We start from the raw sequence: 57,671 nt of genomic DNA, 5'->3' as shown, positions 1-57,671 counted from the left end.
CCGCCAAGACCCGTGACGGTAATGGTGCGATTGCAGAACTCGTTTGGATCGGCCTCAACTCTTACGTCAAAGCCAAGTTTCCGAAGCGCCTCGACCATCACTTGCGTGTCTTCGCTCCACAGCGCGCCCTCCAAAGTGACTTCGCCCTCCGCCAACGCCGCCAGAATCAGCGCGCGGTTCGTAATGCTCTTCGAGCCGGGCACGGTTATTTCTGCGCGCACCGGCTTGTCGAGCGGTACGATTTCGATGAGATCAGGAAGCGGCATGAAGCGCGGTGTTCATTCCGGCGACGACGACGCGGCCTGCCCGCACCATTGATCGCGGCGTTGCTTGGCGTTTTCAAAGAATTCCGCGATGAGTTTCTGGTCGCCGTCTCTCAAAGCGATTTGGAACTCCTGCAAATCTTCGATGAACACGCCAAGCACCCGCGCCAGGTGTTCGCGATTCGCCAGCGCGATATCGCGCCACATCTCCGGCGAACCGGACGCGATGCGCGTGGTGTCGCGAAATCCGTTGGCGCAGAGCATCGCCTGTTCTTTGGGGTGTGCCGGGCTGAGGACGTAATTGGCCAGTTCCGCTGCCACGACGTGCGCCAAATGGCTGGAACGGCTGACCAGTTCGTCGTGAATCTCGGTAGTGAGTCGAAGCGGTCGCGCACCGACTGAGCGCCAAAACTCTTCGACCTGGCCGACGGCTGCGTCGTCCGAATTCGCCGTTGGAGTGATCACGCAAACGGATTTTTCAAACAGATCGGCGCGGGCGGCGCTCACGCCCATTTTTTCCGCACCCGCCATCGGATGACTGCCGATGAAATGCGCGCCCACACTTGTCACGAGCGGTTCCAACTCCTGGATCACGCTCCCCTTCACGCTGCCGACGTCAGTAACGATCGCGCCGCGTTTGATCACGGGCAACATCTGTTCCGTCACCGGGCGCATCTGCGCGATCGGCGTGCAAAGGATGATCAAATCGGCATTCTCAACGGCGCGAGGGAGATCAAGCGTGGCGTGATCCACCACCCTGAGCGCTTCACATTCGGCAATGCTCGCGCTGCGCCGGACAAAGCCATGCACTGCGCCGGCGAGGCGACGCTGCTTGATGGCCAGCCCCAACGAGCCGCCGAGCAAGCCGACGCCGATCAAAGTGATTTTCTGCCAGTGCATGGAAAGAAGATAGAGGGTGGAGGATGGAGGATGGAAGATAGAAAACGCCGCCTTTTCAACTCCTATCCTCCGGCCTTCATACTCGCGCACTCGCGGATGCGCTCCAAAATCACCTCCGCAATCAGCGGCTCGCTGCCGATGCTGGGCGAATACCAGACGAGCTTGCCGTGTTTCTCCGTGGGGTTGCGCCAGGTGGGCTGGCCGCTTTGCAACCGCTCCTGCACGATTTGTTCCGGCTCCCCCAGCATTTCCGGAATGTCCTCGAATGAATGCAACCCGTCGCTGATGAAAAACGGCACCATCACGAGATTCTTTGCCGACGCCATCCGGTAGCAATCTCCGATGCGCGGCTCTTCCTCCATGAACACAGGATGCACTTCCGCGTAAATATTCCGCGCACGGATGATCTCGACCTGACGTTCGATGGCTTTGCGGGAGTTTTCGTTGTTGCCGGTGCCGTGCCCGGCGATGAACAGCGCCGTGTCGCCGGGTTTCGGCGCGCGCGGAAATGGAAACTTTGCCACGATCTCCTGTGCGCGGGCGAGGATGACGTTGGTCATGCTGTCGTGAGTGCCAACCGGACCGCAATAGTAAACCGTCTGACTGCCGCGCTGTTGAACGAGCGGGAAATTTTTAGTTTTGCATTTTGAATTTTGAATTGCAAAACCAAGCTCGCGTGGAATGACCTCTTCCGTAAAATACCCTTCGCTGATGAACAGCGGCACGACGAAGATCCGCGACGCAAAGACGCCACGCAGTACACCAACAATGGAGGGTTCCAGTTTCCAGAAAGATTCGGCCACTTGCGCGAAAAGACCGCGCCTCCGCAACTCGTCCGCATGTTGATAAGTCGGCGCGGCAGATTCAGCATTCAACGTTGAGCCGTGGCCCACCAGTACCAGGGCTGCATCGGAGAAATCATATGTTGCCACATGAAATCGTTAACGCAAGTGGACGCTGTGCGCAAGTAACGTTGGAGTTCAATCGTCAGCTTGTCCGGGAACACGCTGAAGCGTGAACTCCAACAGCCCATCACTCTCACCCACCAATCAAGAAACTCCTTGCGCTTTTCCGCTGCCAATAAATATCTTGAACGAACAACTCCTGAATGGGATCGAACTAAAACGTCTGCGACAATTTATGAAGCATATCAAAATTCTCCTCCTCAACGCCTTTCTCGGCATCCTCGTTTTCGCCACCTCGACTTCCGGGCTTGGCGCGCGTGAGGCCACGCCCGCCGAATCGCTCACGGTGCTGCCCGGTTTCAAGGTCGAGCTGCTCAAATCAGCCGAGACCGGCGAAGGCTCGTGGGTCAGCATGACGATCGACCCGAAAGGCCGGTTGATTATTTCGCCGCAAAATAAAGAACCAATGCTGCGCCTGACCCTCGACGCCAGCGGCCACGTCGCCAAGCTGGAGAAGATTGATCTGCCTGTGCGCGGCGCGATGGGCCTGCTCTACGCCAACGACAGTCTGTACGTCAACGGCCAGGGCGATGAAGGCTACCACCTCTACCGCCTGCGCGACACCAATGGTGACGACCAGTTCGACAGCGTGGAGTTGTTGCGGAAATGGCAGGGCGGCAATGGTGAACACGGCGCGCATGGCATTGTGCTGGGTCCGGACAAAAAGCTCTACACCGTTTGCGGTAACTTCGTCGGCGTGCCGACCGACCTGCTGCCTTCGTCGCCGCACAAAAACTACGCCGACGACATCGTTCTGCCGCGAGCCGAGGACGGCAACGGATTTGGCGCGGGCAAGAAACCACCCGGCGGTTTCGTTTTGCGCATGGACCTCGACGGCAAGAACGCGGAACTCTTCGCGTCTGGCGAACGGAACACTTACGACATCGCATTCAATTCCGAAGGTGAACTCTTCGGGTTCGACAGCGACATGGAATGGGACTGGGGCATGCCGTGGTATCGACCAACCCGCGCGTGCCATCTGGTGAGCGGCGGCGATAATGGTTTCCGCGAGGGCACAGCCAAGTGGCCGGAATATTATGAGGACAGCTTGCCGCCCGTGGTCAATATCGGCATCGGCTCGCCGACGGGCGTGAAGTTCGGAACGAACAGCAAGTTCCCGAAGAAATATCAAAAAGCGTTCTTCATGATGGATTGGTCTTATGGACGCATCTTCGCGGTTCACCTCACTCCCAAGGGCGCAACTTACGTCGGAACTTTCGAACCGTTTGTCCAAGGCAAGCCACTCAACGTGACTGACCTTGAATTTGGCAAGGACGGCGCGATGTATTTCACGACCGGCGGACGCGGAACCCAGTCGGGCCTTTATCGGGTGACCTATGTCGGGCAAAGCGTCAACGAGCCGAAGAAATCGAAGGAGGAATTGCGTGCCGAGAAATCCGCGGCCGACGCGCGCGCTTTGCGTCACCAACTCGAGGCTTTTCACGGTCACCAGAATCCCAAGGCGGTCGCGTTTGCCTGGCCGCACTTGAACAGCGACGACCGCTTCATTCGTTACGCCGCGCGCATCGCGGTCGAATCACAGCCGGTTGCCGAGTGGAAGGACAAAGCGCTCACCGAGACCAAGCCGACGGCCGCCCTGACTGCGCTGCTGGCGCTGGCGCGTTATGGCGGAAAGGAGTTGCAGGCAGAATTGCTGGGCGCGCTCAAAAAGTTTCCACTCGATTCGCTCGATGAAGCACAGAAGCTCGAAAAATTTCGCGTGATCGAAGTCAGCTTCGCCCGCCAAGGCCGTCCGTCCGATGATCTGGTCAAGCTGGCGACCGAAAAGCTCGACCGTCAATATCCGGCGAAAAGCTGGCCGCTCAATCGCGAGTTGTCACAGTTGTTGATTTATCTGGAAGCACCGGATGTCGTGACGAAGACGCTGGCGTTGCTCGATGCCGCGCCGACACAGGAGGAGCAGATTCATTACCTATTCAGCCTGCGGACTCTCAAGACCGGCTGGACAATGGAACAGCGCAAGCATTGTTTCAGTTGGTATAACCAGGGCCGCGCCGGGTTGAATCATCCGGCGGAATTGGTACAATGGTTCAAGGACGCTGGACGCGATTACAGCGACGGCTCCAGTTTCCCAAAATTCATCGGGAATTTCCGCCGGCAGGCCGTCGAAAATTTGACTGATCAAGAACGCGCGGGGCTTGCGACGGTCCTCACCGCTCAATCGACGGCCGTCAAACCTCCGGCAGCCACGCGCGCCTTCGTCAAGGAATGGAACATGGATGACCTGCTGCCGTTACTGGATCAAGTGGGCAAAGGCCGTTCGTTTGCGAAGGGCAAGGAAGCCTTCGCCGCCGCGCAATGCATCACCTGCCATCGGTTCGGCAATGAAGGCGGCGCCGTTGGTCCGGATCTGACGGCGATTTCCAGCCGCTTCACTCGTCGCGACATTCTGGATTCGATCATCGAACCATCCAAAGTGCTTTCAGAACAGTATCAAAACATGACGCTCACTAAGACGGACGGCGAGGATGTCACTGGACGCATTCTGGAAGAAGGTGACAAAGCAGTGGTGCTGCTCGTCAATCCGTTGACGGGTGAGCGCGCCGAAATCCCAAAGGCGGACATTCAAAAACGGCAGGCGTCCAAGCTCTCGCCGATGCCCACCGGGCTGGTGAGTGGTCTGTCGAAGGAAGAGATTTTGGATTTACTGGCCTACCTCGAATCGGGTGGAAAAGAAAACGCGCCAGCGTTCAAGAGCGCCAAAAACTGACGCGGTCGCGGATGAAAAAGGTCAACCTCAACGACATCCCGTGGATTGAACGCAAATCACCGAAAGGCGATTATCACCGTTTCCGTCGCGATGTGGCCCTGGCATTTCGCAGCGCGAAGACCGGGCCGAAACTGCCGCCGGGCGTGCCGTTCGAGGTTGAGTTGATCCGCATGCCGCCCGGCGCGAAAAACTTTCCCTTTCACAGTCACGCCGCGGAATGGGAGTTTTACCTGATCATTTCCGGCACGGGTAAAGTCCGCGCCGGCAAGGTGACGCGCAGTCTCAAACCGGGCGATTGCGTCATGAATCCGCCCGGTGAGCCGCATCAGATCAACAACACCGGCAGGGAGGACTTGCTGTATTACGTCATTGCCAACAATGCGCCCGCGGACTTTTATCATTATCCCGACTCCAACAAATGGGGCGTCTCCTGGGACGATCCGCCGACGTTCCGGATGAAGGCAGCAGACTATTACGAAGGTGAGGAGTGAGGTTTCGGCAATGCTGGGTGAAACTGCTGCTCTCCGGCCGGTTTGCTTGAAAGCCCACGGCCTCGATCAGTTTTAAGGCGGCCCTCCACTCAAAGTCATGGTGGCTGTTTCAATTTCCGTCTTGCGACGCAGGATCACGACGTGCGCTTCTTGTTCAGCAGGGTAACAGGCCGTCATGTCGGATATCCGCATCAAAACCCAGGGTTGAAGATTGTTTATCCCGTTTTTCGTGAATACAAAATCAGCCGCGATATAAACGCAGCAATGGATGGCCTCACCGGCTGGATTAAAGAGGACGACGAGATCACCCAGGGTCGGCTCGTCGTTGATGCGAACATAGTCGGAATGAAAGACCTGACCGGCGTATTCGCGGTTGAACAGGTTCGTGTCGGCCGCTCGATTGAAGAAGTTCAGGGCGGTGAAAAGACAGTCTTCCTTCGTCGTAGTGGGATCATCCCATGAATCGGGAAACGTATAAAGCCTCAACCGCGCAAAAGGAGGCAGCAGGCTCGAAACACTTATGGAAGCGCCGCCGGGCACATGGGCGAGAGAATCCAGCAACGGCTTGATGATTTTCTCACGCCCGCCCTTGCCCCAATACTTCACGAGACTGTCCACGTCAGAGTCCGGCATCATCCGAAGTCGCAGGCGATACGCCGGCACTTGATACAGGGCTGCGACGGCTTGAGCAAACTCCCGCGGCGCGAACACGCCGCAAAGCAGTTGCAGGTCAGCAAAACAAACGCACCCACTGTCCGAGTATGTCAGTTTGCGGATCAACCCGAGTCGGGCGCGCGACAGTCTGCTTTCACTAAAGCGCTTTTCCAGACCGTCGGGCGGAAAGCGAAATGGGTAAGTCTGCGGGTAATTGCGCGGACTTTTTCCCAGCGTGGAATAAATCTGTTGGCGCGCCAGACCATTAAGCGACCACAGAACCTCGGTGGGTGGCAGGAGGACGCAGCCATTCGAGACAGCATTCCACCATCGATGGTCCAACAGGATCGCCTGTTCTGCTGCCGAGAGATCGCAGGCCAGGAGAAACTCGCGCAGTCGCTCTTCAGAAAAGTTTTCGAAGAACCACTCTGGCTTCTTGAGCCTCAGCGGACGGTCGGGAAAAAATTCATCCGGGTTGATCAGTGGGATTTTGAGGAATTCGATGTGTCCCCACGGGGGCACTGTCTCTTCGACCTGGGGTCGGCGAACCTGACCACCACGCCGGGGCGAACTCTGCCACTGTTCCGAGGCAAGCTGCGAACGAAACGCCAGCGACATGCCGACGAGCGTTACCGTGATCCCCAGGCAGAAGAACAGTCCACATCGAATCAGACCTTGATTTGAGTTTTGCATGGCGGCAATTGCGACTTGCGGTGAAACTTGGCAGCAATTTTAACGCCGCGACATGGATATTGTGCGACGCTGAGAATCCTGATTAAAAACCAAAAAAAACTTCAAAATGCAGACACAACCCTATAGAAACATTCCACTATGAACACAGTCACCGCGCTCAAAACTGTCTCAAAAAATGTCAAACCACGTGTCGAAAGCGAACTTTCGCGCACGGGAGGATTGCTGCGGCTCACCCCCAACTGGGTGCCGCGCTCATTTCTCCAGCCTGGTCTGCGCATCAAGCTCCACCCCGACGACACCTACGCCTACGGCGCAAATCGAGGCGGCATTGACGAGCGCTGGTTTGCCTCCACGACTGAAACCGCCAATGAAGGTCGCGCGTCCGACGAGGGCCTGAGTTATTGCGTCGTCGGCAAGGAGCGATTCACCTTGCGGCAGGCAGTCGCCGATTGCGGTGCAGCGCTCGTGGGCAAGACGATCTGGAAGAAGTATGCCAAGTGGCCGGTCTATTCCAAATTCTTCGACAACATGGGACCGATTCCGCATCACATGCATCAGAACGCGAAACAGGCGAAGCTCGTCGGACAGGAAGGCAAACCGGAGAGTTATTACTTTCCGCCGCAGCACAACAACGTCGGTAATAATTTTCCCTACACGTTCATGGGCTTGGAGCCGGGCACGACCAAGGCGCAGGTGCGCAAATGCCTTGAGGATTGGAACAAGGGCGACAACGGCATTCTCGATCTTTCCAAGGCGTATCGTTTGAAGCCCGGCACCGGCTGGTTGATTCCGCCGTGTATTCTCCACGCGCCCGGCTCGCTCTGCACTTACGAGCCGCAATGGGGCAGCGACGTTTTCGGCATGTATCAAAGCATGGTCGAGGGCCGTTACGTGCCGTGGGAATTGCTCGTGAAGGACATGCCCAAGGACAAACACCACGATCTCGACTTCATCTTGGACCAACTCGATTGGGACGCGAACGTGGATCCGAACTTCAAGGACAATCACTACCTCGAACCTGTGCCCGTGGCCGACACACGCAAGGCCGGTTACGTGGACCGGTGGATTGTTTATGGCAAGATTGAGGGCGATCAACTCTTCACGGCGAAGGAACTGACCGTCGATCCCGGCGTGAAATGCAAAATCAAGGACACGGGCGCTTACGGCCTCATCTGCGTGCAAGGCACTGGCAAGATCAACGGCCAGCCGCTGAACAGTCCGAAGCTCATTCGCTTCACGGAACTGACCGAGGATGAGTACTTCTGCACGGAAGACGGCGCGAAGGCGGGTGTTACGTTCGAGAACACGAGCGAGACCGAGCCACTCGTGACGCTACGTTACTTCGGGCCGGAGGTGAATCCGGATGCGCCGGAGATGGGAGCTTACAAGAAGAACAATTATTGATTTTGCTGTTGTGTCGAAAAACGCAGTCGTTCGACGATAACAATTCCCGGCCGCGCTCAACGTAGGTATTATAGGGATCTTATGCCCATCAAGTGCGATTGTTGCGGAGTGCAAACAGAAATCGCGGAGAGTTTCGTCAAAGAGCGCAAGTCATTCCAACGCCACACCAAGTATTACTGTCCGACCTGCTGGTCAGAGCGACAACTCGCCACGCACAAGTGGTCTTTGTTGTGGACGTTCGGAATTGGAATTATAGGTGCGCTTCTGATATGGTGGTCACCCGAATTCGGAACAGGATGGTTATTGACTAACCTCTTTCTCTTTCAGTTCTTTCTAATCCTCACAATAGTGCCGCACGAGCTCAGTCATGCTCTTATAGCACATTACGTTGGCTTTCGCGTCTTCGCGGTGAACATCGGATTCGGCCAGAAGTTGTGGAAAGGGAAATTCCTTGGTTTGGACGTCGAGTTGAAGGTGATTCCAGTCGGCGGCGTCACTCTTGTGGCTCCGCGCGAGACAAAAAGATTTCGCCGCAAACTTTTTCTAATTGTTGTCGCCGGTCCGCTGATTAATTTGGCAATCGCATTACTGACGATGGCATTCGCCGGAAAGGGCGTGTGGAATTGGAATCAAGTGGATCAAAGACCTATTCCTCTCACGATGCTGTTTTACGCCAACGTATGGGTTCTAGTGTTTAATCTATGGCCCCGCGTCATAAAATTGTTAGGCAACACTGCTTCGGATGGCAAGCAACTCTTAAACATTCCATTCCTCAAATCCGGCAAAATTGAAGAGGCTCATGCGTTTTGGTTCGCTGGCGAAGCTGCGCGGTGTCACGATCGTGGTGACTTTGAAGATGCAAATCTGTGGTTCGAAAGGGGCCTGGCTCTTTACCCAAACAATGTACTTCTGCTCAACGGTCGCGGTCTTCGTTTGCTTCAACAGAGTAAATACGAAGAAGAGCGCAACTGCTTTTCGTCATTGCTCAAATCCGACTCCGAGAAGCCGGCCTTCCGAGCAGTGATCTTGAACAACATCGCTTACACAAATGTGTTGATCGGCAAACAGGAATTACTCGACGAAGCAGACCGATTTTCACAGGAAGCGATGGCGAATCTCGGTTCAATGCCATCGATTAGAGGCACAAGGGGTGCCGTATTGGCGGAACTTGGACGTTTCAACGAAGCCCTGCCGCTCCTCCACGACGCGATGCAAAGGGGTGCAAGCGCCTCTTCGAAAGCGCAGAATGCCTGCTTGATTGCCATGGCTGAAGCACGCCAGGGCAATGTTTCAGGAGCGCAAAAGTTTTTATTTGAGGCGCGCAAGCTGGATGCCAGATGCCCTCTCCTGGAGCGGGCCGAAGTGGTTGTCGCCGGGTAATAATGTCTTCGCAAAGAAAAAGAATCGACCGGTTTCTAATGTCCTCTTGTAGTATGTTTCTGTATTACAGTTAATTTCGCGGCTTCGACTATTCCATGCTAATCACGACGGAAGTACGACTTCCAGAGGAGCAGCGTTGACCGACTTGGTTTTTGTCGCTAGAGTCGCGGCATGTTCCTAAGTATTTGCTCTTCAATTGTAGCGACTCGTCACCGTTTTCTCGCCACACTGCTGCTGATCGGCGGGGTTGTATCGGTAGTTTTCCAACCGGCTCCCGCGGCCGAGACGACGAGCAAGAAGCCTTTGCGCATTCTCCTGATCACCGGCGGGTGCTGCCACAATTACTCATTCCAAGCTGAGGCGCTCAAGGCCGCGGTGGCGAAACTGGCGCAGGCGGAATGGACGGTGGTCAACGAGGGCGGCACCGGCACTCAAGCGATGATTCCGCTCTACGATAATCCGAACTGGGCCAGAGGGTACGATGTGGTGGTGCACAACGAGTGTTTCGCCGATACCAAATCGCCGGAATACGTCCGCAAGATTACAGCAATGCATTACATCGGCGTGCCAGCGGTGGTGATCCATTGCGCCATGCACACATACCGGGCAACGGACATCGACGACTGGCGGGAGTTTCTCGGCGTCACCAGCCGCCGCCACGATCGCCAAGGGCTTTACCCCGTGAAGAAGGTCGAGCCGAAGAATCCCATCCTGAAAGGGATGCCGGACGATTGGGTGACACCCAAGGACGAACTCTACGTCATCGAGAAGCTCTGGCCCAACGCACGCGCATTGGCGACCTCGGTGAGCGAACAAGATGGTAAAACCTACCCGGTCGCCTGGATCAATCAATATGGCAAGGCGCGCGTCTTCGGCACGACCTTCGGTCATTCGGACGACACATTCAGAGACACGGCGTTCCTCAACCTGGTTTCCCGCGGATTGCTTTGGGCAGCAGGTCGGCTGGAGAATTGAGGGTTTCACATTGCGGAAAAGCCCTTGAAGGGACGCCCGGCAGCGCGTCGCTTATGCGCGCAGGCAGGGGGTTGAGCTGCCGCTCGGCCCGGAATTACGTGGTTTGTGTCGGACCTATTTCGGACAATCCTAAATTCACTTTTGAAGATTAAATGAAAGACAGAGCTTGACTTTGCCATGGGACGCGCCATACTTCAGAAAGTAAAACAAACCAAAAATCAACAGGAGGTACCCATGACTCTTCTACAACGCTGCGGAAACTATGCGACACTAATCGGCCTCGTGGCCGCCAATGGAGCCTTTGCTCAGATTAGTACCATCAATTCGGCCAACTACCATCCGCGAGAGTTCAACGATGTCCCCGGCTCGACGCTCACGGTTGTCGAGAATTATCCCGCTCTCATTTCCTTTGATGATCAGAACGTCAGCGCACCTTCTGGGTTCGCCAACCGGCATGTCTGGCGCTTCTCGAACAACTCGGGCGTCAGCGCCTACCAATTCAACAATAATGATTTCTTCAGCGTTTCCATGACCGTAACGTTGACGGGCAGCCCGATTTCCCCGCGCAAGGAAGCCGGTTTTCTGCTCGACACGATCGGCGGTCAGGGCCAGTTCATTATCAACACTGACGGCCATGAGATCGTCGCATTCGGTGGGCCGTTACCCTTTTACGCCTTTCCCAGGACTTTCAACTCCGGCGACACGATAACTCTGGGTATGACTTACTTCCTGAACAGCAATGGCAAGCGCGCGATCATCTACTCTGCCAATTGCCTGCAAAGCCCGCCTTTGGAGTTCAGCAATCTTGAGCAGGGGATCATCGACAACAGCACGCTCGGGGGCTATTTCCAGATCGTCAATGACTCCTCGAATCCCAGCAACTCCGGGACGGCGGTTTACGAAAATATCAACATCGGCCCGACCGATTTGGACGGTGATGGAGTTCCAGACGCACTTGATCTGTGTCCGAATACCCCCCCGTGCTCGATCGTGGATGCTCAAGGCTGCAGCATTGATCAACTCGCCCCTTGCAGCGGTCCAGCTTCCGGCGGCGTCTGGAAGAACCATGGACAGTACACTTCCGCAGTAGCGCAGGCGGCAGGACAGTTCCTGGCGCAAGGTCTAATTAGCGCAGATGAGAAGGACGCGATCGTGAGAGCAGCGGCTCAATCTCCATGTGGCTCCAAGAAGTAGATGTTTCGTCGAGGGGACCGAGTTGAAAGATGCGGTAAGACCTTTGATTTACCGTAAACGGCATCGCCGGTGGCCGGCGATGCCGTTCTCCGTTCAGATTACGGTGGGACTGGAGAGTATTTATTTCCCGCTTGCCGAGGCGAAACCAGGTGAAGAGGTTGGGTGAGTACTCGACTTCAGAAGTGCTGCACGCAGTCCTGTTAAATGCTTTGCCTTCACACCGCCCGACACGCGGCAGGCGTTTTGCAAGCCAATTGAAATGCAGGAGGCGATGATAACCATAGGCAAGCTCTTCCTCCTGCCCGCTCTGATAGCCGGGCTCGGCTTGATACTAGCGGGTCGGGTGACAGCGCAGACCTTCACCGTGCTTCACACTTTCACGTCAGCTTCTGGTCCCAATGCCACCAACAGCGACGGGGCTAATCCGTCCGCCGGTTTGATTGTATCGGGAACCACCTTATATGGGACGGCAAAGTATGGCGGGAGTTCGGGCTGGGGCACGGTGTTCGCCGTCAACACGAATGGCTCGGGTTTTACGACCCCGTATAATTTCACTGGAGGCAGCGACGGAGCTAGTCCGTCTGCCGAATTATTTTTATCGGGCAACACCCTCTATGGGACAGCGAGTGCTGGCGGCAGTTCGGACGCTGGCACGGTTTTCGCCGTCAACATCGATGGCACAGATTTTACGGTTCTGTATGGTTTCACGACGACTGATCTCGGCGGCAAGAACAGCGATGGAGCTTATCCGTATGCTGGTTTGATTTTGTCTGGCAATACCCTTTATGGGGCGGCGAATGATGGCGGCACTTCGGGTCATGGCACGGTGTTCGCCGTCAACACCAATGGCTCGGGTTTTACGACTCTACACAGTTTCAGTAGCGGCAGCGGCGGAGCTTATTCGTCGGCCGGTTTGATTTTATCGGGAACCACCTTGTATGGGACGGATTATGGCAATTTGGGCAAAGGCACTGTATTCGCCATCAGCACCAATGGCACGGATTTCACGAACTATTACGCATTCACGCCGGGTAGCTTGAATGGCAATGGCATCCTCACCAACAGCGATGGAGCGAATCCACATGCTGAATTGATTTTATCGGGCAACACACTGTATGGAACGGCAGAGTATGGCGGCAGTTCGGGCAAGGGCACAGTGTTCGCAATCAACACTGATGGCACAGACTTTACGAACCTTCATAGTTTCGCGGCAGGTGCATATAATTCTTCAGGTTTTTATACCAACAGCGACGGAGCCAATCCGTCGGCCGGATTAATTTTATCGGGCAACACCCTGTATGGGACGGCGTATTTTGGCGGCAGTTCGGGCAATGGCGCGGTGTTCGCGATCAACGCCGATGGTACAGGTTTCACGAATTTGTATAGTTTCACGGCGACCCCTCCTTATCCTCAACCTCAAACCAACAGCGACGGAGCCAATCCGTCTGTCGGTTTGATTTTATCGGGCGACACCTTGTATGGGACGACGGCGTATGGCGGGAGTTCGGGCAATGGCACGGTATTCAGTTTGTCGTTCGCGCCGCACCTGACAATCTTTCCTTCTGGAACAAATGTTATTTTGACCTGGCCGACCAATGTTGCCGGGTTCGATTACACCGGGTTCATTTTGCAATCCGCGCCGGCCGTCACCGGCACGTTCACCAACATTCCGGGCGCGACAAGTCCTTACACCAATCCGATCGCCGACCCACAACAGTTTTACCGGTTAAGCCAGTAATTACCCGGTTGCCGGTGCTCGAATCTCGAACAATTTGTGCCTACGGAGAGCCGAATTGGAAGACGCGATAGAATCGTTGAGGTACACTGAACGGCATCGCTGTAGTGGCCGGTGGGCCACTGTCGGTCCAGCTTGCGGTGGAACCTGCGGCAATCAATTCCCCGGTTGGCGAAGCGAACCAAGTGCTCAAGTCAGGGGAATATTCCACTTGATACGTACGGCCGGCTTGGGCGTTCCAAGTCAGGCTGAAAGCGTTTTGGTCCGGCAGAGCCTGCAAGCTGGCCGCCATAAACGGTAACGAGACAAACCCTGCCCGTTGCAAACCACGTTGGATTTCCTCGTTCCGCATGAACAGCCGCCAGACCCGCTGATTGCGATAGTTCTCGATCATAATGACGATGGGACCTTGATCAATTCCCAACTCGTCCGAACCATACCACTGCGCGCCCAGGTTAAACGCGTCACGGAAGCCGTAGGCTGTCCAAATGTTCCTCCGGAAGTGGCTGTAAAAATAGCGCAAGGTCGGCAAAGAGAATTCAGGAGTGAAGGGCATGGAACCACCAGCGGCGGTCGGAGCAATCGTGCCATCATCATTTTGGGCCGGTGGAGCGCCGCGCGCGGCATAGCCCGTAGGCCCGTCACACGCAGTCAGTCCCCAAACGTTGCTGCTGTAGCCAACGTGGATGAACGGGTCGGCAACGGCAATGCAGTAAGCCCGCTGGGCCAGAGTCGCACGCCGTGAATTCTCGAAGTAGGTGCTGTCGTGGCCGTTCATGTAAGGGTCGGCAACATGCCGGAAATCAATCCAGCAGTGGGAGTATTGGTGCCCAAACAACGGCGGAAACGGCACGAAGGCCTGACCATAATTGGTCGCCCAAGTGTATCCGCTGGTCCATCGGCCCCAGGCGGATGCGGGCAAGGGATTGGTCACAGTGCCAAGGCCGAGCGCATAGACAATCATACCCTCGTTATACCCAATCCAATTGTTCGCGATGAAGCTCCCTGGCGGGAACCAGCCCATGGAAACAACGTTGGTCCCTTGGGCCATCCAATTCCAATCCACCCAATTAAATATCGCGTCCGCCATCATCCGGATGGTGGTCTCATCGGTGTTGGTGCCATCGAAATACTGTTTGCAGTAGAGTATTCCGGCCAGCAACAAGGTCGTATCAATGGAAGACAGCTCCGAGGAAGGGGAGCGCAGAGCGGTGTTCATTTCCAGGAAATGGTAGAACCATCCTTTGTATCCGATGGTGCCGGAGGTGTTGCTGCCTTGCGGCCCGTTGAGAAAAGTATTCAAGGTCGTGAGGACCCGCACCACGCCCCGACTTCGTGAGATCCAGCCATGGTCAATACCAATGCCGATAGCGGTCAACCCGAATCCCACCGCCGCAATACTGCATGGGGAAGTGGTCGTGCTCCGATCCGGTACCAAGCCGTTGCTCGGATTCGCCAGGTACCAAAAGTAATCGAAACTGGTCTGCTGAACGTACTCCAGGAATTCATCGTCGTCCGCAAATGGACGAGGCACTGCGGCCAGCGTGGTAGAAGGGATGCTTTCCTGGGAACTTGTGGTCAATGCCGTGACCTGGTAAAAATTTGTTTGCCCATTTACGACACCCACGCTGAGATCACAGAAACCCGGCGACGTCACCAAGCTCGGACTCTGCGCGATGAACGGGCCTCCGTTACTCAGCGAACGGTACACACGATAACCCGCCAGGTCGCTTTCAGAATTCCTGTCCCAATGCAAAACGATGCTTTGATCTCCCGCCCGGCTCACAAATCCGGTGGGGGCTTCGATGGCGACCGCGGTTCGAAAAGTGATCGCCAGGAAGAGAATCAGGAAAACGAGAGTTCGTTTCATAACGGGTCAGCGCTCAACTGAAACTCAACTCATCACTCATGTATTTGGCGCCGGCGACAGCTTACGGGGCGACGACCTTATAGAACCGTTTGGATGGGGTCGAGGGGTCGCTCGCGGATTTAATCGTGCCGTCACCGAGCACGGTTGTCAGAATGGTCCAGTTTCCCGTGTTCAAATCATTCCGATAGAACACACGGTACACGACACCGGCCTGGGTTGGGAAAGAAATGATAATGTTACCAGCCGACCTCGCCGCCGACGCGTTGATCCCGACGGTGGGGACCAGCATGAAGAAATTTGGATTGTTGTCTCCGGACGTTGTGATGCGCAGCGTGCCCAGACCGTTCGGCTTCACGACGACCGGCGCAGCGAGCCCATCATCCGTCAACGGCACCCAATCATAGATATTATATCCGCGTCCGACGGTACCCCAGTGGCCGAGCCGTTTGGTCACCTGATTGGTCGTACCTGTCCCGCTGACGACCTGATCCAGATAGATCGAATAGCTGCCGAGGCCAGAAAAACGTCCATAAACATTAAAGTTGCCCGTCGGATAAACACGCGTGTAGTTAGCCCAGTCCCCGTTCCCAAACCAAGTGAGATCATAATCACGCGCGCCCACGTCGATGAATCTTTCCCTTAGGTAATCCTTTGTGAGGTCTTCGGGAATGCCGTCGGTCCGATACGTGAACTGCTGATCAAGAAATGGGCTGTGTTGGAAATCAATGTTGGTTGTTGCCCCGAGACCTGTGTACGATTCCGGGAACCAGGGACTGACGTACTGACCGCCATCATAATCGAAATCCTCCGCCTCAACCATGTAATTGGTCTGGCTGAAGGTATCGAAGTGATTCGTCAAGCTGATGCCGTGATTGAGGGAATTGGTCACGGTGACGATTGCCACGTGGATCGCATTGGGCAGGAGTCCCGGATAAACGACATTCTTGGTGGAGGATGAGCCAGTGATAACCAGGTTCGAGGAGACGTCAATCCCGTCCAGGTTCACTTTGATGCCCCCGGCAGGAAACGTGGCGCCCGACGAAAAAACTGAGAAACTGAGCGCGTTGGTGTACTCGAACGGATGGGTGCCGCTGGGATAAAGGTTGCTCAACTGAGGCAAATCAATTTGAGCGGCGACGAGCATGAAGAAGCCCGGCAGGAGGTTACCGCCGCTGGTGACGCGCAAGGTCGCTTTGCCGTTGAGGATCACGTTTGCGAGGAAGCCGTTGGTGTCCTTCAGATAAACGTTGTCAAAAGTGCTCCAGCCGCGGCCGTTGGCAATCGTGAAGGTGCCCAAATCCGTGGTGGTCATGTCGTTGGTGTTCACCTTGCTTAAGGTTAGCGTCCCGGTTAGACCTACATCGGTTGCGAGGCGGGCGATAACCCAATTGGTGCTGTTAGGCCAGTCGCGAGTGTAGTTCACCCACTCGCTGAAGTTAAACGGGTCAATTCTGTAATCGAGCCTGCCCGCAACAAAAAAGTTCTTGCGCGAGTAGTCTCCCGATACATCGGTGGCCATCAGGTCACTGGGGCGATACAGATGACCGCCGCCGCCATTCAAGTTATGCTCGTCCACACCCTCCACGCCCACTTTCCCGAAGTAGCAGTTGGGATTGCCATTGGTGCTGCAGAGGTCGGGATTGTTGATGTACATCCCGCTGCTAAAATCGAAGTCCTCGGCCTCCCACAGATACACGACCGGCTCGATTCCGACCCAAGTGGTTTCGAAGTAGGTGCTCGCGTTCGCCGTGAAGTTAGAGGCGTCCGTCACGGTGATGGACGCCGTGTAGGTCAGGTTAGACTGGAGTCCGTAATAGGCCACGTTTTTGTTCGAAGTGGAACCGCTGATCGCCAGACTCCCGGAAACATCGACTCCGTTCACCAGAAGGTGAATGCCGTTGCTGTTGATGGTAAAACCGCTCGGCGAACTGACGTTGAAGGTGATGCCGTCACTGGGATTTACGAAGATCATGTTCATCGGGAAGAGATTGCTGATGACGGGCGGGATTGGGCCAACGATTTGGTTCAGCACAGCATCGTCGAAATAACAGGACCCAGCTCGGTTGCCGGCCGCAAGATAAGCATAGCGATAGCGGACGGTTGTCGTGCCGAGCGGCGCGACCAACTGACTCACCGTACCCGTCACCGCGTACGTGGTGAAATATGGGTCACCAACAGAAACCGGCTGAGACAAATCGCAAACGTTCGTTACCGAATATGGGAACCAAGCGTCTGTCCCCACACTGGCGGCGAAATTATCGGATTTGTACAGGGCGAGAACATTACTGCTAGCACCGAGGAAGGACACCTCAATCCAGACCAGGCAATCCGGCCCCAACACGTCGCTTCCTATCGTGAAGAACCATCCGCTGGCTTGATAAGTCGAACCCGGAGCACTGCTGAAGTTCTGGTAGATGCCCGCCACATTGTTCGTGCCGTTATAAACTGCGTTCCATTGCTTCCAAAAGAAACTCCCCGAATGCGCAGGGACGTTGTTCTCGATCCAGTAATCACCGGGATTTGGAGCCGACGGCGGCGAAAAATACGTCCAGCCAATCGGAACGATGCGCGCCTTAGCATTATCCGCCTCGAAACTTGGGTTGACCAGAATATTGCTGGCGCGAACCGGGCCAGCGGCCAGCACCAAGACTGCGGCAACGGCCAGAAGTGTGAAGTTTAAGCACTTGAATTTCGGTTTCTCGTTTGGGTTCCGAGAGCACCAACAATTGCCCGGTACGGAGTTTGTGCGTTTTTCCATCGACGAATGGGTTTTTTGCTTCCCCGGTGCGGTTTGCACACAAGAAGGCTCCTCACTATTCCCTACGAGGCCGGGTTGTCAATCTCTCATTACAAAAACGCCGACCGATTCAGTTGTGAAGGATCCAGAAGGCGTATTAAAATTTCGTGGCGGCTCGGGGCGGCTGGATCAATGAAGCCCGATGGCGGCCCCGCGCTGCGAATAAATTCACGCCTGGTCAATTTGGCATTGATTGAAAAAGTCTCCTTGTTAACCTTTCGCCGGACTTTCCAAACCAAACTGTTTTATGAGCGCACAACACAGCCATAGCAATTATCCCAAACTTCACAATGCCATGTGGCCCGGCCTCGTCGGCAAGGGCAGTCCCGGGGCTGAACCGGGCATCGACCTCGACACGATGCTCGACCTCACGGCCAAAGCGGAGGTGGACGGCATCAAGTTCGACGGCGTGGACCTGTTCCTGTTCGATCCCCACGTCAGCATTGATTCCAGTGACGACGATCTAAAAAAGCTTGCTGACAAGATTCGCGCAAAAGGATTTGTTGTCGGCTCGGTCGTCGCGCCAGTGTGGCCGCCCACTGGAGGCGGCTCCGCCATGGGCAACGACGAAGAACGCAAGCAGTTTCTGGAACAAGTTCGCAAAGCGTGTCGCATCGCCAAAAAACTGCGTGATCTTGGCGTTCGACCTTACGGCGTTGTGCGCATTGACTCCGCTGCCGGCGTCGCGGATTGGGCCAAGGACCCTGAAACGAATCAAAGGAAAATTGCCGGGACGTTTAATGAAGCGTGTGACGTGGCCGAAGATTATGGCGAACGCCTCGCGGCGGAAGGCGAGATTTGTTGGGGCGGCATGCACAGTTGGAAAAAGATGGTGGACCTGCTTGAGCGAGTGAACCGGCCGAAGACGCTCGGCTTCCAGGCCGACATGGCGCACACGCTTCTTTACATCCTTGGCTACAACGCCACGGAAGACGCGATTCTCCCGCCGGACTGGGATTGGTCCGATCCGCATCGGCTGGACGCAGCATTGAAAACGCTCACGGAGGCGCTTCGTCCCTGGACCATTGATTTCCACGTGGCGCAGAACGACGCGACTGTCAAAGGCTCCGGCTCACACGACAAAACGGGCCATCACTGCCTGCCCAATGATCCCAACGGGAAACTCACCATCGCCCACCATGCCGGTTATTGGCTGCATGGCGAAGAGGGTCAGCTCACGAAAAATTTTCGTCACATCTGCTGGGACGGTTGCATGTTCCCCAATGCCGTCATGATGCAACAACAAACGTGGAACGACATTCTGGCGACCATGATCGCGGTTCGTGACGCCCACGGCTGGCGAGAAGAAGCTGCCGAAGTCAAGCCGGCCAAAACACCGCAGCCGATTGTAGTAAAGAAAGCTGCAAAGCGACCGATGAAAAAGAGGGTCAAAGCCAAAGCCAAACCGGTCGCAAAGAAAAAGACACCGCAAAAGATTGCCAAGAGGCCAACCAAACGACCGGCAAAAGCCTCCGCCAAGAGAACAGTCAGAAAAGCAACAAAGCGCGTCCTAAAGAAAACCGCAAAGAAACAAAAAAAGTGATTGCCCTAGGCCAACAACTCCTTCGACCTTTCATATCAAACCGTGCTCGAAAACCTTCTGCGCACGCGACGCCGACAAGGCGACGAAGAGGTTCAAACATATCTGCTGGGACGGCTGCATGTTTCCGAACGACGTGATGATGAAGCCGGAAACGTGGAACCACATCCTCGCCGCGATGATTAAAGTGCGCGAGAACCACGGATGGCCCAAGTAACTGAATTCTCTCTTGCTTTTACCAAGCTGGTTCAGTTCAGAACTTTCCTTGACGAGTAGATTTCAGTTTCGACAACACCGCTTCACGGAGCGAAAGACTGTTTGCTGGTTTAAGATCAATATCTTTGTGGGATGATGTTTCATTCAGCAGTTTGTAGTAGAGGAAATTGCCGAGGGCGCTTTTCTCATCGATGTAGGTACGCGAGGCAAAAAATTGGTTCAAAGCATCGAGCATGGCGGGTTTGTTTTGATCAAGGTAGCAAATCAGAACGTGTTGGAATAATCCGCTTTCCCGACCGCCAAGGAAAGTAACGGCGTCATTTGTCTTGAGCTTAAATTTCTCGATCCAAATCCAGCGCAACACAACCCAAGAGTCGTCTTTGCCGAAGTGCCGAAGGGCCTCTTCATGGGCACGGTTGTTCGGGTCGCGCACCGCTGGTAAAAGGGGAAGAAACTTCATCAGTCGTTTCGCTGCACTGTCACTCCCCTTGTTACTTTCGTAGCGCTCGATTAAATCGCGGACGCCTTGCTCCAACTCGTTGGAATTGTCTTGTACCGCGGCGTCCCAAACATGCATGGTCATGTCCGAGAAACTGCCCGAAGCGCTGTCATCGAGCGCCATTTTGCGCATGGCAGGGTCCTTCAAGCAATAACCAGTGACATAAGCAGTTTTGCCCATGTTGTTGGAGAAACTTACAGGGTCAATCAGGTTTCTACGTGCCTGAGTATAGAAGCGTCGCGCAGACTCGAAGGCACCCGCCACAACGTAATTGCGGAAGACACGATCTTCCAATCCTGAGTCGGGGTTGCGCCAATAAATTTTTTCCACCTCCTGTGCGCGCTCAAAATTATGCAGTCCTTGGAATTTGCGTGTATAGACACAGCGCACGTAAAGCTGCGATGGCTGCGGGAGACTTTCTGCGAAAAGATTCATCATTTCTGCGCCTCGGGGGATTTTCTGTAATACTTCCTTCTTAAGCGAATCGAGATAGTTCAAGATTTCGACCGTGGCCAGCGAACCTCCGTGGTCATGCAATGCGTCCGCCAAGTCAGGAATCTCGCCAATCGCCTCCCCGTCCCACAAGTTCCTGGCCTGCCATTCAAAGTCGCGAGGTCGAAGCCAACAGCGTTTGACAAGCAATCGCGCGCGCTCCTGTTGCGAAAGATTGGAACCGAATGGCGAGTCATTGTATCCGACTCGACGAAAGAACCCGTCCACCATTTGGAGTCGCAGAAGAGATTCAGCATAATTATAAAGTTTGGCGTTTTTGGACGATTTGAAGAACGGCATAAGGCCATCCAGTTCACCGGTGGTGATTTTGAAAATGGTTTCTCCTTGTTCGGGGATACCCCATCGATGGGCAACAAAGCTATAGCGACTGCCCATCTGCAGGCCGGTCATTTCCCAGCCGTAATTTAAAATGTCCCTCGCGGTGACTACTGCGGTTGGGGTGAGCATGCCTAAGCCTTCTTTGTGTGCCAGACGAAGTAACGCAGCCATCTCCATAAACCCGATCAAGCTGGCATCGCGGTCCGATTTTATTGCCGGTTTTTTTGAAAGTGTGTTGGTCGCAGTTTGAAGCGCGCTGGCGTAATCGCGATAGTCCGTGACTGTTGGTTCATAGGCAGAAATCAGTTTCAACCACTCAAGCCGCGAAAAAACGGCCCATCCTCCATTAAGAATGTGTCCGCCGGAAATACTCGTTCGCGTTGCAAAGAGTGGCGCGTAATTGTGCAGCGCAGACAATTGTTTCCGCGAACCGGCCAGGTCTGTGATCAAGTCCCCAAGCTGTTGTCCAGTTCCGTTTACCAAAACATCGTAAGCGAGCATCGGCATCGCCATGGAAAAATTCGTGGATTCGGTCGCAAACAAAAACACCTCTTTGGAAGTCGGTTTGCGCAACCAGATGTTCCAGCCAGCCTGTTGCGCTGTGGTCTTTTCCAATTTGACCGGATGAGCCTTGCCCCAAATTTCGGTGGCCATTCGCTCACGACCGGCTTGAAACAAAACCGGCGTCCATAGGTCATCCATCGACGTCGCGCCGGCTTGTTCCGCGATGGCGAGCCAGGTCGCCCCCCGCGCCAGAATCACAGGGTCGAGAGTCAAGCGATCCGCCGTGGTTGGCAAACTCGCATGGGTCAAAAGGCCAGCTAGTTGCGGCAGCCAATTCCAATCCGAAGTTCTGCTTTTCGGGAGCAAGTGCAGTGCTGCCATTAGACCTTCTTCACGCGAGCTCCCCATCCCCTCTGCTCCCCGCCAAAATAATTCACGAGTTTCCTTTGGAGTCATCGGTGATAACCCACTCCAACCCGCCATCCATAATTGTTTGAAAACCGCGCGGTAAAATTCAGGCCCAGCCTTTAAACGCTCCGCCGGATATGAAACAACTGCCGACTTCGCGGGTTTCCGAGAAGCGTCGAGCCAATGAATCTCCCAAACGGTTTGGCTTGGCTTCGTCGTTAATTGATAAGTAACTTCAGTCAAATTGGTACCATGAAGGCCAGCCAGCCACGCCAATACGCGCGCCGCTTCAACCACAAACACTCGCTGCACCGGATCATGGTACTCCGTGTCGGGCGCGTAGAATTGAGCGGAAACCTTGATGGGGAAGACAAGCCATAGCGCCACTGCAGCGCCACACAAATTGTTGGAGGCTTTCACAGCGGGAGTTAAGAGGATTCATTCCCGAAAGTCAACTTGTTCATCAGCCTTTGTTCATCAGCCTTTTCGAGCTTGCGTTTAAGGTGCGTTTCTTTTCAACCTGACAGACAAACAATACTATGAAAAAATTAAACCTTGGACTCATCGGTTACGGCTTCATGGGCCGGACACACTCAAACGCGTTTCGCAAGGTCAACAACTTCTTTGACCTCCCCTATCAACCCGTCCTCAAGGCCGTCTGTGGGCGCGACGCCGGGAAAGCCAAAGCCTTCGCCAGCAAGTGGGGCTATGAATCCGTCGAAACGGACTGGCGCAAACTCATCGCGCGCGACGACATCGACCTCGTCGATATCGCCGCGCCGAACAACGTCCACGCTGAGATCGCCATCGCTGCCGCCAAGGCCGGCAAAATGATTCTATGTGAAAAGCCGCTCTCGATGGACGGCAAAGAAGGCGCAACGATGGTGAAAGCCATCGAGAAGGCCGGTGTGCCGAATATGGTTTGGTATAACTACCGCCGTGTTCCCGCTGTCACCCTGGCCAAACAACTCATTGACGAGGGCAAGCTCGGTCGCATTTTCCATTACCGCGCCAAATTTCTTCAGGACTGGACGATTTCGAAAGACCTGCCGCAAGGCGGTGCCGGCCTTTGGCGACTCGACGTGAAGGTCGCCGGCAGCGGCGTCACGGGCGACCTGCTCGCGCACTGCATCGACACCGCCGTCTGGTTGAATGGCAGTATCGACAACGTGAACGCCATGACCGAAACGTTCATCAAAGAACGCCAACACACGTTGACCGGCAAAGTGGAAAAAGTCGGCATTGACGACGCTTGCGCCTTCCTTGCCCGGTTCAGCAACGGTTCGCTCGCCACGTTTGAATCCACACGCTATGCCCGCGGACACAAGGCGCTTTACACTTTCGAGATCAATGGTGAACACGCTTCGATTTTCTGGGACCTGCATGATTTGCATCGGCTGCAATATTTCGAGCACCGCGACGAGGGGCGCGTGCGCGGCTGGCGCTCGATCCACGTCACCGACAGCGATCATCCTTACATGGGTAACTGGTGGGTGCCGGGTCTGCAAATCGGCTACGAACACACATTCGTTCATCAAGTGGCCGATTTTCTCACCGGCCTCGGCAACCGGAAGCCGGCCAGCCCGACTTTCCGCGACGCATTGGAAACACAATACGTCTGCGATGCCGTCTTGAAATCGGCCAGGACCAACAAGTGGGAAAAAGTGTCGAAACTTAAATGAATCTTTTTGACGTTCATGCCGTCTTTGGAAATGATGTTCGAAAACTGAAACCACATTTATGTTGAACCACAAATTAACCTTGTCGCTCACTATTGTCTCCGTGCTGGCGATCTCCGTCTTCACGGTGGCTGCCGCTGAAAAAAAAGTCGATGTCAGCAAACTGCCGCCCGCTTCCGACAAAAAGGGTGTCACCTACGCCAAGGACATCAAACCCATCTTAGAAAAGTCCTGTTTCAAATGTCACGGGCCGGACAAACAGAAAAGCAAACTTCGCCTCGACAGTCTGGAAGCGGCGTTGAAGGGCGGTGAGAATGGGCCGGATGTCATTCCCGGGAAAAGCGCCGGGAGCACGCTCGTCCACAACGTCGCCCATATTGGCGATGAGGACGATTACATGCCGCCGCCTGACAACAAGGACAAGATTCCGCCACTGACCAAGGAGCAGATTGGGTTGATCCGCGCCTGGATTGATCAAGGTGCGAAGTGATTTCGAATCTGAGAAGCGCGTCCGCTTTTCAATCGGTGCACTTGCAGTTTTCGCCGCTGGTCATCCAGCCATTGGTGATCATGTAGGCCGTGCGGACGCAAGGCACCCATTCGGCATGGCCGTCGGCGAAACCCCAGTTCCATCCCTTCGCGCCATGATTGTTGGCGGGATCAGGACAATTATTATCAGGGTTGCCGGGCAAAAATGGATCATCGGCATCCAGCACAATCACGACGCGCGTCGGCCCTTTCAGGACGGTCTTGGGTGACTTCCGCAATCCGATCGGGTAGGTCGCATTCGGCAATCGCCGCCCAGTGTCAGGATCGATTTGGAAAATACCGAAGAACTCGTAGCTGTGGCCGTACTTGTAAACTTTCGAAAGACGATCGCCATGACAGGTGTTGTTCAAGTCGAGCAATTTCTTTTTGGTTGCCGGATCTTCGAAGACGTCGGTCCTGATTTGATTGCGTGTACTCGGACAGAGAAACGTTTTATAATTGGAAACAAAGCTCGGGTAGAGTGACTGTGGAGCGGCATCATCGCCGATGCTTGCGGTGTAATAAAAATAATCCGGCCACTCGTCGGAGTACAGATGGCAGCCGATCATGATCTGCCGCAAATTGTTGAAACACGCGGCGCGATGGGCTTTCTCCTTCGCCCGACTCAACGCCGGTAACAACAACCCTGCCAGAATCGCAATGATGGCGATGACCACCAGCAGTTCTATGAGAGTGAAGGCAACAGGGCCGGAACGACGAAAATGAAACTGCCGGGCTTCACCTCGACCTGCCGTTGGCTTCATGATCTTTTTGGAGTCAGTTTCAATTCTCCAACGCCTTGGGCGGGCCGAGGATGAACGAAGCGAGCATCGCTTGGCGCGCCGTGCGCGGGTTGCGAAACAGTGAAACAACCTGCGCGACTTCCGGCGAGTCGGTCTTGTGCTTGACCACCGCGGCCTGCGCGACGTGCTGCCCGGTGACTTTGCTCATACGGTCCGCCACCGCCACATCGAGTCCGCTTGCCTTTTGGAAGGCGAAAGTCGCTTCGGCCATTGAACCGACGTGGCCGAGATGAGTTTCAACTTTCTTGTTGAGTTGCTCGACCCGTTGGGAAGCGGAGGAAGATTCCGTGAGCGTTACCAACGGACGGGCTGGCGCGGACGATGGGTGTTCGACAACGGGCCTCACTCTTGGCGGCGGAGCAGGAGCCGGCTTTTTTTCAAAAACGAACACCGGCGGAGGTGGCGGCGCGGCTGGTGCATCGCCTTCCAGCAAACGGCGCAGTTCCTCTTCCCAACTCACAGACTTCGTTTGGCGAGGAGCGGCCGGCTGCGTCCGGGTCGGCGCCTGTCCGCGTTGTGGAGGCTCGGAAGGTGGTTGCGCCTCTTGATCATTGGCGGCCGCGTTTCGTTTCTGCAACCAATTGTAAATCGCCGAGCCGATGCCGATGGCTATAATCACCCAAAAAGAATCAAACGCAGCGAACATGGTTCCAACGATTGGATTCATCGGCATCATGTAGGGCAACATTCCAATTATTTCTTTTCCTGACTGCCGGTGCCGGCGATGCCTTCGCGCATGCCCGTGTCCGCCTGAATGTTTTTCATCCGATAGTAATCCATGACTCCGAGATTGCCTTGGCGGAACGCTTCGGCCATGGCCAGCGGCACTTGCGCCTCCGCCTCCACGACGCGCGAGCGCATTTCCGCAACGCGGGCGATCATTTCCTGTTCTGTTGCCACAGCCGCAGCACGGCGCACTTCAGCTTGCGCTTGGGCGATAAGTTTGTTGGCTTCGGCCTGTTCGGCTTGCAGTTTGGCGCCGATGTTTTCACCCACGTCCACGTCGGCGATGTCGATGGAAAGAATTTCAAAGGCGGTGTTTGAATCGAGCGCCTTGTCGAGCACGGTCTTGGAAATGCGGTCCGGGTTTTCGAGCACAACCTTGTAACTGTCCGACGAGCCGATGGTGGTGACGATGCCTTCCCCGACACGGGCGATGATCGTCTCCTCCGTCGCGCCGCCTACGAAGCGGTCGAGGTTCGTGCGTACCGTCACGCGCGCCTTGGCCTTCACGACGATGCCGTCCTTGGCGACGCCGTCAATCGTGCCGCGGCCAGAGGCGGGATTCGGGCAATCGATGACCTTGGGGTTCACGGAGGTTTTCACCGCTTCCAGAACGGTCTTGCCCGTGCCCTTCGTCGCGAGGTCAATCGCGCATGCGCGGTCGAACACGAGATGAATGCTGGCTTTCTTGGCCGCGATGAGTGCGAGCACCACCATTTCCACATTGCCGCCGGCAAGATAGTGTGTGGAAAGATCGTCGATGCTGACGTCCAGACCCGACTTCACCGCCGTGATGCGGCTGTCCACGACCATGCCGACGGGGACTTTGCGCAAACTGAGCGCGATCAATTCGAAGAACCCCACGGGCGCCCCGGAAACCGCCGCGCGGATGAAGATGCTCAAAAAGTTGAAGGCCCAAATGAGGATCCCCAGTCCGATGACCAGGACGATACCCCAAACAATCAGTTGCCCTGGAATCGCGCCGACAAGAATTGGATATGTGTTCATATATTAGTTGTTGAGTTTGTTGTTGGTTAAATTTCGCGCACGATGACCCGCAGTCCCTCGATGGCCACCACTTTGATCGGCTTGCCGCGCTCGATCATCGCTCCTTCCGTCACCACGTCCACCCGTTTGCCATTGATGAGCGCCGTGCCGGACGGGCGCAAATGAGTGAAAGCGGTGCCGGTTTGATCCAGCAACTCCGGCCTGTCCGTGCCGATGTCGCCCACCGCGCTTTTCGACACAAAAGGCCGGGCCAGCCGACTCGTGGGAAAATATTTCAGCCAGACAATCGTGCCCATGATGAGTCCAAACAGAACGCCCAGCAAGACCCAGTGGCCCGCCGGCACGCCCAATCGGTCGTAACCCACGAAGATGGCGGCGATCAGGCACAACATGCCGACGATGCCCGCAATCATACCCGGCAGCACTGTTTCCAGCAGCAACAGCAACGCGCCAGCCACCAACAGCATGATGACGAGTTCCATGAAGCCCATGATACCCGGCGCGAAGCGGGCCGCAAGTGCAATTGCGGAAGGTCTTCGGTTGAACCTGAATTGTTACTGTTCAACGAACCACCGAACATCGCGGCTGGATTGCAAGGGCACACGCGCCCCGCGCGGACAATTCTGTTTCAAAAAAAATTAGACTTCTTCCGCGGTTGCGACTCGTGTTTAATGCCGCTCACTTATGAGTCAAACACATCCTTTGACGACGACGACGTTTGATCTGCCGGGCTATCGCGTGGTCAAATCGTTCGGCGTCGTCCGGGGCATTATCGTCCGCTCGCGTTCGATTGTTGGCAACATTGGCGCGAGCATCCAGAGTTTGTTTGGCGGCAACATCTCGCTCTACACTTCGCTTTGTGAACGGGCGCGGGACGATGCGTTTCGGCAGATGCTGGCGCACGCGGGCGAACTGGGCGCGAACGCGGTGGTGGGCGTCCGTTACGACGCGACGGAAATCTCCGCCGGCATCACCGAGGTTTTGTGTTATGGCACGGCGGTGTTTGTGGAGGCGGGAAGTTGAATAAGAGCAAGTTCAAGATTGAGATCAAGATTCTAAGTCATGGCTGGTCACAGTAAATGGGCAAAGGTAAAGCACTTCAAGGGTGCCATTGACGCCAAGCGCTCGAAAATCTTTGCGAAGTTGAGCAAGGAAATCACGATTGCGGCCAGGCTGGGCGGCGGTGATCCGGCCATGAATCCGCGGTTGCGGATGGCTTTGCTCAAGTGCCGCAGCGCGAACATGCCGATGGATAACATCGAGCGCGCCATCAAGCGGGGAACGGGCGGCGGGGAATCGGCCAATTACGAGGACCTGACTTACGAGGTGTATGGCCCGCACGGCGTGGCGTTGCTGGTGGAGTTGAGCACGGACAATCGAAATCGCACGGCGGCGGAAATTCGCAGCCTGCTGGCGAAAAACGGCGGGACAATCGCCACGGCGGGTTCGGTCAGCCGCCTGTTTCAACGCAAAGGCCAGATGGTCATCCCGCGCGACAGCGCGAACGAGGATCAGTTGATGGAACTGGCGCTGGAAGCCGGCGCAGAGGATTTCAAAACCGAGCCGGAAGGCTACGAGATTTTAACCGACCCGGCGCATTTCGAGACGGTGCACAAACAACTCGAAGCAAACGGTGTCAAATGCGCCGCGGCGGAAGTGACGTCGCTGCCCGCGCTCACGGTGCCGTTGAGGGATGCCGCTGCCGTCGCGGCGGTAAATAGATTGATTGACGCGTTGGAAGAACATGACGATGTGAAGGAAGTCTATTCCAATGCGGAGTTTCCGAATGAACCGGGATGAGCCTGGTCCAGGTCTCACACCGGTCTGATAAAATCGAGTGAGCCGTTGATTACGAAATGAAATCGCTGACGGATTCTTTATTAGCGCACCCGTTGGGTTGGCTGGCTCACGCGGTGTATCATTATCCCCGGGTGTTTTTTTATCCGCAGGTGCTGTTGTTCATCGTTTGCGTGTTTTACACGGTGGACAAGCTGGAGTTTGATCCGAGCCGGAACAATCTGGTCGGCACCGGGAAAAAATATCACCAAAACTTTCTCGCCTTCAAAAAGGAATTTCCCGCGCAGGATGATCTGGTGGTGGTGGTGGAAAGCGACGACATGGAGAAGAACCGCCAGTTCGTGGAGCGGCTGGGGGCCAAACTCGAAGTGGAGACCAACCTGTTCACGGATGTGTTTTTCAAGGGGGACCTGAAGATGTTGGGTCGCAAGGCGCTGTTGTTTGTGCCGGAAAAGGATCTGATGGAGTTGAAGCAGACCTTGCTCGACTATCATCCATTCGTTGAGCAATTCACCAAGGCGACGAATTTCATAACGTTGTTCGACCTGATCAACACTCAATTCCGCACGGCCAAGCGCGAGAAGAGTGCGGAAACCGATGCGATGCTCAAGGCGCTGCCAGTCTTGGAGCGGATCGTTACTCAGGCCACGAGCAGCTTGCGCCGGTCGGGGATGCCGCCGTCGCCGGGAATTTACGCCTTGTTCAACGCCGGGGAGGAGGCCGAGCAACAATTGTATATCACGTTTGGCAACGGCAGCATTTATCTGTGCACGGCACGGGCGAAGCGCGAGGACTTGAATGCCGACGCGGTGGAGCGGCTGGGTCGGTTGGTGGAAGAAACCAAGCTGGAGGTGCCGGGTCTCAATGTCGGCATCACCGGCGAGCCGGTCTTGGAACACGCGGAGATGCTGCAATCGCAAACGGACACCACGGTGGCCAGCATCGTGTCACTGATTGTCTGTTCGCTCATTTTTATTTACGGTTATCAGGAAACCGGGCGGCCGATCAAAGCCACGATTTGTTTGATCGTGGGGCTGGCCTACACCCTGGCTTATACGACGTTGGTGGTGGGCCATCTGAATATTTTGACGATCACGTTCGTGCCCATTCTGATCGGCCTGGCGATTGATTACGGCGTTCACTTGATCACACGGTACGAAGAGGAATTGCGGCATGGCCGAAGCGAGGAGGCGGCATTGGGAAAGGCGATTGTGTTTACCGGGCAGGGGATTTTCACCGGCGCGTTCACCACGGCCGGAGCGTTCGGGGCCATGGCGCTGACGAACTTCAGGGGCATTCAGGAAATGGGGATCATCTGTGGTGGCGGGTTGCTGATTTGTCTGGTGCCGATGATGACGATGCTGCCGGTCTTGTTGCTGCGCGGGCGCCAAAACGTCATTGATCACAAACCGCCGGACGAGATGGACCGACGCGCCCGGATCGAACAATTGTGGCTGCGCCGGCCCGCGCTGGTGTTGGCAATTACGCTGGGTCTGTGCGGGCTGGCGTTGTTTCAATTTCGCAAAGTGTATTTTGATTACGATCTGCTGAACATGCAATCGGCGGGACTGCCGGCGGTGGTGTTCGAGAAAAAGCTGATTTCTTCAACGAAAAAATCAGTCCTGTTCGGTGCGGTGATCGCGGATACGCCGGCCCAAGCGCAGGCACTGGAGGAGCAGATCAAAAAGTTGCCTGCAGTTGCCGGGGTCGAGTCGATGAGTCAGTATTTCACCGAGGACCAGACGCGGAAGTTGTTGGTCATCGGCGAAATCAAGCGGGAGATTGAAAACATTCATTTTGCGGAGGCGGACCTTGCGCCGGTGCGGATTGAGGAGTTGAGCCGGACGTTGTGGTCGTTGCAAGGGTATCTTGGGCTGGCGTCCGAGGAGGTGAAGCAGGAAGACGCGGCCTTGTACCAGCAACTCGTCAGGTTACGGGAAGCGCTCGGCCATTGGCGGAAGGAAATGTTGGCTGGCGATCCTGACGCGGCGGCCGCCAAACTTGCGGCGGTTCAACAGGCCTTGTTCAAAGATGTAAAAGAAACTTTCGCGACCATCCATAATCAAGATGACCGCGAGCGGATGCGGCCGGAGGATTTGCCATCCCCGCTTCGTAATCGCTTCGTCGGCATCACGGGCAAATATCTGCTGCAAGTTTATCCCAAGCACGACGTGTGGCAGCGGGACAATCAGAAGGAGTTCATCCGCGAATTGCGGCAGGCGCTTGACCCCAATAAAACGAACAAGCCGATCATCACAGGCACGCCGGTGCAGCTTTATGAATACACGACGCTGCTGAAACAGAGCTATGAAACTGCCGCCTGGTATGCGTTGGCGGCCATCGCCATCCTGGTCTTCATTCATTTTCGCAGCCTGGCGTGCGTGGTGTTGGCGTTGTTGCCGGTGGCGGTCGGCTCCATCTGGATGCTTGGGTTGATGGTTCTGTGCAAGGTGCCGTTTAATCCCGCCAACATCATGACGCTGCCACTGGTCATCGGCATTGGGGTCACCAACGGCATTCATATTCTGAATCGTTTTGCCGAAGAACGACATCCTGGCATCCTGGCCAAGAGTACCGGCAAAGCGGTTCTGGTTTCCGGCCTCACGACCATTGCGGGCTTTGGCAGTTTGATTCTGGCGAAACATCAAGGCATCCAAAGCCTCGGTTACGTCATGTCAACCGGCGTGGCGACCTGTATGATTGCGGGGCTGACGTTTCTGCCGGCGGTCTTGAAGTTGTTTGTGGTCGGCGAGTCGCCAACAAAAAAACCCAGTGGCGACAATGCACGATCGACACTGGGTCAGGAGGAACCGAGGTAAAAAACCTCAATTAGTCAAGCCAAACTAAAACAATTCAAATTAATGTCAATATCTATGTTAAAACGCCAATCACCGCGGATTAACGGGTGTGCCGATATCGTTATCGACATGCCTTGGTTTTCCGCCCCGGTTTGCCAGCGGGTTGCGTTTACGCCTCGCCGACGCTTGACCCACGCTGGTGCGTTACTACCACTCGCACTCGATAACTAAAGCGAGCAGCTTCATGCATTTCACCCGATATTTAATCATTTTCTGGTTGGGCATGGGTGCCGGTTTGCCGCTGAAGGGCCAGGCGGCGGACTCGCTTCATGCCGGATGCCTTTTTGATGATTTCGCGTTGACGCTTTCCCCCGGCCACCGCACCGAAGTCATGGGGCCGCTTTTCAATTTTGAACGGCAAGAATCGCAACGCCAATGGGCGGCCCCGCCACTCTTTTCTTACACGCTGGACGAGGACGTTGACTATGAAGAGTTCGATCTGCTTTACCCGTTGCTGACTTACGATCGGTTCGGAGAAGAATACCGTTTTCAGATCTTTCAACTGTTCAGCTTTGCCGGCGGCCAGAATGTCCAGGAAGTCTCCCGGCATCGCTTCACATTGTTCCCGATTTATTTTCAGCAACGGTCGGCTGATCCCAGCTACAATTACACGGCGTTGCTGCCGCTGTATGGGCGGATCAAGAACCGTTTTTTCCGCGACGAAATTTATTTCATTCTCATGCCCGGGTACATCCAGAGCCGGAAAAGGGATGTGGTGACGGACAACTTTCTCTACCCTTTCTTTCATGTTCGTCACGGCGATGCTTTGCATGGATGGCAGTTCTGGCCGTTGGTGGGAAACGAACACAAGGGCGTGACGACCAAGACCAATGGCTTTGGCGATGTTGAGACCATTGGCGGGCATGAAAAGTTCTTTGCGCTCTGGCCGATTTTCTCCAACCAAAAGAGCGGCATCGGCACCGAGCTGCCGCAAAAGCAACAGGCATTGCTCCCGCTTTACAGCGTGGTTCGTTCCCCGCCGCGCGATTCCACGACGCTGCTCTGGCCGTTTTTCAGTTACATCGATGAACGCGAAAAAAAGTATCGGGAATGGGAAGCGCCCTGGCCGTTCATTGTCGTTGCGCGGGGTGAAGGCAAGACGACCACCCGGTTTTGGCCGTTGTTCAGCCACGCGCACAGCGAGACCTTGGAAAGCGATTTCTGGCTCTGGCCGCTTTATAAGTACAATCGCCAGCACAGCGCGCCGAGCGATCGCGAGCGCACGCGCCTTCTGTTCTTCCTCTTCTCGCACATCAGCGAGAAAAACGAGGAAACCGGGGACGCCTCGCGTCGCACCGATTTCTGGCCGCTGTTCACCGCCCGCCGGGATTTTAACGGCAACCAGCGCCTCCAAATCCTTTCGCTGCTGGAACCAATCCTGCCCAATAACAAGAGCATCGAGCGCAATTACTCACCACTCTGGTCGGTGTGGCGTCATGAAAAAAACGCCCAGACCGGCGCGTCCAGCCAGTCGCTGTTGTGGAATCTTTATCGGCGCGAGACCACGCCGGAGACAAAAAAGTGCTCGCTCCTGTTCGGACTTTTCCAGTATCAATCCGACACGGCTGGCAAACGTTGGCGGCTCTTTTAAATTTCAGTGGGGAATAAGAAAAATCCGCCCAACGCCCCATCGCAACCATGAGGAGCACAGGCACAGACATGGAGAAGAGCGATGGTTTACGGCAGAGGGCTGGCCCGGCGGAAAACTGAATTTCAAATCCGGGCCTAAACGAAGCAGCGTATGTTTCAAAATATTGGTGAACTTGTCATTCTGTTCTGGCGCACCGTCCAGGCGCTGCCACTTACCTGGCGACAGCGACAAAAAGTCTTCGACCAGTTCTTTGAGATCGGCAATGCGAGTCTGCTCATGGCCTGCATCCTGTCGCTGTTCATCGGCGGCGTGATTGCGCTGCAAACCGGGCCGGTGCTGGTCGAACGCGGATTGGCCAGTGCCGTGGGCGGATTGGTGGGCATGTCCATGTGCAAGGAACTGGCGCCGGTGATGATGTCGGTGCTGATTGCGGGGCGGATCGGCTCAGCGATGGCAGCGGAAATCGGTTCGATGCGGGTCTATCAGGAAATCGATGCCCTCCGCACCATGAACATCAACCCGGTTCATTATCTGGTGTTGCCTCGCATTGTGGCCATCGCCTGCGCCCTGCCGTTGTTGGTCATCTTTTCGATTCTCGTGGGCTGGTTGGGCGGCGCATTGGTCTCGGTGGGCAATGTTCAAATCGGGATCACGTTCAAGGCGTTCTTTTCCAATCTGCGGGAGATCGTTGAGGTGAGCGATGTGCTGAATGGCTTGTTCAAGAGTTTTGTGTTTGCGCTGGTGATCGGGACGGTCTCATGCCACCAAGGGCTGCAAACCATCGGCGGGCCGCGCGGCATCGGCCGTTCCGTTACCAAGGCGGTGGTCAATGCCATCGTGTTGATTCTGATCCTGGATTATTTCCTGACCCGTTTGATGCTTTGATGGATTTGCCCGATGAATTCTTTACCCGCTCAAAATGGTGTCAGCGTCCAGGTGCGCAGTCTCCGCAAAAGCTTTGGCGGCGAACCGGTGCTCAAGGGCTTGGACTTTGAGGTCGCCCGCGGTGAAATTTTCGTCATCATGGGCCCCAGCGGCAGCGGGAAAAGCGTGCTGCTCAAACACATCATCGGCCTGGAAGCTCCCGATGAAGGCGAGATTCTTATCGAAGGCCAATCCATCCAATCGCCGGAAGTCATGGAGCGCTATCGCCTGGCGATGGTGTTTCAATCCGGCGCATTGCTGAATTCCCTGAACGTGGGTGAAAACGTCGGTCTTTATCTCGCCGAGCACCGCCTGAAGCCGCCGCAGGAAATCGCCCGCATCGTGGCGGATAAACTGGAACTGGTCGGGCTCAAAGGTTTGGAAGAACGCTCGGTCAGCGACCTTTCCGGTGGGATGAAGAAGCGGGTCGCCATCGCCCGCGCGCTGGTGATCGAGCCGCAATTGATTTTATACGATGAGCCAACCAGTGAATTGGACCCGTTGACCGCGGTGACCATCGCCGAGGAAATTTTGAACCTGAAAGAGCGCATTCACGTCACTTCTCTGGTGGTCACGCATGATCGCGATCTGGCGTTCGGTGTGGCGGACCGCGTCGCGGTCATCAACGAAGGCCAGATCCTGACCATCGGCAAGCCGGAAGAAGTGCGCCGTCATCCAAACCCACTAATCCAGAGATTTTTGAACGCCGACTTTAAGTCCAATAAATCAACCTGAAACCTATGAAAAATACCTTGGAAACCCGTCTGGGAATATTTATTGCCTTGGCCGTCATTGCCGCGGTCGTCATTCTGGAAGTCCTCGGTGGCGCCCATTTCCTAAAACCCGGCTATCGGCTGTATGCGCTTTTCAACAACGTGCAGGAACTCAAAGTCGGTGATCCGGTCAAGATGGCTGGCGTGCAGGTCGGCCAGGTCGATCGGATCGAACTGGTGCAGGGCAAGGTCAAAGTCACGGTGAAACTGGACCGCACGGCCGAGGTCAAGACCGACAGCGTGGCGACCATCAAATTCACCGGGCTGCTGGGACAAAACTACGTCGCCATCGACTTTGGCAAACCCGATTCTCCCCGGATGCTGCCCGATAATCCGATCAACACCACCGAACAGCCCGACCTCAGTTCGTTGATGACCAAGCTGGATAACGTGGCCGTCGGCGTGGAAAACCTCACCAAGAGTTTCACCGGCGACAAGATTGACAACCTGCTTGGCCCCTTCACTGATTTCCTCAAGCAAAACGGCCCCAACCTCACTACCACAATCAGCAACATACAGGCGGTTTCCAGCCAGATCGCCAAAGGCGAAGGCACGGTGGGCAAACTTATTTTTGAAGATGCGCTTTACACCAACGCCCTCGCCACTGTCACCAATCTGCAGGATACCGCCGCCGAATTGAAAACCACGATTGCCGAGGCGCGCAAAGTCGTGGACGATGTCAATGCCGGCCAGGGAACCATCGGCAAACTCGTCAAGGACGAAAAACTTTACAACGAGACCACCGAAACCATGACCAACTTGAAAGAAATCCTGCAGAAGATCAATCGCGGCGAGGGTTCCATCGGACCGCTCGTCAACGACCCCAGCTTCTACAAGAACGCCAAGATGTCGTTGCAGAAAATCGACAAGGCTACCGAAGGTCTGGAAGATCAAGGCCCATTGAGCGTCATCAGCATTTTTGCAAACCAGCTCTTCTAGCGGGCGATGGTGATCGACGCAGGTTTTCGAATTTCAGATAAATCGCTTTCAGATACTCGGCCTCTTTGAAGGTGGCAGGATGGTCCGGCGGGTGACCCATCGTTTGCAATTCAACAAACTTGCGTCCCGACTTCGCTGCCGATTCTCGCACGACTTCAAAAAACTCCTCCGCCGTCACGTGGGCGGAACAGGAGGCGGCCAACAGGATGCCCTTGTCGGTCAAATGTTCGATGCCGAGCTTCGTCAGCCTGCGATACGCGTTGAGCGCGGCCGTCCGTTCCGATTCGCTCTTGGCAAATGACGGCGGATCCAGAACTACCAGATCAAATTGTGCGCGGCTAACCTGCAACCATTCAAACGCGTCCGCCTGCACAGTTTCGTGACGACACGCGGCCACGACCTGATCCGTCAGGTTCAAACGAAAATTGCGTTTGGCACTGGCCAAAGCGTGGGGGCTGATGTCGAGGTCTATCACGGAGCGTGCTCCGCCGCGGGCGGCGTAGAGAGAGAAACCGCCGGAGAAACTGAAGGCGTTTAACACTCGACGGCCACTTGCCAGCGCCTCAATTTGTCGGCGGTTCTCCCGTTGATCGAGAAAGAAGCCGGTCTTTTGCCCGCGCAAAACATCGGCTTCAAAACGCAAACCGTTTTCGAGGAAACAAACTGGTGTCATCAGTGGAGAGCCAGAAAGGATTTGACCGTCGGATAGCTTGAATTGATTTACTGCGGTCACCGAAACGTTACGACTCAGCCGAAGCACGCTTCGTTCATTGGGCAGCCGTTGGTTGATCAAGCCGACGACCTCTTCCAGCCGCGGCAGCCAGGCGGCGGTATAAAGTTTCAAAACGAGGGTGGTGTCGTAGCGGTCCAGCACCAAACCCGGCCAGCCATCGCTCTCGCCGTTGATCCAGCGATGGCCGGTGGTGCGCTCATCAAACAAACCGCATCGGCGCTTGATCGCATCGTCCAGCCGGGCCGTCCACCAGTCGTCGTCAATCGTCACTGGTTTGCCCGTGTGCAAAATCCGAACGCGAATCGGCGACTCGGGATCGAAAAGTCCCACCGCCAGGAAACGATCTTGCCGATCATAGATCACCGCGAGTTCGCCGGGCGACCCGGTGCGGGTCTGTTCTCGAATGCTGTCGGCAAACAGCCAAGGGTGGCCGGAGCGGACGATCGATTCCGCCGTCGAGGTGATGCGCAATCGCAACCGCGACAACGTGGTTCGCGCCGGGTGGGAAGTTGGCCTCAAGCAGTTTGCATCAGTTGGAGTTTTCAAAAGCGTAGCCACGGTCCGAGTCGAAAGGTGTTTTTCCGGCGTCGCCGCGGGCGAGTCTCCAGCAATGCGCCACTTTTGCCAAGCCGAACTGCATTCTGGCGGCCAGGCGCGACGCCAAATAGAACTTGCTCAACGACGCTGATCTGGTAGCAATGAATTGTTTCGTTAAACCATAAAACCAAAAACTTGTTATGATCAAAACCATTGCAAAATTAGCACTTGTCGGCTGGCTGGCTGGCGTGATCGCGGGCGCACCAGCATCCGTCCAGGCGCAAAACAAACCCGCGGGCGAAAAGAAAGAACCGTCGAAAAGTGAGAAGCGGCAAGGCGTCATCCCATTCACCGGCAAACTGACGGCGGTCGATAAAACGGCCAAGACGATCAAGGTGGGCGAGCGCACTTTCCAGATCACTTCGGAAACCAAGATCATCAAAGCCGGCAAGCCGGCCACGTTGGAGGATGCCGTGGTGGGCGACGCCGTGGGCGGCGCGTTTCGCAAGACGGATGACGGAAAAATGGCCGCCATCTCTGTGCGTCTCGGAGCCAAACCCGAAGGAGAAGCCGGTCCCAGAAAGAAGAAGGAAGCGCCCTCAAAATAACTGAATCTCTTTTTGACTGATCAATTCAGGCAGGCCAACGCGGCCTGCCTTTTTCCTGCCGGGCATCAACGCCGCCACCAACTCTTGCCGCTGCTGCCGCTGGGTGGTGGCGGGGGCTGATTATAGTGTTGCCTCAGCAAGTTGCCGCGAGCGTCTTCCAGCGCCAATCGAAATTCAAAATAGCTAGGGAATCGATCCGCTGGATTCTTGGCCAGCGCACGCTGCAACGCATCACTTGTTGGTCTGGTAATTTCCGGGACGACGTGGTTCGGCGGGGTCAGGGGTGTGTGAACGTGCGCGGCGACGACTTCATCCACCGTCGGAGCTTCAAATGGCACATGGCCCGTCAGCGCATGGTAAAGCGTCCCGCCCAGGCTGTACATGTCCGACAAAAAAGTTTCCGGCTCGCGCTTGATTTTTTCCGGTGCCACGTAATACGGCGTTCCCCAAGCGGCTTGTTCTTGAGTGACATCCGCCTCCACCTTGCGGGCCAGACCGAAATCGATCAACTTGGGTTCGCCAGCCGCATCAAACAAAATGTTGCCCGGCTTGATGTCTAGATGCAGCAGGTTGTGTTTGAGCGCTGTGTCGAGGGCCGACGCCACTTTGATTCCAATGTCCAAAACGTCCAGTTCCGGTAATCGCTGCTGCCGGGTAATGCGGCTGTCGAGACTGCCCCGGTCGGCCAGTTCCATCACCAGATACCGCAGCCCGTCCAATTCGTTAAAGGTGTAGATGTGGATGATGTTCGTGTGATTCAGCGAGGCACACGCCCGCGCTTCCCGGTAAAAACTCTCCAAGGCCTTCGTATCGTTGAGCAACTCATGCTTCATCAGCTTGACCGCCACCTCCCGCTCCAAGGTGGTGTCAAACGCCCGATAGACGGTGGCCATTCCGCCGGAAGCAATGAAAGCGCGCAGTTCAAATTGCCGGAGCATCATCGGCATCATGACCGGATGCTTGCATTTGGGGCACGGCGCGGTGGCCAGCGGCGCCAGGTCGCCCGGAATAAAGACTTTGGCCCCGCAACTACCGCAAGTCACCATGCGGAGCGGCTTCTGCGCTTCGGGTTTTGGTCCTTCGTTCGACATTGCTGTTTCATTCTAGCACTTGCTATTTCGGCGACAAGTTCAGATATGGAGTTCCGGCCGCCCCTCCCCGAAGCATATATGTGCCGGCGAAATCTTTTTGACAACTGTCCAGCAATGGTGTCTGCTATGCGCCGTTGGAATGAAAACCACGTTAAATGTTAAGAACAGCCTGTGCGCCCGGCGCGTCGATGGATGGATGTCCATCTGTCACCGCTTCACCCGGTCCATTGGCAACGTGGGAGGAAAGTTCTAACCGATAACGCAAATAGAATTTCAAGAGACCCGCGATTGCCAGTCAATCGCGGGTTTTTTGTTTAACCCCCGGCCGCCTCCGTTGGCGGCCCCAATAGAAAGGCAAAATGAATGCAAAGTATCGAAAGGTGACGGCGCAGTTTGCGCCGGAGACCCGGTTTGAGGTGATACCGGTGCCGGCGGCGCCGTTCCGCGGCACGGTGGAAACCGCGCTCGACCGGCTCAAGGACACGCTGCTCCTGCGGCTCTTGAACGAGACGCCGGAACCGGAACTCAACGCGCTGTTGCGCCGCGCGGCCAACGAGGCCGCGGCGCTGGCGTGGTTGACTCCCTTCCCGCTGCTGTTGTTCCCCGAGCTGTTCGAGGAAAAAGCCGGGACTGCACGGCAGCAGGCGGCCAAACAAGTCCGGGTGCGGCAACGCAGCCGGGTCTTGCTGGCCGAGGCAGCCTGATGGACGCGCAACTGAATTGCAGCGATGAAGCGCCTTGCTCGCCCACCGCACCCGATTCGGACCCCGGGCTGGCCGATTCTGTTTGACCGCATTTTAAGCGGCAACGTAGCTTCGCCGCATGGAATCGGCAGCCGCGACGCCCAACCCCTGGATGATTTTGCCGTTCGGCCTGTTGCTGGCCACGATTGCAGTCGCGCCGGTGGCAATTCCAAAATGGTGGCACAAACATTTTCCCAAAGTCGCCTATGCGTTGGGCGCGATCACGCTTTGCTATTACCTCTTCGGGTTGCACGCCCATCAACGCGTGCTACACACCGCGCACGAATACGTCAGCTTCATTGCGTTGATCGGTTCGCTCTACGTCGTCTCCGGCGGCATTCACATCACCGTCAAGGGTGAGGCCACGCCGTTCGTCAACGTCGTGTTTCTCTTCGTCGGCGCAGTCATCGCCAATCTCCTCGGTACCACAGGCGCCTCGATGCTGCTGATCCGTCCCTGGCTGCGCATGAACAAATACCGCGTCACCGCGCATCACGTCGTCTTTTTCATTTTCATCGTCTCAAACGTCGGCGGCTGTCTCACGCCCATCGGTGATCCGCCATTGTTTCTCGGCTATTTGAAAGGAATCCCGTTCTGGTGGGTGGCGGAACACTGCTGGCCGATGTGGGCGGTGGGCGTCGCCATTTTATTGCTGATGTTTTTCGCCGTGGACCATGTGAATTATCTCCGCGCGCCCAAGCCGGTTCGCGAACGTGAAACTGCCCATGAAACCTGGAAGTTCGAAGGCATGCCGAATCTGTTTTTTCTGGCGGTCATTCTTCTCGCGGTCTTCATCAATCAGCCTCCCTTTCTGCGCGAACTCCTGATGGTCGCTGCCTCGCTCGGGTCATACTTTACGACGCGCAAGTCGGTGCATGAAGCCAACGATTTCAATTTTCATCCCATTCAGGAAGTAGCCATCCTCTTTGTGGGAATTTTTGCGACGATGATGCCGGCACTGGACTGGTTGGAAGCCAACGCGAGCCTGCTGGCCGACCCGTCACCTGCGTTCTTCTATTGGAGTTGTGGTTCACTTTCCAGCGTGCTGGACAACGCACCCACGTATCTGAGTTTCTTCAGTGCGCTGATGGGTGCGGTTAATGACGCCGATGTGCCTCATCTATTGGCGACACAGACAATCGACGTTGTGGCGGTGAGCGTCGCGGCGGTGTTTTTTGGCGCAAACACCTACATCGGCAATGGCCCGAACTTCATGGTCAAAGCCATCGCCGACCACAACAAAATCCACACGCCCACCTTCCTCGGTTTCATTTTCAAATACACCTTGCCTTACATGCTGCCGATGTTGCTGATCGTTTGGTGGCTTTTTTTCCGCGATTAATCCTGTTTTGTGCCATGTTTCGTACCATTGCGCGGTGGGGTTCAATGGAAGTGCGGGACTGGAGCGGGCGAAGGGAATCGAACCCTCGTGTGAAGCTTGGAAGGCTTCCGTTCTACCATTGAACTACGCCCGCAATGCTCCGGATACTAACGCCCGCGCTTGCCTTGTCAATTCGCGTCCGTTATGTTTCCCGCCGCATGAATTCCTTGCTGCTCACCGGCGGACGCGTCATCGATCCGGCCAATCGTTTTGATGCCGTGGCGGACGTGCTGATATTGGAGGGAAAGATCGCGGCCGTCGGCACGGAGGCGGGAAAGAAAGCGCCGGCCAACATCGAAAGGAGAGACGTCCAGGGACTCGTGGTTTGTCCGGGGTTGATTGATCTGCATGTTCACCTGCGCGAACCGGGACAGTCGGCCAAGGAAACCATCGCCACGGGCACCGCGGCAGCGGCGCGCGGCGGATTCACGTCCATCGTCTGCATGCCAAACACCTCGCCGCCGATCGACAACTCCGGCACCGTCGCGCTCATTCACGAAAAATCCCAACGTGAAGGTGTCGTGAATGTCTTTGTGACGGGTGCGATCACCAAAAACATCGCCGGGGAGGAACTGTCGCCGATTGGCTCATTGAAAAACGCCGGGGTGGTGGCGATCACGGATGACGGGCACTGTGTGCAGAACAACGATTTGATGAGGCGCGCGCTCGAATACGCCAAAATGTTCGACCTGCCGGTCATGGATCATTGCCAGGATTATTCGCTAGTGACCGACGGCGTGATGCACGAAGGCTACTGGAGCACGGCGCTCGGCTTGCGTGGCTGGCCGGCCGCGGGCGAGGAGATGATCGTGGCGCGAAATATTCTGTTGGCGGAATTGACCGGCGCGCACGTCCATTGCCAGCATCTCAGCGCGGCGGGCAGCGTGCGGTTGCTGCGTGAGGCCAAGAAGCGCGGGGTGCCGATTTCCGGTGAAGCCTGCCCCCATCACTTCACGCTGACCGATGTGGCGATAGCTGGCAGCGAAAAATTCTGGGAAAGCGACGGGAGGCGATTGTCCACAACTCTCAACTCTCAGCTTTCAACTCTCAACCTTCCTTCGTGGCCCGCTTACGACACAAATTTCAAAATGAACCCGCCGTTGCGGTCGGCGCGCGACCGCGAGGGGATTCTCGAAGGTCTGGCCGATGGCACGATTGAGATCCTTTGCAGCGATCACGCTCCGCATTGCGATTACGAAAAGGAAGTGGAGTTCGACTATGCTCCGTTCGGCATCACGGGTTTGGAAACGGAACTGCCGCTCTCCCTGATGCAGCTTTATCACACGAAGTTGCTGGGTCTCAGCGATGTGATCGCCAAATTCACCGTCGCGCCGGCCAGATTGCTGCGCCTGCGGAAAGGCACGTTGACCGTGGGTGCCGATGCGGATGTGACGATCTTTGATCCTGAGGCGGACTGGATTTTTGAAGCCGGGTCCACCGCCAGCAAATCACGCAACAATCCGTTCCACGGCTGGCCGTTGAAAGGGAAAGCCGTTGCGACCATTGTCAGTGGAGAAATGGTCTGGCATGAACAAAACGAGCCGGCGGGAGTCTAACTGCTGATATTGACTGAACGCATTTTTGAAGTGTTATGAAAACGATTGTCATCTGTTTGCTTACGGCGTGGGCCGCTCTGCAATCTTTCGCTGCGGAAGCCGAGTGGTTGACCGACCTTCCCCAAGCGCAAGCCAAAGCCAAGGCGGAAAACAAGCTGGTGCTGATGGATTTCACCGGGTCGGACTGGTGCGGCTGGTGCATCAAATTCAACAAGGAAGTATTAGCGACGCCGGAGTTTGCCGAATACGCCGCCAAGAATCTGGTGTTGGTAGAACTGGACTTTCCCCGAAAGAAGCAACAACCCGCCCAGTTGAAGAGAGCCAACAAAGCGCTCCAAGTAAAATACAAAGTCGATGGTTTTCCAACCTTTGTGGTCTTAAACAGCGCCGGTAACCAGATCGGCAAGCAGGTCGGCTACTCGGAAGGCGGCCCCAAGGCTTTTATTGCCAAGCTGGAGGGGTTCAAAAAGAAACAGTCATAACCAAACGGAACACAATTATGAAAAAACTGATCACGATTTGCTCGCTTCTATGTTGGGCGACCTTGCCACTTGCAATCGCCGCCGAAGGCGAGTGGTTGACCGATCTCCCCAAGGCGCAAGCCAAAGCCAAGGCTGAAAAGAAACTGGTGCTGATGGATTTTACCGGCTCGGATTGGTGTCCGCCGTGCAAGGCGTTGCACAAAAATGTGCTTTCGTCGCCGGAGTTCATCCAATTTGCCAAGGCAAACCTGGTGTTGGTCGAAGTGGATTTTCCGCGGAGCAAACCGCAAAGCGCCGCGTTGAAAAAGGCCAACCAGGCATTGTCGGAGAAGTACGCCATCGAAGGTTATCCCACCATCATCGTGCTGGACGCTGACGGGAACACGTTGAGCAAGGAAACGGGTTACGGCGGGACGGCCGCAAAAGATTACGTCCTGAAATTGGAAAAGTTGAAGAAAAAGTAATCATCCGATTTTTCCGGGTTGAGAATCGCGCGGCTGAATCCAGCCGCGCTTTTTCATGGTTAAAACTTGACCGCAGTCGCTTCCACTTTAGCATCACGCCGCAGTTTGTCGTTGATGACATGAAAGCAATTCTGGCGTTGGAAGACGGCACGGTGTTTCACGGAGCAGGTTTTGGCGCGCGCGCTTCGACCTGCGGCGAGGTTTGTTTCAACACTTCCATGACCGGCTATCAGGAGATTCTGACCGACCCATCTTACAAAGGCCAAATTGTAACGATGACCTATCCGCTCATCGGGAATTATGGCGTCAACCAGCAGGATGTGGAATCGTGGCGGCCGCACGTGGCGGGATTTGTCATTCGCGAACTCTCGCCCGTGATGAGCAACTGGCGCGCAGATGCCACGTTGGGCGACTACCTGGAACAAAACGAGATTCCGGGAATTCAAGGAATCGACACCCGCGCGCTCACCAAAAAACTCCGGGTGCGCGGAGCATTGAACGGTTTCATTTCGACCGAGGAAATGTCTGACGCCCAGGCTTTGTCGCGGGCAAAGAGCTGGCCAGGATTGGTGGGCGTGGACTACGTGAAGGACGTCACGCATTCCAAACCGTTCTTGTGGGACGAGAAAGATGAACAGAGCGCCAGTTTCAATCTCGTTCACGGAAACGTGACAGCCGACGCCCGCACCGTGCGCGATCCGCTGCCGCCGGCAGACATCCCGATTGTGGCTTACGATTTCGGCATGAAGTACAACATTCTGCGCCGGTTGCGCCAACACGGCTTCAAAGTCCAGGTTGTTCCTGCCACCACACCCGCCGCTGCGGCGCTGAATTTCAAGCCGGCGGGAATTTTTCTCTCGAACGGGCCAGGCGATCCGGCGGCGCTCGGTTACGCCGTACAAGCCACCAGCGATCTGGTCAAGAGCGGGATTCCGATCTTTGGCATTTGTCTGGGTCACCAGATTCTCGGTCAGGCCTTGGGTGGTAAAACCTTCAAACTCAAGTTCGGCCATCGCGGCGGCAACCAGCCGGTGAAAGATCTGGAAACCGGCAAAGTGGAAATCACCTCGCAAAATCACGGGTTTGCCGTGGAGGCTTCGTCGTTGCCGTCAGATGTCGTTGTGAACCGCATCAACCTGAACGACCAGACCGTGGAAGGGATGCGGCACAAAACGAAACCGGTTTTTTGCGTGCAATATCACCCGGAGGCTTCACCGGGGCCGCATGATTCGACGCCGTTGTTCGCTGAATTTCGCGCGTTGATTGAAAAAAGTTGAGCCGGACAGTCCCACAACTTTTCAGAAATCCGTTTGACTTGAATCCGTCTGTGGCGATAATCGTCCGCACGTAACCAATCTATGGCCAAACTCGTCGTGCTCAGTGAAGGATTTGCGGGACGTTCGTACGAGCTGAAGGTGGATAAAACCACCATCGGCCGGGTGGATGACAACACGTTTCCCATCACCGAACCCTCCATTTCCAGCCATCATTGTGAAGTGTTGTTGCGCGGCAATGAAGTGGTCGTCAAAGATCTCGGCTCCACGAACGGGACTTTCATCAACGGCCAGAAGATCACCGAAGGAGTGCTGAAGCCGGGCCAGATCCTCCGGCTCGGCCAGATTGAGGTGCGCTTGGAATCCGACACACCGGGCTCGACTGCCAAAAAAACGGTCGATCAAACCATGGTGATTCCGCAAGGGGTAAAGCTCAACGACCTGGAGCAAGGTCCGCGCACCAGCGGCTTCGATACGACTAGCAAGGCCTTTTCAAAGAAGACCGACAAAGCCAACAAGTACTTCATTGTTTTCGGAATTATTGTCGCGGTGATCATTGCGGTCCTGCTCTTCATCGCTCTGCAGCAGGCCAAATAAACTGGCGCATTATTCGCCGGCTGGTTTCACGCCGCCGTTTATTTTTCCTTGAGCCAACGGGCAACATCTAAAGCGGCGTAGGTGATCAAAATGTCCGCACCCGCACGGCGCATGGCCAGCAGACTTTCCAGAGTGACCGTTCGCTCATCAATCCAGCCTTTGGACGCCGCCGCTTTAATCATCGAATATTCACCGCTCACCGCATACGCTGCCGTGGGATAGCCAAATTCTGCTTTCACACGGTGCAATATATCCAGGTACGCGAGCGCGGGTTTGACCATGACGATGTCCGCCCCTTCCTGAATGTCCAACGCAACCTCGCGCAGCGCCTCCGCGGCGTTGGCCGGGTCCATCTGATAACTGCGTCGGTCACCAAATTTCGGCGCCGACTCTGCCGCTTCGCGAAACGGTCCGTAAAAAGCGGACGCAAACTTGGCCGCATAGGACATGATGGGAGTTTCGGGAAAACCGGTTTTGTCCAGTTGTTCCCGGATGACGCGCACCCGGCCATCCATCATGTCGCTCGGCGCCACCATGTCCGCGCCGGCTTCCGCGTGGCTCAACGCCGCGCGGGCGAGCAGCTTCAGCGAGGGATCGTTCAGAATCCGCCCGCCAGTTTTGTCGCGCTGAACGATGCCGCAATGCCCGTGCTCCATGTACTCACAGAGGCAGACATCAGTAATGACGAGCAGGTCCGGCAGCTCATGTTTCAAACGACGCACGGCTTGTTGCACGATGCCATTCGCCGCATAGGCACCCGAAGCTTTGGCGTCCTTGCGGTCCGGAATGCCGAACAACAAGACCGCCGGCACGCCCATCTCCTGCGCCCGCGTCGCCTCGCGCACCAATTCATCAGGTGACAGTTGAAACACGCCGGGCATTGCGGCGACGGGGCGGCGCACTTTGCGTCCGCTGCGGACGAACATCGGCAACACCAGTTGCGCGACGCTCAATTGCGTCTCGCTCACGAGCCGGCGCAGGACGGGCGATTGACGCAGCCGCCGCGGACGGTAGGCGGGGAATTGTCCCACAGCATGCAAGTTCATGGCGACATTCTAAGTTCAAAGTTCTAAGTTCAAAGTTCAAAGTTTTCGGACTTTGCAAGCGCGCGGAAAAAGTTACAGTCGATTCATGTTCAAAAGGCTGCTGGTCATCGCCGCAATTCTCGTGGCGATCATTTTTGGTCTCTGGCTGGCAAGTGTCTTGCCGCGCCTGGCCGGATTTGGTTCGGCTCCCAAAGTTTACAACACGGCCACTCTGCTCAAGCAGGTGCAGACGCTTTCACAACTGGTCACCGTCAAGTATGTCATGGAAAAAATCGTCGTGCTGGAGGACCCGCCCAAAAATCTGCTGGGTCAGGCGTTCGCGGGTGAAAGCCGGGTTCTCTTGGTGGCGCATGGCATCGTCAAGGCCGGCGTGGATTTGAGCGAGCTCAAGCCCGCCGACTTGCAAGTGATGGAGAAGAAAGTCGTCCTCACGCTTCCGCCGTCGCAAATCACTGACGTCTATCTGGATGACAAACAAACCAAGATTGTCGAACGCACGACCGGGTTCTTGCGGAGTTTCGACAAAGACCTGGAACAAACCGCCCGCCAGAATGCCGTGGATGACATCCGCCGCGCCGCGCGTAGCGGAGGTATTTTGAAGGACGCGGATGAACGGGCGCAGGCGCAGCTGAAGAATCTGTTCAAACAACTGGGCTACACGGTGGAATTCCGTTCTCCGTGATTCTGACCTCGGTCCGATTGGGACAAGGCAGTGACTCGATTCTGGCCAGTGGGTGACTCATTTCAGTCACGCGCGGCCTTAAAAGTCGTCAGTTTGCTCGCGAAGTGAAAGGCGGGCGGAGAAGACACAACTCTGATTCATCAACCAAGGCTTTCAGCGATGGATGATCTTCACGGGCTGCGGATGGAATTCCGTGCCGTTGGCCGGCTCGACGGAGACAGTCAATCTGAATTTGGGTGAAGTGGTCTCGAGGACATGGGAACGCAACTGCAACATGTAGAGCGCCGCCGCGGTGGCCGGGGCGCGGCGGACTGAGTCGCGCGGCAAGGGACACGTTTCTTTCAAAATCTTCATCAGTTGTACTTTAGTTGCCATATTCTTCATCACGAACCAAGACAAGCGGTTCGTATGCCAAGGGCGAATTCCGCTGGAGAAAGTTGAGGCTTCCGACAACTCAAGCCGGTGCTGACTCGAACCGAACTCAACCCCATATCAAAGCAAATCCCACTTGGCAGCTCGAACGCCCTCTGTTTAGCTCTGCCCACCTGATGAGAAATTTGCGCGCGATTCTTGTTCTGCCCTTCGTATCGATGACGATTGCTGTCGCGCAACAGTCCCCAGAAGAACCGGCGTTGGAGGTCGAATCCTTGAATCCTCAGTTCGAGTCCAGTATCGATCTGAAGACCGGCCTGGTCACCGCCGGCCCGGACGTTGTTTTAAAATATGACAACGCAGTCCTCACCGCCGACAAAGCCACTTTGAATCAGGAGACGACCGAAGTCTTCGCCGAGGGCCACGTCCGCATCCAGCGCGACGATCAAACCTGGGTCGGTGACAATATTCACTACAACTTCAAGACCCGCGATATGTCAGCGGAAGCATTCCGCACCGGTCGGGCGCCGCTCTTTGCCGCGGGCGAACGTCTTGAAGGAAATCAAACCAATCAGACCTACACCGCCACGGACGCCTTCATCACGACGGATGACATCGCCCAACCGGCCCAAAGCATCCACGCCAAAAAAATAAAAATTGTCCCCGGCAAATACTTTGAGGCGCACCATGCCTTTCTTTACGTTGGGAACGTGCCGGTCTTTTATTTTCCGTACTACAAACGCCCGTTGGGACGCAAAGCCAACCAGTTCCTTATCACGCCCGGCTACCGCAGCCGCTTCGGACCATTCGTGCTGGGCACGTACACTTGGTTTCTGAACGACCAACTTGATGGCGAACTGCACGCGGACTACCGCCAGCAACGCGGCTTTGGTTATGGACCGGATGTCAATTTCCACCTGGGAGCCTTCGGCGATGGCACCGCCAAGTATTATTACACCCACGACAGGCAGCCCGGTCTTGATTCCGCCGGTCTGCCCATCGATAAAGACCGCCAGCGTGCGGCTTTTTCCTACCAAACAACTCTGCGCACCAACTTGACCGTCAAAGCCGTTGTCAACTATCAGAGCGATGAACGGGTCGATCGGGATTTCTTTGAAAGCGACTACCGGCTCAACGTCCAGCCCAAGACGTTTGTGGAAGTCAATCAGCTCTGGCCCAACTTCAGCCTGAACGTCCTGGCTCAACCGCGCCTCAATGATTTCCAGGAAACCGTCGAACGCCTCCCCGATGTGAAACTCACCGCCTTTCGCCAGCAACTTGGTGAATCGCCTTTTTACTACGAGAGCGAGAGTTCGGTCGGTTACTTCCGCCGTAAGTTTGCCGACACCAACATCCTCATGGCGGATTTTGCCGCGGCGCGCGCCGACTCGTTCCACCAAATCCTCCTGCCCTACACTTTTTTTAGCTGGCTGAACTTCACGCCGCGCGTCGGCGGACGGTTCACTTACTACGGCGAGGCAGATGACACCGGCGGCGTCACCAAGGAAGAATATCGCGGCGTCTTCAACACCGGCGCGGAAGTTTCCTTCAAGGCCTCGCGACTCTGGCGCGGCGTGCGCAGCAAATTCTGGGATGCCGACGGCCTGCGCCACATCATCGAGCCGTCTGTGAACTACGTCTATGTTCCAGCACCCAACCGCCGTCCGCTGGAACTGCCGCAGTTCGATTACGAATCGCCCAGCCTTCGCCTCTTGCCGATAGAATTCCCGGACTACAACGCGATTGATTCCATCGACAGCCAGAACGTCTTGCGCTTCGGTCTGCGAAATAAACTGCAAACGAAACGCGCCGAGGGAATCGACAACCTCGTCAACTGGGCCGTCTATACCGACTGGCGGCTGAATCCGCGCGCCGGCCAGGGCACCTTTGCGGATGCTTATTCCGACCTCGATCTAAAACCGCGTTCCTGGATCACGTTCAATTCGCAGACCCGCTATGACATCAGCCGCGAAGTGTTGCGGATCGCCGACCATACGCTCACCCTGCAACCCAACAACGTCTGGAGCTGGACCGTCGGTCATCGCTATCTGCGGGACGGCCCTGAACTCGGTTTCGGCAACAGTCTCCTCACTAGCAGCCTTTACTATCGCATGAACGAAAACTGGGGCGCGCGCATGACACACTATTACGAATTACGCGACGGCGTCATGGAGGAACAGATGTACACGCTCTACCGCGACCTGCGCAGTTGGACGGCGGCCCTGACTTTTCGCCTCCGGAACAGCCGCACCGGCCCGGACGATTTCACCGTCGCCCTGACCTTCTCGCTCAAAGCCTTTCCGCGATTTGGCCTCGGCGATGATAAAGTCAAACCGTCGTTGCTGCTCGGCGGATAACCTGCTCTTGAGGAAAGGGTTTGCCCGAACGGATCGGCGGTGTGGTTGCAAATTTGCCTTGGTGCTCTTTAACGCGCAAGACGATGAAAATGAAAGCGCGCCGGCTGTTGCGCGTCGGCATCCAGTCCGGCGGTGTAATAGCCGCCGTCCTTCAGGAGTTCAATTCCCGCCAGCGAGGGACAGAGTCGCACGTTGAATGGTCGCCAGTGGCGTGCTTCGTGCAACGCCGCGGTCAGCCGTCTCGTCGTGTGGCCGAGGAATGGAATCATCGGCATCCCGGCCAGCAACCGGCTCTTCCAGAAAATCAGATTCGTGTGCAGGTGGCCGATGATTGTTTGTTCGACTTGCGGAAGTTTGCTGCGCACACTTTCGTCCTGCCAAAGAAACGGAAGTGCGGTCGGGTCGTGACAGAACAGCAACACGCGTTGATCGGGTTTCAGATGGGCAAAGGCACGACGAATTTCCTCCAGGTGCTGCGCGCGCAGTTCCTTCCACTCGGCCAGTTCCATCGCCAGCGTGTCCGGTTCATAAACGGGCAGCGCCACGAGCGACGACGCCACGCCCATCAAAACGTAATTGCCGAGTTCGACTCGCCAAAACGGTTGCAGCCCCAACTCCTTTTGCGCCCGATGCCAGCTCGCCAGTCGCATCCCACCCTGTCCGCCCATGAAACTCAGTTTGCCGAGTTCGTGGTCGCCGAAGCTCGCCTGAAAGTTCTCGCCGAATTTGTTGCGTAGTTTTTCCAGGCATTCCCGCGCGCTCAGGCAGGCGGCGTCATCGCTCACGCCCACAAACGCGGAGTTGCATGAGTAATCGCCATTGGCAATGACGTAATCGGGTGAATCCATCCGTTTCAGGAACTCGTCCAGCAGATGATTGTGACCCATCGGATAGCGCAACCAGATGAAGTGGCGATAGGCGCGGGCTACCAATCGCTGCAAAGGGTTGGTGACACCAAGGAACTCGAAATCGTTGCCGCGCGCTTTCTCCGCCGCGCCGGCGTAATGAATATCGCTCACAATGCCAATGGTGAACTGCCGCGCCATGCGCACATGTTAACAGAAGTTCAATCGCAGGTGGGGAACTTTTTGGTCTTTGTTGGGTTTCGGCTTTGTGCTAAGTAAGCACCCAATCATGTTCGTGCAATTCTTCATTGCGATACTTGTCGGCGCGTTGGTTTCCCTCAACGCGCGCGGCGCCGACGCAAAGCCAGCCAACGACTACGCTGCTGTGGACGCGATTTTCTTCAAACATTGCCTCGATTGCCACGCGGCGCAGGACCCGGAAGCAAAGCTGGTGCTTGAAAGTTTTGAAACGCTGACAAGAGGGGGCGAAACCGGCGCCGTAATCGTGCCGGGCAAAAGCGCCGAGAGTCTCCTGGTGAAAATGATCGAAGGCAAGGTCGAGCGCGAAGGGAAAAAGAAAATCATGCCGCCCGGTAAACGCAAAAAACTCGAACCGGATGAAATCGCTGCGATCAAAGCTTGGATCGACGCCGGCGCCCACGCCCCGCCCGAAGGCAAAGCCATCGCGCGACAACTGGTGGTGCCGAAGATCACTCCAAAAGTGAAACCGCGCATGTCGATCAACGCCCTCGCCTACGCGCCCGAGCCGAAACTCATTGCTGTGGCGCGCTACGGCGAAGTCGAGTTGCGTTCCGCAGACAACCAAAACGTGGTCCGGACACTCACTGGACATCGTGGCAACGTGAACGCCGTCGTGTTTTCTGCCGACGGCGCTCAATTGTTTGCCGCGGCCGGAGAGCCGGGATTGTTCGGGGAGGTGCGCCAGTGGAAGGTGTCCGATGGCACGTTGGTTCGCACGTTGGAAGGCCACAAAGACGCCCTCTACTCCATCGCGTTGTCTCCTGATGGAAAAATTCTCGCGACCGGCAGTTACGATCAAAAGATCAAACTGTGGAAAGTTGAAACTGGCGAGGAAATCAAAACCCTTTCTGGCCACAATGGCTGCGTGTTTGATCTGGCGTTCCGGCCGGATGGCAAGATTCTCGCCAGCGCCAGTGCCGACCGCACCGTGAAACTGTGGGACGTGGCCACCGGCGAACGCCGCGACACGCTTTCACAATCGCTCAAGGAACTTTACGCCGTCGCCTTCAGTCCGGACGGCAAACGGCTCATCGCAGGTGGTGTCGATAGTCGCATCCGCATCTGGCAAATCACCGAGACAGCAGCGGAAACCACCAACCCGATCCTCGATTCCAAGTTCGCGCACGAAGGCGCCATCTTGAATCTCATCTTTTCGCCCGACGGCAAGACGCTGCTGTCAAGCGCCGAGGATCGCACGATCAAATTGTGGGACGGTGCTGAGATCAAAGAACAACTGGTGCTGGAGAAACAACCCGACTGGTCGCCTGCGCTGGCTTTCGCCGCCGACAAAAAAATGATCATCGCCGGCCGGCTCGACGGTTCGTTGGGGTTTTATGACGCTGCAACCGGGAAGGCGATGCCGCCGCCCAAGCCGGAACTCAAGCAAGCTGAACCGCGCGGCATTCAGCGCGGAGTCAACGCCAAGATCAAATTGATCGGCGCGAACCTCGCCGGGTTGACTGAGGTGAAATTTCAAAACTCGAAATTGACGGCGGTGATTTTGAGTGACAGTCCGGCAACTGAGAACGAAGCCTGGATGCAAGTCACCGCCAAGACCAATCTAACGCGTGGCGGCTACGAATTCTCCGTCGCCAACGCTGCCGGTGAAAGCGGCAAGCTCAAATTATATGTCGATGATCTGCCACAGGCCTACGAAAGCGCTGCCAGCAAGACCAATCAAAGCGTTTTGAAATTGCCCGTGACCTTCTGGGGAACGCTCGACCCGATGGGCGACACCGACGAAATCGATTTCGAAACCAAGGGCGGGCAGACGGTAGTCTTCGATCTTAACGCAAAGAGTATTGGCTCGAAAGCCAATGCCGCGCTGACGTTGCTCAATGCCAAAGGCGCGGTGCTGGACCACAACAACGGTTTCGACGGCGGTGATCCGTTGCTCGCGTTCAAGATTCCGACCACCGGCCGCTACCGCGTGCGCATCGGCGACGAAATGGCCGCCGGCGGAAAAGAGAATTTTTACCGGCTATCGATGGGTGCGTTCCCAATGGTCGTTGGCTGTTTTCCGTTGAGTGTACCGGCAAACGTCGAAAGTGAAGTGAAGTTGATTGGTTACAATCTTCCGCCCCAACCGAAAGTTCGCGTTAACGCCGGCAGCGCGAACGAAACGACATCAAATATGGTTCCTACCAAGCCGCGTGCCGCGCGCAATGCAAAGACCGTGAAGCTGAACGCGATGCCAGTCGTGCAAGGCGGTGTTGGCGTTCCGATTGATCCGGAGATATTCCGCAGCCGGGGTACATTCAAAGTGTTGGTGGGCGATGGCCCGGAGTTGATCGAGGCTGAACCGAATGATGCGCCCGGCCAGGCGATGAAAATTCTCGCTCCTTGCTCGGTCAACGGCCGAATCTGGGCGATCGCGAAGGGACAATCGACTGACGTCGATCTGTTCCAGTTTGATTCCAAGGCGGGAAAAACCTGGAGCATCGAGACCGCCGCCGCGCGACGCGGGTCACCCATCGACACGAAGATCGAAGTCCTGCACGCCGACGGAAAACCCGTGGAGCGGCTGTTGCTTCAGGCAGTCCGCGATTCGCAAGTCACCTTCCGACCTATTGATTCAAATACGACCGACTGCCGTGTCGAGAACTGGCGGGAAATGGAGTTGAATCAGTTGATGTATCTCCAGGGCGAAGTCTGCAAAATCTTTCGCATGCCGCAAGGACCGGACTCCGGCTTTCAATTCTACACCTCCAATGGCAAGCGCCGCGATTATTTTGACACCAGCGCGACGGCCCACGCGAATGACGAACCGTGCTACATCGTCGAGCCCCATCCGCCCGGCGCGAAACTCGTCGCCAACGGCCTGCCGGTCTTCACGCTCTACTACGCCAATGACGATGATGCCGACCGCAAGCTCGGTTCGGATTCGAAACTTCTTTTCACCGCGCCGGCGGATGGTTCGTATCTCGTCCGCGTCACTGACACGAGGGGATACGGCGGTGAACGGTTCGCGTATCGGCTGACGGTTCGCGACGCCAAACCCGATTTTGCCGTGACCCTCAACGGCGCGAATCCGACTGTCAGCGCCGGCAGCGGTCAGGAGTTTTCTGTGAGTGCGGATCGAGCAGATGGATTTGACGGCGAAATCAAAGTGGACATCAGCGGTCTGCCGCCGGGTTTCAGCGTCTCGACGCCGCTGGTTATTCAAGCCGGCCATGCTGAAGCCAAGGGCACGATCAACGCCGTACCCGACGCGCCGCAACCCTACGAAACCAACGCCGAAATGACAATGGTGACGGCGACCGCGACGATTGACGGCAAGCCTGTCACAAAGGAAGTGAATAACCTCGGCAAAATCAAACTGGGCGAGAAGCCGAAGTTGTTCGTCGCGCTCGAACCCGATGCTTCAACCACGCCGGTTTCCACGGCGACGACCAATGCAACCAAACCACTGGAAATCACGATTGCGCCCGGCCAAACCGTTCCCGGCTGGCTCAAAGTCCGGCGTAACGGTCACGACGACCTGATCACTTTCACTGTCGATAACCTGCCGCATGGCGTGATCGTCGATAACATCGGTCTCAACGGCGTATTGATTCCCAAGGACCAGAACGACCGGGAGATTTTTCTGACCGCCGCCAAATGGGTGCCCGAAACCGACCGCCTGTGTTTCGCCGTCGAGAATCAAGTCGGCAAACAAACGTCGCTTCCCGTGTTGCTGCACGTCCGGAAACTGGCTTCCCAAGCCGCAGCGGGCGTTCGATAGATTGTGCGGCGCTAAATCCGTAAAAATATTTTTCGCCGATACATCCAGTAAAGAATCAGCCAGAAGACCAGCATCGTGGCTGTGCCGTGGAGAAGCGGTTCGTAGGCGTCGCCCAAAAATCCGAAGGCGTCCTTGCCAAGATTGATCTTCAGATTTTTCATGATGAAGCCTTCAAACAAGTGAGCCATGCAATACGCGCCGATCGAGTTCATACCGATGACGGTCAGCGGAAACGCCAGTCGCCGCAGGCCAATGATGTCCACGACCACGTAGAAGCCCGCCAGCAGCAAAAAGCACCAACCGCCGCTGAACAATGTCCAACTCGGTGTCCAGATACGCTTGACCACAGGGCAGATGCCGAGCGCGCCGCACAGCCAGCCGGCCGCCAGACAAATGACGCCCGCGATGGCCAGCCATTTCACCTTGGCCCACGGCGCCCGTTCGCTGCGCAACATGCCGCCGGCGATGAGGCCGAGAATCATTGTGCCGAGCGTCGGGATGAAGCTCAGCGTCGCATAGCCCCCGCCGCTGTAGAGAAACGGGTTTTTACGCGGAAAGAGATTCATCCACCACGTGTCGAAGGCCCACGCGAGATTGCTGTTCTTGTTCCAATGCGCGGCAAAACCCGTCATCAAATGCGGCCAATCCTTGGACACACCGACTTTTTCGTAATCGAAGTCCGGCGTCACCGAGTACAACGCGAACGCGGCCCAGTAACCGACCAGCACCAGCGCTAGCGCAATCCATTGATCGCGCACCGGTCGAAAGCCAAGCAGAAACAGGAAGCCATAACCCAGTCCGATTTGAGTGAGCGTGTCATCAAAGGTCCAGTTGGTTTGTTGGGAGCTGGTGGACCGAAGGAAAACGCCGAGCAGAATCAACACGAGCGCGCGCCAGAATGCGTGCAGGCTCATCAGCGTCCGCGTCTGCCCCCGCGCGAAACGGCTGGCGATGGAGAAGGGCAGCGCCACGCCGACCATGAATGAGAACGACGGCTGAATCAGGTCGTGCAGCGAACAGCCGATCCACGCGACGTGCGATTGGTGGTGGCAAAGGAATTTCCAAAAACCGTTGTCCGGCAGCGCGGCGGACACGCGACAAAAGCGGAACACCTCGCCCATCATGAGGAACATGACCAGCCCGCGATACGCATCGAGGGAAGTCAGACGTGGTGGTAATTCTTTGGTCGCAGGCTCGCTCATGTTTTGGGTTGGAGGGTTGATATATTCCCGTGCATCGGTTGGAAAGCAAAATGATCGGTGTTGAAAACAAACCAAAACTGATTCCGCAAACCGACGACGTTCATGCCCTCCTGGTGCTTTGTCTGCAACCGCGAGACGTTGCCGGAACGACACAGGCGAAATAAGGAGCGCAACCGCCTCTAGCCCGCTCGCCAGCCCCGCCATACGGGCCGCTGTGCGCCTCCTTACTAAAGCGCGGTGAAAAGAGCAGAATCCGAACAGCAGAAACGGACACTTGACGCTGAAAACAGCCAGGCGCAGTTTCAGCGTATGACCACCGGCGGGAAGCAATGCTCACGGAACCACGCGGCATCAAAACCGACTTCCTATCCATCCATCATCTTTCAACTTCCAGCAGACGACGTGTTGGGTACACCCGCGGTTGAGCGCCCATTCAACTTTACAATCGGGGGAAGAAACGCCGGGTTCGCTTTCACTCTAATTGAATTGCTCGTCGTCATCGCGATCATCGCAATCCTGGCCGCCTTGCTGCTCCCAGCCTTGGGGCGTGCCAAGGAAAGCGCCAAGCGAACTGGCTGCCTCAACAATCTCAGGCAAATCGGCCTTGGGGTCACCATCTACGCGCACGACAATGAGGACAAGGTCCTGGAGGCCCGAGGCGCCGTGGTCCAGATCGCTCTGAACCCGCCCGAACGCAAGGCCGCCCAGTCGGTCGCCTTGATCATCTACTCCAATTCCACCGTCGGCCAGATTTGGACTTGTCCCAACCGCCCCACCTTCCCTCAGTATGAAGCTGTTTATGATCAGTGGCTGATCGGCTTTCAATATTTCGGAGGGATTCAGACCTGGGGCAATCCGGCGTTCCCGGGCGGGATCCCTTCTCGCAGTCCCGTCAAAGCCTCGCAAGCTCGCGCTCACTGGGTGCTCGCCGCGGACGCCATCTTAAAGGTGGATAATCAATGGGGTGGCGGACGCGACACCGCCTTTAAGGACATGCCGCCACATCACGGCCCAAGCTCCAAGATACCGGTGGGCGGCAACCAGCTCTTCATGGACGGCTCCGCACGCTGGATCAAGATACAAGAGATGTTCTTCTTGCACAGTTGGGGTCCCCTGTGGACCGACGGTCGCATTTCGTATTTCTACCAGGATTCAACGGATTTCGACCCAAAATTGGCGCAACAAACGGCGTTGAATTCGCTGAAATTCAGACCTTGAGGCACTCCCGTTACTCCAACTCTCCGGCACTATTTATCGCGGAAGAAGTTTGACTGTGAAAGTCGTCGCCGGGACAGCAACGACAGCCCACAAGACGCGAGCGCTCCCCAATCCATCCGAATCGCTGCGTTACGGCGTGACCATTTGAACGCAGGATTGCGGCGGAGCAAAACCCAAATCAACTCCGTCTGCTTCTCCGGCTTGGCTACGCGTTGCGCTTCGGCAAATGGATTCACCTGCTGCGATTCCTTCTCCGTTGATTCTTTCATGGGCAGTGGTTAGCCTGCGCGCATGGGCACGCTTTATTACGGCGACAACCTCGACATCATGCGCCGCTATCTCAAGGACGAGACGGTGGACCTCGTTTATCTCGATCCGCCCTTTAACTCCGCGCAGAACTACAACGCCTTCTTTCAGGAAAAGGACGGCAGCGCCGCCGCCAGCCAGATTCGCGCCTTCGAGGACACGTGGACTTGGAACCAGGAAAGCCAGCGCGTTTATGAAGAACTGATTCTTCAGCCCGGCAAAGTCAGCGAGGTCATGCAGGCGTTCAAAACCTTTCTCGGCACGAACGACATGATGGCCTACCTCGCGATGATGGCGCCGCGACTGGTGGAACTGCGCCGCGTGCTCAAACCCACCGGCTCGCTTTACCTGCACTGCGATCCGACGGCGTCGCATTATCTCAAGCTGCTGTGCGATGCGATTTTAGGAAAAGAAAATTTCCGCAACGAAATCATTTGGAAGCGGACAACTGCAAAGAGCCTTGCTTTTCGCAGCCTGCCAAATAATCACGACATTCTTGTGCTCTACTCAAACGGGGAG

The 57,671-nt window shown here is 56.0% G+C and carries 48 protein-coding genes and 1 tRNA gene (1 of these 49 running past the window's edge); 30 read left to right on the top strand and 19 right to left on the bottom strand.

Annotation, left to right across the window (positions count from 1 at the left end; all coding sequences use genetic code 11):
- The 3 genes from HY298_26395 to HY298_26385 all read right to left on the bottom strand — a co-directional run.
- Positions 1-266, bottom strand: partial view of a 3-phosphoshikimate 1-carboxyvinyltransferase gene (locus HY298_26395; GenBank protein MBI3853788.1) — the beginning only. It extends 1,231 nt beyond the left edge of the window; the window shows 266 of its 1,497 coding nt (coding positions 1-266); its start codon is at positions 264-266; the stop codon falls past the left edge of the window.
- Positions 267-278: 12 nt separating this feature from the next.
- A complete protein-coding gene (locus HY298_26390) occupies positions 279-1,163 on the bottom strand; it encodes a prephenate dehydrogenase/arogenate dehydrogenase family protein (protein ID MBI3853787.1) in 885 nt (294 codons plus the stop codon).
- Positions 1,164-1,225: 62 nt separating this feature from the next.
- On the bottom strand, positions 1,226-2,095 hold the full coding sequence (locus HY298_26385) for a cobalamin biosynthesis protein CbiX (GenBank protein ID MBI3853786.1): 870 nt from the start codon (positions 2,093-2,095) through the stop codon (positions 1,226-1,228).
- 208 nt (positions 2,096-2,303) lie between these two features.
- Between HY298_26385 and HY298_26380 the strand changes: the two genes are divergently transcribed.
- Positions 2,304-4,859 carry a c-type cytochrome gene (locus HY298_26380; protein ID MBI3853785.1) on the top strand — a complete coding sequence of 852 codons (2,556 nt, stop codon included), beginning with the start codon at positions 2,304-2,306 and terminating at the stop codon, positions 4,857-4,859.
- 11 nt (positions 4,860-4,870) lie between these two features.
- Entirely contained in the window at positions 4,871-5,350 is a 480-nt protein-coding gene (locus HY298_26375) for a cupin domain-containing protein (GenBank protein ID MBI3853784.1), read from the top strand.
- A gap of 72 nt (positions 5,351-5,422) precedes the next feature.
- On the opposite strand, the gene HY298_26370 is transcribed toward HY298_26375, so the two are convergent.
- Complete coding sequence (locus tag HY298_26370) at positions 5,423-6,697, bottom strand: hypothetical protein (GenBank protein ID MBI3853783.1); 1,275 nt, start codon at positions 6,695-6,697, stop codon at positions 5,423-5,425.
- 138 nt (positions 6,698-6,835) lie between these two features.
- On the opposite strand from HY298_26370, the gene HY298_26365 reads away from it, so the two are divergent.
- The 5 genes from HY298_26365 to HY298_26345 all read left to right on the top strand — a co-directional run bounded on the left by HY298_26365 (position 6,836) and on the right by HY298_26345 (position 13,388).
- The gene (locus tag HY298_26365; protein MBI3853782.1) at positions 6,836-8,101 is read left to right on the top strand and encodes a hypothetical protein; all 1,266 of its coding nucleotides are present in this window, start codon (positions 6,836-6,838) and stop codon (positions 8,099-8,101) included.
- Positions 8,102-8,209: 108 nt separating this feature from the next.
- Positions 8,210-9,481, top strand: coding sequence for a site-2 protease family protein (locus tag HY298_26360; GenBank protein MBI3853781.1), 1,272 nt, complete (start codon positions 8,210-8,212; stop codon positions 9,479-9,481).
- 171 nt (positions 9,482-9,652) lie between these two features.
- A complete protein-coding gene (locus HY298_26355; protein ID MBI3853780.1) occupies positions 9,653-10,456 on the top strand; it encodes a ThuA domain-containing protein in 804 nt (267 codons plus the stop codon).
- A gap of 234 nt (positions 10,457-10,690) precedes the next feature.
- Complete coding sequence (locus tag HY298_26350; protein MBI3853779.1) at positions 10,691-11,650, top strand: hypothetical protein; 960 nt, start codon at positions 10,691-10,693, stop codon at positions 11,648-11,650.
- A gap of 271 nt (positions 11,651-11,921) precedes the next feature.
- The gene (locus HY298_26345) at positions 11,922-13,388 is read left to right on the top strand and encodes a hypothetical protein (protein ID MBI3853778.1); all 1,467 of its coding nucleotides are present in this window, start codon (positions 11,922-11,924) and stop codon (positions 13,386-13,388) included.
- Between the two features lie 40 nt (positions 13,389-13,428).
- Here the strand turns inward: HY298_26345 and HY298_26340 are convergent, their stop codons facing one another.
- Both HY298_26340 and HY298_26335 read right to left on the bottom strand, forming a co-directional pair.
- Entirely contained in the window at positions 13,429-15,255 is a 1,827-nt protein-coding gene (locus HY298_26340) for a Tat pathway signal protein (GenBank protein ID MBI3853777.1), read from the bottom strand.
- A 61-nt stretch (positions 15,256-15,316) separates the two neighbouring features.
- Positions 15,317-18,013 carry a hypothetical protein gene (locus HY298_26335; GenBank protein MBI3853776.1) on the bottom strand — a complete coding sequence of 899 codons (2,697 nt, stop codon included), beginning with the start codon at positions 18,011-18,013 and terminating at the stop codon, positions 15,317-15,319.
- A gap of 334 nt (positions 18,014-18,347) precedes the next feature.
- Here HY298_26335 and HY298_26330 point away from each other — a divergent pair, with 334 nt between their 5' ends.
- Complete coding sequence (locus HY298_26330; GenBank protein MBI3853775.1) at positions 18,348-19,595, top strand: TIM barrel protein; 1,248 nt, start codon at positions 18,348-18,350, stop codon at positions 19,593-19,595.
- A 250-nt stretch (positions 19,596-19,845) separates the two neighbouring features.
- On the opposite strand, the gene HY298_26325 is transcribed toward HY298_26330, so the two are convergent.
- Positions 19,846-22,470: a hypothetical protein gene (locus tag HY298_26325; protein ID MBI3853774.1), complete on the bottom strand. Its 2,625-nt coding sequence runs from the start codon at positions 22,468-22,470 to the stop codon at positions 19,846-19,848.
- 119 nt (positions 22,471-22,589) lie between these two features.
- On the opposite strand from HY298_26325, the gene HY298_26320 reads away from it, so the two are divergent.
- Positions 22,590-23,732, top strand: a complete 1,143-nt coding sequence (locus HY298_26320) for a Gfo/Idh/MocA family oxidoreductase (protein ID MBI3853773.1) — start codon at positions 22,590-22,592, stop codon at positions 23,730-23,732.
- Positions 23,733-23,790: 58 nt separating this feature from the next.
- Entirely contained in the window at positions 23,791-24,219 is a 429-nt protein-coding gene (locus tag HY298_26315; GenBank protein ID MBI3853772.1) for a hypothetical protein, read from the top strand.
- Positions 24,220-24,247: 28 nt separating this feature from the next.
- Here HY298_26315 and HY298_26310 read toward each other — a convergent pair whose 3' ends face one another.
- The 4 genes from HY298_26310 to HY298_26295 are packed head-to-tail and all read right to left on the bottom strand — an operon-like array spanning position 24,248 to position 27,273.
- Positions 24,248-25,021 carry a type II secretion system protein gene (locus HY298_26310; GenBank protein MBI3853771.1) on the bottom strand — a complete coding sequence of 258 codons (774 nt, stop codon included), beginning with the start codon at positions 25,019-25,021 and terminating at the stop codon, positions 24,248-24,250.
- A 19-nt stretch (positions 25,022-25,040) separates the two neighbouring features.
- Positions 25,041-25,727, bottom strand: coding sequence for a hypothetical protein (locus HY298_26305; GenBank protein MBI3853770.1), 687 nt, complete (start codon positions 25,725-25,727; stop codon positions 25,041-25,043).
- Positions 25,728-25,753: 26 nt separating this feature from the next.
- Positions 25,754-26,791 (bottom strand): flotillin-like protein FloA, encoded by a 1,038-nt coding sequence (gene floA / locus HY298_26300; protein MBI3853769.1) that lies wholly within the window; start codon positions 26,789-26,791, stop codon positions 25,754-25,756.
- A 26-nt stretch (positions 26,792-26,817) separates the two neighbouring features.
- Positions 26,818-27,273, bottom strand: a complete 456-nt coding sequence (locus tag HY298_26295) for a hypothetical protein (GenBank protein ID MBI3853768.1) — start codon at positions 27,271-27,273, stop codon at positions 26,818-26,820.
- 202 nt (positions 27,274-27,475) lie between these two features.
- Between HY298_26295 and HY298_26290 the strand changes: the two genes are divergently transcribed.
- The 7 genes from HY298_26290 (at position 27,476) to HY298_26260 (ending at position 35,673) form a co-directional block, all read left to right on the top strand.
- On the top strand, positions 27,476-27,814 hold the full coding sequence (locus tag HY298_26290) for a YbjQ family protein (protein ID MBI3853767.1): 339 nt from the start codon (positions 27,476-27,478) through the stop codon (positions 27,812-27,814).
- A 39-nt stretch (positions 27,815-27,853) separates the two neighbouring features.
- Positions 27,854-28,591, top strand: coding sequence for a YebC/PmpR family DNA-binding transcriptional regulator (locus tag HY298_26285; protein MBI3853766.1), 738 nt, complete (start codon positions 27,854-27,856; stop codon positions 28,589-28,591).
- Positions 28,592-28,647: 56 nt separating this feature from the next.
- Positions 28,648-31,407 (top strand): MMPL family transporter, encoded by a 2,760-nt coding sequence (locus tag HY298_26280; GenBank protein MBI3853765.1) that lies wholly within the window; start codon positions 28,648-28,650, stop codon positions 31,405-31,407.
- Between the two features lie 223 nt (positions 31,408-31,630).
- A complete protein-coding gene (locus tag HY298_26275; GenBank protein ID MBI3853764.1) occupies positions 31,631-33,037 on the top strand; it encodes a hypothetical protein in 1,407 nt (468 codons plus the stop codon).
- Positions 33,038-33,187: 150 nt separating this feature from the next.
- Positions 33,188-33,922: an ABC transporter permease gene (locus HY298_26270; GenBank protein MBI3853763.1), complete on the top strand. Its 735-nt coding sequence runs from the start codon at positions 33,188-33,190 to the stop codon at positions 33,920-33,922.
- A 12-nt stretch (positions 33,923-33,934) separates the two neighbouring features.
- Positions 33,935-34,696: an ATP-binding cassette domain-containing protein gene (locus HY298_26265; protein ID MBI3853762.1), complete on the top strand. Its 762-nt coding sequence runs from the start codon at positions 33,935-33,937 to the stop codon at positions 34,694-34,696.
- Between the two features lie 5 nt (positions 34,697-34,701).
- Complete coding sequence (locus HY298_26260) at positions 34,702-35,673, top strand: MCE family protein (protein ID MBI3853761.1); 972 nt, start codon at positions 34,702-34,704, stop codon at positions 35,671-35,673.
- On the opposite strand, the gene HY298_26255 is transcribed toward HY298_26260, so the two are convergent.
- Complete coding sequence (locus tag HY298_26255) at positions 35,645-36,877, bottom strand: class I SAM-dependent methyltransferase (GenBank protein ID MBI3853760.1); 1,233 nt, start codon at positions 36,875-36,877, stop codon at positions 35,645-35,647. The two genes, HY298_26260 and HY298_26255, sit on opposite strands and share 29 nt — an antisense overlap.
- A 266-nt stretch (positions 36,878-37,143) precedes the next feature.
- Between HY298_26255 and HY298_26250 the strand changes: the two genes are divergently transcribed.
- The gene (locus HY298_26250; GenBank protein MBI3853759.1) at positions 37,144-37,551 is read left to right on the top strand and encodes a hypothetical protein; all 408 of its coding nucleotides are present in this window, start codon (positions 37,144-37,146) and stop codon (positions 37,549-37,551) included.
- Positions 37,552-37,616: 65 nt separating this feature from the next.
- On the opposite strand, the gene HY298_26245 is transcribed toward HY298_26250, so the two are convergent.
- Entirely contained in the window at positions 37,617-38,642 is a 1,026-nt protein-coding gene (locus HY298_26245) for a serine/threonine protein kinase (protein MBI3853758.1), read from the bottom strand.
- Positions 38,643-39,001: 359 nt separating this feature from the next.
- Between HY298_26245 and HY298_26240 the strand changes: the two genes are divergently transcribed.
- Positions 39,002-39,346 carry a hypothetical protein gene (locus tag HY298_26240; protein MBI3853757.1) on the top strand — a complete coding sequence of 115 codons (345 nt, stop codon included), beginning with the start codon at positions 39,002-39,004 and terminating at the stop codon, positions 39,344-39,346.
- Between the two features lie 118 nt (positions 39,347-39,464).
- Positions 39,465-40,727, top strand: a complete 1,263-nt coding sequence (locus HY298_26235) for a sodium:proton antiporter (GenBank protein MBI3853756.1) — start codon at positions 39,465-39,467, stop codon at positions 40,725-40,727.
- Positions 40,728-40,786: 59 nt separating this feature from the next.
- Here HY298_26235 and HY298_26230 read toward each other — a convergent pair.
- Positions 40,787-40,860 (bottom strand) — tRNA-Gly (locus HY298_26230).
- Between the two features lie 64 nt (positions 40,861-40,924).
- Here HY298_26230 and HY298_26225 point away from each other — a divergent pair.
- The 5 genes from HY298_26225 to HY298_26205 all read left to right on the top strand — a co-directional run bounded on the left by HY298_26225 (position 40,925) and on the right by HY298_26205 (position 45,139).
- Complete coding sequence (locus HY298_26225; protein MBI3853755.1) at positions 40,925-42,322, top strand: dihydroorotase; 1,398 nt, start codon at positions 40,925-40,927, stop codon at positions 42,320-42,322.
- A 35-nt stretch (positions 42,323-42,357) separates the two neighbouring features.
- Positions 42,358-42,804, top strand: coding sequence for a thioredoxin family protein (locus HY298_26220; GenBank protein MBI3853754.1), 447 nt, complete (start codon positions 42,358-42,360; stop codon positions 42,802-42,804).
- Positions 42,805-42,821: 17 nt separating this feature from the next.
- Positions 42,822-43,268, top strand: coding sequence for a thioredoxin family protein (locus HY298_26215; protein ID MBI3853753.1), 447 nt, complete (start codon positions 42,822-42,824; stop codon positions 43,266-43,268).
- A gap of 119 nt (positions 43,269-43,387) precedes the next feature.
- Complete coding sequence (gene carA / locus HY298_26210) at positions 43,388-44,545, top strand: glutamine-hydrolyzing carbamoyl-phosphate synthase small subunit (GenBank protein MBI3853752.1); 1,158 nt, start codon at positions 43,388-43,390, stop codon at positions 44,543-44,545.
- 81 nt (positions 44,546-44,626) lie between these two features.
- Positions 44,627-45,139 carry an FHA domain-containing protein gene (locus HY298_26205; GenBank protein ID MBI3853751.1) on the top strand — a complete coding sequence of 171 codons (513 nt, stop codon included), beginning with the start codon at positions 44,627-44,629 and terminating at the stop codon, positions 45,137-45,139.
- Between the two features lie 38 nt (positions 45,140-45,177).
- On the opposite strand, the gene hemB is transcribed toward HY298_26205, so the two are convergent.
- The gene (hemB, locus tag HY298_26200; protein ID MBI3853750.1) at positions 45,178-46,185 is read right to left on the bottom strand and encodes a porphobilinogen synthase; all 1,008 of its coding nucleotides are present in this window, start codon (positions 46,183-46,185) and stop codon (positions 45,178-45,180) included.
- A gap of 85 nt (positions 46,186-46,270) precedes the next feature.
- Between hemB and HY298_26195 the strand changes: the two genes are divergently transcribed.
- The gene (locus tag HY298_26195; protein ID MBI3853749.1) at positions 46,271-46,867 is read left to right on the top strand and encodes a DUF4230 domain-containing protein; all 597 of its coding nucleotides are present in this window, start codon (positions 46,271-46,273) and stop codon (positions 46,865-46,867) included.
- 153 nt (positions 46,868-47,020) lie between these two features.
- Here the strand turns inward: HY298_26195 and HY298_26190 are convergent, their stop codons facing one another.
- A complete protein-coding gene (locus HY298_26190; protein MBI3853748.1) occupies positions 47,021-47,221 on the bottom strand; it encodes a hypothetical protein in 201 nt (66 codons plus the stop codon).
- 194 nt (positions 47,222-47,415) lie between these two features.
- Here HY298_26190 and HY298_26185 point away from each other — a divergent pair, with 194 nt between their 5' ends.
- Positions 47,416-49,596 carry an LPS-assembly protein LptD gene (locus HY298_26185; GenBank protein MBI3853747.1) on the top strand — a complete coding sequence of 727 codons (2,181 nt, stop codon included), beginning with the start codon at positions 47,416-47,418 and terminating at the stop codon, positions 49,594-49,596.
- A 68-nt stretch (positions 49,597-49,664) separates the two neighbouring features.
- On the opposite strand, the gene HY298_26180 is transcribed toward HY298_26185, so the two are convergent.
- A complete protein-coding gene (locus HY298_26180; GenBank protein MBI3853746.1) occupies positions 49,665-50,642 on the bottom strand; it encodes a hypothetical protein in 978 nt (325 codons plus the stop codon).
- A gap of 88 nt (positions 50,643-50,730) precedes the next feature.
- Here HY298_26180 and HY298_26175 point away from each other — a divergent pair, with 88 nt between their 5' ends.
- Positions 50,731-54,426, top strand: a complete 3,696-nt coding sequence (locus tag HY298_26175) for a hypothetical protein (protein ID MBI3853745.1) — start codon at positions 50,731-50,733, stop codon at positions 54,424-54,426.
- 11 nt (positions 54,427-54,437) lie between these two features.
- Here HY298_26175 and HY298_26170 read toward each other — a convergent pair whose 3' ends face one another.
- Positions 54,438-55,559, bottom strand: coding sequence for a DUF5009 domain-containing protein (locus HY298_26170; protein MBI3853744.1), 1,122 nt, complete (start codon positions 55,557-55,559; stop codon positions 54,438-54,440).
- Positions 55,560-55,937: 378 nt separating this feature from the next.
- Here HY298_26170 and HY298_26165 point away from each other — a divergent pair, with 378 nt between their 5' ends.
- The gene (locus HY298_26165; GenBank protein ID MBI3853743.1) at positions 55,938-56,846 is read left to right on the top strand and encodes a prepilin-type N-terminal cleavage/methylation domain-containing protein; all 909 of its coding nucleotides are present in this window, start codon (positions 55,938-55,940) and stop codon (positions 56,844-56,846) included.
- Positions 56,847-56,875: 29 nt separating this feature from the next.
- Here the strand turns inward: HY298_26165 and HY298_26160 are convergent, their stop codons facing one another.
- Positions 56,876-57,115 (bottom strand): hypothetical protein, encoded by a 240-nt coding sequence (locus HY298_26160; GenBank protein MBI3853742.1) that lies wholly within the window; start codon positions 57,113-57,115, stop codon positions 56,876-56,878.
- A 22-nt stretch (positions 57,116-57,137) separates the two neighbouring features.
- Between HY298_26160 and HY298_26155 the strand changes: the two genes are divergently transcribed.
- Positions 57,138-57,671: site-specific DNA-methyltransferase (locus HY298_26155; protein MBI3853741.1), on the top strand; the 534-nt coding region annotated here is incomplete at its 3' end.

This window comes from Verrucomicrobiota bacterium, from assembly GCA_016200005.1.
Taxonomy (GTDB): domain Bacteria; phylum Verrucomicrobiota; class Verrucomicrobiia; order Limisphaerales; family PALSA-1396; genus PALSA-1396.
This window is presented reverse-complemented; position numbering and strand designations above follow the sequence as displayed.

What these genes read in the sequence shown, in the direction of transcription:
- HY298_26170 (MBI3853744.1), bottom strand. Translation starts at nt 55,559, where the DNA reads ATGTTCCTCATGATGGGCGAGGTGTTCCGCTTTTGTCGCGTGTCCGCC.
- hemB (MBI3853750.1), bottom strand. Translation starts at nt 46,185, where the DNA reads ATGAACTTGCATGCTGTGGGACAATTCCCCGCCTACCGTCCGCGGCGG.
- HY298_26250 (MBI3853759.1), top strand. Translation starts at nt 37,144, where the DNA reads ATGATCAAAACCATTGCAAAATTAGCACTTGTCGGCTGGCTGGCTGGC.
- HY298_26375 (MBI3853784.1), top strand. Translation starts at nt 4,871, where the DNA reads ATGAAAAAGGTCAACCTCAACGACATCCCGTGGATTGAACGCAAATCA.
- HY298_26285 (MBI3853766.1), top strand. Translation starts at nt 27,854, where the DNA reads ATGGCTGGTCACAGTAAATGGGCAAAGGTAAAGCACTTCAAGGGTGCC.
- HY298_26165 (MBI3853743.1), top strand. Translation starts at nt 55,938, where the DNA reads ATGACCACCGGCGGGAAGCAATGCTCACGGAACCACGCGGCATCAAAA.
- HY298_26235 (MBI3853756.1), top strand. Translation starts at nt 39,465, where the DNA reads ATGGAATCGGCAGCCGCGACGCCCAACCCCTGGATGATTTTGCCGTTC.
- floA (MBI3853769.1), bottom strand. Translation starts at nt 26,791, where the DNA reads ATGAACACATATCCAATTCTTGTCGGCGCGATTCCAGGGCAACTGATT.
- HY298_26240 (MBI3853757.1), top strand. Translation starts at nt 39,002, where the DNA reads ATGAATGCAAAGTATCGAAAGGTGACGGCGCAGTTTGCGCCGGAGACC.
- HY298_26290 (MBI3853767.1), top strand. Translation starts at nt 27,476, where the DNA reads ATGAGTCAAACACATCCTTTGACGACGACGACGTTTGATCTGCCGGGC.
- HY298_26245 (MBI3853758.1), bottom strand. Translation starts at nt 38,642, where the DNA reads ATGTCGAACGAAGGACCAAAACCCGAAGCGCAGAAGCCGCTCCGCATG.
- HY298_26185 (MBI3853747.1), top strand. Translation starts at nt 47,416, where the DNA reads ATGAGAAATTTGCGCGCGATTCTTGTTCTGCCCTTCGTATCGATGACG.
- HY298_26305 (MBI3853770.1), bottom strand. Translation starts at nt 25,727, where the DNA reads ATGAATCCAATCGTTGGAACCATGTTCGCTGCGTTTGATTCTTTTTGG.
- HY298_26195 (MBI3853749.1), top strand. Translation starts at nt 46,271, where the DNA reads ATGTTCAAAAGGCTGCTGGTCATCGCCGCAATTCTCGTGGCGATCATT.
- HY298_26335 (MBI3853776.1), bottom strand. Translation starts at nt 18,013, where the DNA reads ATGGAAAAACGCACAAACTCCGTACCGGGCAATTGTTGGTGCTCTCGG.
- HY298_26260 (MBI3853761.1), top strand. Translation starts at nt 34,702, where the DNA reads ATGAAAAATACCTTGGAAACCCGTCTGGGAATATTTATTGCCTTGGCC.
- HY298_26340 (MBI3853777.1), bottom strand. Translation starts at nt 15,255, where the DNA reads ATGAAACGAACTCTCGTTTTCCTGATTCTCTTCCTGGCGATCACTTTT.
- HY298_26180 (MBI3853746.1), bottom strand. Translation starts at nt 50,642, where the DNA reads ATGGCGCGGCAGTTCACCATTGGCATTGTGAGCGATATTCATTACGCC.
- HY298_26280 (MBI3853765.1), top strand. Translation starts at nt 28,648, where the DNA reads ATGAAATCGCTGACGGATTCTTTATTAGCGCACCCGTTGGGTTGGCTG.
- HY298_26225 (MBI3853755.1), top strand. Translation starts at nt 40,925, where the DNA reads ATGAATTCCTTGCTGCTCACCGGCGGACGCGTCATCGATCCGGCCAAT.
- HY298_26160 (MBI3853742.1), bottom strand. Translation starts at nt 57,115, where the DNA reads ATGAAAGAATCAACGGAGAAGGAATCGCAGCAGGTGAATCCATTTGCC.
- HY298_26270 (MBI3853763.1), top strand. Translation starts at nt 33,188, where the DNA reads ATGTTTCAAAATATTGGTGAACTTGTCATTCTGTTCTGGCGCACCGTC.
- HY298_26355 (MBI3853780.1), top strand. Translation starts at nt 9,653, where the DNA reads ATGTTCCTAAGTATTTGCTCTTCAATTGTAGCGACTCGTCACCGTTTT.
- HY298_26310 (MBI3853771.1), bottom strand. Translation starts at nt 25,021, where the DNA reads ATGAAGCCAACGGCAGGTCGAGGTGAAGCCCGGCAGTTTCATTTTCGT.
- HY298_26215 (MBI3853753.1), top strand. Translation starts at nt 42,822, where the DNA reads ATGAAAAAACTGATCACGATTTGCTCGCTTCTATGTTGGGCGACCTTG.
- HY298_26370 (MBI3853783.1), bottom strand. Translation starts at nt 6,697, where the DNA reads ATGCAAAACTCAAATCAAGGTCTGATTCGATGTGGACTGTTCTTCTGC.
- HY298_26265 (MBI3853762.1), top strand. Translation starts at nt 33,935, where the DNA reads ATGAATTCTTTACCCGCTCAAAATGGTGTCAGCGTCCAGGTGCGCAGT.
- HY298_26175 (MBI3853745.1), top strand. Translation starts at nt 50,731, where the DNA reads ATGTTCGTGCAATTCTTCATTGCGATACTTGTCGGCGCGTTGGTTTCC.
- HY298_26365 (MBI3853782.1), top strand. Translation starts at nt 6,836, where the DNA reads ATGAACACAGTCACCGCGCTCAAAACTGTCTCAAAAAATGTCAAACCA.
- HY298_26390 (MBI3853787.1), bottom strand. Translation starts at nt 1,163, where the DNA reads ATGCACTGGCAGAAAATCACTTTGATCGGCGTCGGCTTGCTCGGCGGC.
- HY298_26315 (MBI3853772.1), top strand. Translation starts at nt 23,791, where the DNA reads ATGTTGAACCACAAATTAACCTTGTCGCTCACTATTGTCTCCGTGCTG.
- HY298_26295 (MBI3853768.1), bottom strand. Translation starts at nt 27,273, where the DNA reads ATGGAACTCGTCATCATGCTGTTGGTGGCTGGCGCGTTGCTGTTGCTG.
- HY298_26220 (MBI3853754.1), top strand. Translation starts at nt 42,358, where the DNA reads ATGAAAACGATTGTCATCTGTTTGCTTACGGCGTGGGCCGCTCTGCAA.
- HY298_26350 (MBI3853779.1), top strand. Translation starts at nt 10,691, where the DNA reads ATGACTCTTCTACAACGCTGCGGAAACTATGCGACACTAATCGGCCTC.
- HY298_26345 (MBI3853778.1), top strand. Translation starts at nt 11,922, where the DNA reads ATGATAACCATAGGCAAGCTCTTCCTCCTGCCCGCTCTGATAGCCGGG.
- HY298_26205 (MBI3853751.1), top strand. Translation starts at nt 44,627, where the DNA reads ATGGCCAAACTCGTCGTGCTCAGTGAAGGATTTGCGGGACGTTCGTAC.
- HY298_26380 (MBI3853785.1), top strand. Translation starts at nt 2,304, where the DNA reads ATGAAGCATATCAAAATTCTCCTCCTCAACGCCTTTCTCGGCATCCTC.
- HY298_26190 (MBI3853748.1), bottom strand. Translation starts at nt 47,221, where the DNA reads ATGAAGATTTTGAAAGAAACGTGTCCCTTGCCGCGCGACTCAGTCCGC.
- HY298_26275 (MBI3853764.1), top strand. Translation starts at nt 31,631, where the DNA reads ATGCATTTCACCCGATATTTAATCATTTTCTGGTTGGGCATGGGTGCC.
- HY298_26330 (MBI3853775.1), top strand. Translation starts at nt 18,348, where the DNA reads ATGTGGCCCGGCCTCGTCGGCAAGGGCAGTCCCGGGGCTGAACCGGGC.
- carA (MBI3853752.1), top strand. Translation starts at nt 43,388, where the DNA reads ATGAAAGCAATTCTGGCGTTGGAAGACGGCACGGTGTTTCACGGAGCA.
- HY298_26320 (MBI3853773.1), top strand. Translation starts at nt 22,590, where the DNA reads ATGAAAAAATTAAACCTTGGACTCATCGGTTACGGCTTCATGGGCCGG.